Source organism: Kitasatospora misakiensis (assembly GCF_042656005.1).
In the GTDB taxonomy this organism is placed as follows: domain Bacteria; phylum Actinomycetota; class Actinomycetes; order Streptomycetales; family Streptomycetaceae; genus Kitasatospora; species Kitasatospora misakiensis.
On record NZ_JBHSOF010000063.1, the window covers coordinates 1 to 40738 of the forward strand.

Here is a 40738-nt window from a genome sequence, read left to right on the forward strand (position 1 = left end):
GACGTTTCAAACTCTAGCCGATCCCCGCTCCGAAAAGCGAATCCAGCCGCAATCCCCGTAAACGGGCACACCGAATAAACCCTGAGCCGGAACGCGTCGAAACAAAAAACGACACGACTCGGCCCGAATACGGGAAGAGGTGGTGTTTCAGAGGATTGGCCGCTCCGGGACCGTCCGCGCCGATGCGTGTCCGGTGCTCCCTGCCGAGTGACTACAGAACACTACGCCCGTTCGGAGGCAAAGGCAAACGGTCCACCCGGACGATGCGGGTGCAGACCGAGCGGCCCGCCTTCACGTACTCACCGTTGGGGTGGTCGTTGCCGTTGACCCAGCGGCGGGCGGCGGCCTCGTCGCGACCGCCGGCGCGGTGGCGGTCGATGAGGCGGGTCTCGCGGACGCTGTCGTCGGTCTCGACGTACCAGAGCTCGCGGAGCAGTCGGCGGGCCTCCGGCCAGGGGTGGTCGGCGGCGGCGAGGTAGTTGCCCTCGGTGACGACCAGGCGGGCGTGCGGGTGGACGACGTGGCGGGCGGCCACCGGTTCGTCGAGGTCGCGGTCGAAGTCGGGGACGTAGATGTCCTGGAACCGGTCGGTGGCGACCCGGCGCAGCAGGGCGACGTAGCCGTGCGCGTCGAAGGTGGCGGGTGCGCCCTTGCGGTGGCCGAGGCCGAGGCGGTCGAGCTGGCTGCCGGAGAGGTGGAAGCCGTCGAGGGGGAGGTAGGCCGCGCTGCCCGGGCCTTCCCGGCGTTCGACCTCGGCGACGAGGTGCCGGGCCAGCGTGGACTTGCCGGCGCCGGGTGGGCCGGCAAGTCCGAGGATGGCACGGGCCTCGCTGCCCGGGCCGCGCAGCAGGCCGAGGGCGAGGGACGTCAGACGGTCGGCGCCGGGGGTGTCCCCCGTGCGGCCCTCGGGGGTGCGGTCCGCGTTCATGGGCGAAACCCTACTCAGCGGGCGCCCGCGGGGGCTCGGGGCGGTCGGCGAGGGCGGGCAGTTCCAGGGTGAGGGTGCCGGCGTCCGCGTCGAGCAGGGCGGGGACGCCGAGCGGGACGGTGAGGGTGGACGGGCAGTGGCCGAAGCCGAGCTCCCACACGACCGGTATGCCGAGCGGCCCGAGGCGGTCGAGCATGACGTCCCGGACCCGGTCGAGCGGGCCGCAGCCCTCCCAGGAGCCGAGGGCGACGCCGGTGACGCCGTCGAAGGCGCCGGAGCGCAGGAGCTGGGTGAGGATGCGGTCGAGCTGGTAGGGGTGCTCGTTGACGTCTTCGAGGACCAGGATGTGGCCGGCGTAGGAGGGGCGGGCGGCGGGGGTGCCGCGTTCGGCGGCGAGGACGTGGGTGCAGCCGCCGGCGGTGATGCCGCGGGCCCGGCCGGGGACGAGGGTGGCGGCGGTGGCCGAGGTGAGGACGGTGGTGGCGGCGGGCTCGAAGAGGGTGCGGCGCAGGTGTTCGGCGGTGGGGCCGTCCCCGAGGAAGGCGGCCGTGGCGCTCATCGGTCCGTAGAGGGTGGTGAGGCCGAGGCGCTGGGCGACGGCCTCGTGCAGCGAGGAGACGTCGCTGAAGCCGATGAGGACCTTGGGCGGGGCGGCGCGCAGGGCGTCCCAGTCGAGGAGGTCGACCATGCGGTGGACCCCGTAGCCGCCGCGGGCGCAGATGACGGCGTCGACGGTGGGGTCGAGCCAGGCGGCCTGGAAGTCGGCGGCGCGGTCGGCGTCGGTGCCCGCGAGGTGGCCGAGGACGGGGTGGGTGTCGAGGACGTGCGGGGCGATCGTGACGCGCAGCCCCCACGAGCGGAGGAGGGCGGTGCCGGCGGCGAGCCGCTGCGGGTCGATGGGGCCGCTGGTGGCGACCACGGCGATGTGGTCCCCGGCGCGGAGGTGCGGCGGGCGGGTCAGCCCTCGGCCGGGGGTGGTCGGGTGCTGGTCCATGACCGGGTTCCTTCCGGGGTGGGGTGTTCTCGGGGCCGGCGCGGAACCGGCCCCGAGAGGTTATTCCCCTGACGCGTTCACAGCGATCCCATGACGGCGCGGACTTCGGTGAGGGTGGCGTCGGCGGTCGCGTTGGCGCGTTCGGCGCCGGCGCGCAGGACCTGGCGGATGTGGCCGCGGTCGGCGGCGAGTTCGGCGCGTCGGGCGCGGATCGGGCGGAGGTGCTCGTTCACGGCCTCGGTGGCGGTGCGCTTGAGGGCGGCGGCGCCGCCGTCGCCGATCTCCTCGGCGACCTCTTCGGGGGCGCGGTCCTGGCAGAGGGCGGTGAGCAGGAGGAGGTTGGAGACCTCGGGGCGGGCGGCCGGGTCGTAGCTGATGCGCCGGTCGGTGTCGGTCTTCGCGCCCTTGATGAGGCGGGCGGTGGTGTCCTCGTCGGCGGCGAGCGGGACGGAGTTGTTGCGGCTCTTGCTCATCTTGCCGCCGTCGGTGCCGAGGAGCAGCGGCGCGGAGGAGAGCAGGGCGCGGGGGCGGGGGAAGACGGTGGTGCCGTCGGGGTGCGGGTAGCGCTCGTTGAAGCGGCGGGCGACGGTGCGGGCGACCTCCAGGTGGGGCAGCTGGTCCTTGCCGACGGGGACGAGGTCGGCTTTGCAGAAGAGGATGTCGGCGGCCTGGTGGACGGGGTAGGTGAGCATCAGGCCGTTGACGGTGGCCTGGCTGGAGTGGGCGATCTCGTCCTTGACGGTGGGGTTGCGGTGGAGTTCGGCGACGCTGACCAGGCTGAGGAAGGGCAGGAGCAGTTGGTTGAGCGCGGGGACGGAGCTGTGGGTGAAGATCGTCGCGCGGTCGGCGTCGATGCCGGTGGCGAGGTAGTCGACGACGAGGTTCTCGGTGTGCTCGGCGAGGTGGTCGGCGATGTCCCGGTCGGTGATGACCTGGTAGTCGGGGATGACGAGGAACATCTCGACGCCGAGGCGTTGGAGGTGGACGCGGTTGCGGAGGCTGCCGAAGTAGTGGCCGAGGTGGAGCGGGCCGGTGGGGCGGTCGCCGGTGAGGACGCGGTGGGCGGCGGGGTCGCGGCGGATGTCCGCGTCCAGGTCGGTCAGGTCGGTGACGTCACTGGTGGCGGTGGTGGCGGTCGCGGTGGTCACGGGGTTTCTCCTCGGTACGGCGGTGGTGGCGGCCGTCCGGGGCTCGGGGCCCGTCCCGTCGGAGAAACGCAACAGGGCCGTCCATCCCGGACGGCCCTGGTCAGGCGTGGCTGGTGGCCGTCCTAGGACGGCCACCAGTTGAGACCCGCGAAGCGCTTCATGGGTCCGAGGGTAGCGGCGCCGGGCCGGCCTCGCCGCCGGTTTTCCAGTGGCGCCACTGACTGGGGCGAAGGCCTCTCAGAAGCGTCAGATAGGTTTGCCTCACCTAACTTCGACGTCCCGCCCCGAAGGAGTGCCGCGTGTCCCCCACCCCCGGCCGCCCGACCGACCCCCGCCCCACCCGCCGGACCCTGCTCACCGCGGCGCTCACCGGCGGAGCCGTCCTCGGCCTCGGCGGAGTGCTCACCGCCTGCGGCAGCTCGGGCGGATCGAGCGGATCGGGCGGCTCCGGCGGCGGTGCGGCGCAGCCCTCCGGCGGTTCCTCGCCGAACCAGAAGTCCGTCAAGCAGGGCGGCGACGACTACGCCGCGGTGATCGAGAAGATGAAGGGCTTCGGCACCGACGCCGCGCCCGGCGTCTACCCGCGGACCGTCAAGCACGCGATGGGCGAGACCGTCCTCCCCGCCAGGCCGACCCGGGTCGTCGTCCTCGACACCGGCGAGCTCGACAACGTCGTCTCGCTCGGCATCCAGCCCGTCGGCATGGTCCACACCGACGGCTCCAAGAGCATGCCGTCCTACCTCAAGGACAAGGCCGGCAACCCCGCCAACGTCGGCACCATCAACAGCCTCAACCTGGAGGCCATCGCCGCACTCAAGCCCGACCTGATCCTCGGCAGCCAGCTGCGCGCCCAGGACCAGTACGAGCAGCTCTCGAAGATCGCGCCGACCGTCTTCTCGCTGCGCCCCGGCTACCCGTGGAAGCAGAACTTCCTGCTCAACGCGAGCCCGTTCGGCCTGGAGGCGGAGGCCAAGGCGCAGCTGGACGCCTACCAGGTGGCCGCCGCGGCGATCGGCGCCGGGCTCGGCGCCAAGCGGCCCACCATCACCCCGCTGCGCTTCATGCCCGGCAAGACGCGGCTCTACGCGGAGCTGTCCTTCATCGACACCATCCTCACCGACGCGCAGCTGCCGCAGCCCAAGATCGAGCAGGTCAAGGAGCTCGCGGTGGAGATCAGCCCCGAGCAGATCGACAAGGCGGACGCCGACTGGGTCTTCTACGGGGTCTACGGCACGCCCAGCTCCACCAACCAGGACGCCGTCCTCGGCGGGGCGCTCTGGAAGACCCTGGGCGCGGTCAAGTCGGGGCAGGCGCGGCCGGTCGCGGACGAGACCTGGTTCCTCGGTCTCGGCGTGGCCGCGGCCAACGTCGTCCTCTCCGACCTCAAGGGCTTCCTCGCGGCCGGCGCCTGACCGACGAGCGCCCGGAGGCCCCCGGAGGTCGAATGGGCGTCAGGGCGTGGAACGGGTGGGACTGGTGGGACGAGAGGGACGGGTGGGACATAACGGTGTCGTGGGGCTCCCGGGGCGGAAACGCGCTTGGAGCAGGTCGCCCGGTACGGGAGGATCGGCGGGACCGCACCCCGAAGGGCCCGTGCCAATGACCACGCTCGACCGGACCGCCGCCGACCGGCCGTCGTCCGCCACACCTGTGCCCCTGCCGCCGTCCGCGTGCCCGGAGGGGCGGCCGGACGGCGCTGCCGCTCGGGTCGCTTCGGTCGCGGGGATGCCGGTGGACTCCGTCCTCCCGGCGGGCGGGGTGACCCGCTGCTCGATCGTGGCGGCGGGTGCCGACGGCCTGACGGGCGGCGCGTCCGGCGTCCTGCGGGACGGCTTCGTACCGCGACCGCGCGACGGGGACGCCGACGACGGGCGCGACGGGGCCGAGGGGGCCAGTCGGTCCGAGCGGTCGGGCCTGTCCGACAGGTCCGACGGTGGTGCGGGCGAGGGGTTCGTCCGGCTCCAGCAGCCGCCGACCGTCCAGGACCGGACCGTCCCCGTGCTTCAGGCCGCCCAGGAGGAGTTGCGCACCGTCGTCAACCGGCGGCCCGCACCGTCGCGCCGGCTGCGCCGGATGCATCCGCAGCCGGCCGTCGCCGCCGTCCGACCGGTCGTCCCCACACCGCGCACCGGCGAGGAGCCGGACGCCTCCGCTGCACGGGCGGCGACCACCGAAGCCCCGCTGGGCGTGCTGATCGGCGGTACCCCCCAGCCGCCGGACGCCTCCGGACGCCCGGGGTGGCCCGGGCATCCGGAGGAACGGCCGACCGTGCGGGCCACCGCCGAAATCGTCCGGCTCGGCCGGGGCACCTGCATGGTGGTGCTGCCCGCCTGGCGCCCCGCGATCGCCGTCTCCGTCCCGACCGAACGCCTGCTGAACGCCACCGGCCTCGCGTACGAGCAGTTGGCGGACGCGCGGCTGTCCGTCGTGATCAACCCCGGCGCCCTGCACGACCGGGAGCTGGACCTGCGGGACTGGCAGGCCGCCCCGCCCGGCCGGGTGGGCCGACGCGACGGGCGCCGTTCGCTCTAGCCGGTCGCTCCAGGCGGTCAGGGGTCGGTGCCGGTCAGGAGCGGGCGGGCCTGGCGTTCGGGATGTAGCCGAGGTCGACGGCCCGGGGTTCACGACGCTCGGCGAGCCAGCCCTCCCGCACATCCGCCAGCAGCTCCGGCAGCGTGGGCGGCCAGAGGGCGTCCGCGTGCTCGTCGGCGAGATCCTCCGGGGTCCACCAGCGCCAGTCGAGGATCTTGTCGGCGGCGTGCATCGCGCTGACGTCACCGACCGGGCCGCGGTGCGGACCACTGGCGAGGTAGATGTGCTCGTGCTGGCGGACCGGTGTGCCGTGCCAGGTGAAGTCGTGTTCCCAGGTGCAGAGCAGCGGGCCGGGTTCGAGGTCGGACCAGCCGGTCTCCTCCCAGAGCTCGCGGCGCGCCCCCGTCCACGGCGTCTCCCCGGGCTCGATGCCGCCACCCGGCATCGTCCAGTGCACACCGACCTCGCTGTTGTCCGAGCGCAGGAGGAAGACGGAGCCCGCGTCGTCCAGGACGACCGTCCGTGCCGCCTGACGGGGGGTCCTTCGCGCGTTTCGCCACAGGTTTCGCATCGGGTCACTCTCGCAGCGGTCCGCTCCGGCCGTCGAACGGGCTTCGCCGCTCCCCCGGGCGGCGGCTCCGCACGCGGGGGCCGGGCGGACAGTCAGGGTGGGGAGTCTCCCCGCGGAGCCCCGAACGACCGGTTCAGGCCTGTGACGTCGGGGTTTTGACGACTCGACGACCTGCCGGGGGCCGTACCCTGACGCCCATGCCCGCACCCGCATTCCTCCTCCCCTCGCATCCGCTGGACCCGCGCCGGATCGACCCGCAGTTCATCCGGGAGGCCCGGCTGCTGCGCGACCTGGGCGGCGAGCACTTCCTCGTCGACCACGACGCGCTGCTCGCCGGGGACGCCCGCGCGGCCGTCGCCCGGGTCCCGGCGGGGCGCGGACCGTTCTGGTACCGGGGGTGGATGCTCCCCTCGGACCGTTACGCGGCCTTCGCCGCCGCCCTGGCGGAGCGCGGCGGCCTGCTGCTGACCAGCCCGCCCGGGTACGCCTCGGCGCACGAACTGCCCGGCTGGTACGAGGTGTTCGAGGGGGCGACGCCGCAGAGCGTCTGGCTGCCGCTGGCGGGGGCCGGGAGCGGCAGCGGGAGTGGCAGCGGGAGTGGCAGCGGCGCCGGTGACGGATCCGGTGGCGGGGCCGGGATCGCACCGCCCGGCGAGGAGCGGTTGGCGTCGGCCGTCGACCGGCTCGGCGGCCACGGGCCGGCGATCGTCAAGGACTACGTGAAGTCGCGCAAGCACGAGTGGGACGAGGCCTGCTTCATCCCGGAGTTGGCGGACCTGCCGGCCGTGGCCCGGGTGGTCGCGCGGTTCGTGGAACTGCAGGGCGACTACCTGGCCGGCGGCGTGGTGCTGCGGCGGTTCGAGGAGTTCACCCGGGTGGGGTGGGACGTGAAGGACGGGCCGTCCGGCGGCGGTTCCGGTGCTTCCGATGCCTCCGGTGCTTCCACGGCGGGTCACGCCTCGGGCCGCGGGCTGGCGGACGGCGGGTGGGACGGCCGACGGCGGGCGGTGGAGGCCCGGGTGTGGTGGCTCGACGGCGAGCCGGTGCTGGTCGGACCGCATCCCGACCTGCCCGGCTCCCCCGCCGCCCCCGACCTGTCCGTGGTGCGGCCGCTGGTGCGGGCGCTCGGCTGCCGCTTCGTCACCACCGATCTGGCCGAGCGTGCCGACGGTTCCGGCTGGCGGGTGGTCGAGGTCGGCGACGGGCAGGTGAGCGAACTGCCCCGGGGGGTCGATCCCTCGGGGCTGCTGATCGCACTGCTCGCGGCGTGACCGGGAGGTGTCGTGATCGGGGCGGCGGGCCTGTCATGGGCCCGCCGCCCCTGGCCGTTCACGGTCCGCTCAGCCGTCCCGCCGTCCGCCGATCACGTCCGAGGCGGGACGGGCCCGGTGCTGTGTCCGGTGTCGTGTCCGCCGTGTCCGCCGTGCCCGTCCGCGACGAACGCCTGCCAGAGCCGGGCGTACGCCCCGCCCCGCGCCAGCAGTTCGCCGTGCGTGCCGTCCTCGACCACCCGGCCGTGGTCCAGCACGACGACCCGGTCGGCGCGCTCGGCGGTGGTCAGCCGGTGTGCGATGACCAGCGTCGTGCGACCGCCGCTGAGCCGGTCCGCGGCGTGGTTGACCGCCGCTTCGGTGGCCAGGTCGAGGGCCGCGGTGGCCTCGTCCAGCAGCAGGATGTCCGGGTCGACCAGTTCGGCCCGGGCCAGCGCGATCAGCTGGCGCTGACCCGCCGAGAGGTTGCGGCCGCGGCCGGTGACCTCGTGGTCGTAACCGCCGGTCAGCTTGAGGATCATGTCGTGCGCGCCGACCGCCCGGGCCGCCGCCTCCACCTCGGCCGCCGAGGCCCCGGGCCGGCCGTACGCGATGGCCTCGCGCACCGTCCCGGCGAACAGGTAGGCCTCCTGCGGCACCACGCCGAGCCGGTGCCGGTACTGGGCGAGGTCGTAGCGGGTCAGGTCGACGCCGTCGACCCGGACGGTGCCGGCCGTCGCGTCGTAGAACCGGGCGACCAGCTTGACCAGGGTCGACTTGCCGGCACCCGTCTCGCCGACCAGCGCCACCGTCTGCCCGGCGGGGATCCGCAGACTGACGTCGGTGAGGACGTCCGGGGCGCCGTCCGCACCGCCGTTGTAGGCGAAGCCGACGCCGTCGAACTCGATCTCGCCGCGGAGTCCGTCCGGCACGGGCACCGGATCGGCGGCCTGCGCGGTGCTGGTCCGGGTGCGCAGCAGTTCGCGGATCCGGCCCAGGCCCACCGCCGCCTGCTGGTAGCCGTCGAACACCTGGGAGAGCTGGTTGACCGGGGCGAAGAACAGGTCGATGTAGAGCAGGTAGGCGACCAGCGCGCCGACGGTGAGCGTCCCGGCGTCCACCCGGGACGCGCCCACGATCAGCACCAGCGCGGCGGCCACGCTGGAAAGGAACTGCACGAACGGGAAGTACAGCGAGATGTAGAGCTGGGCTCGGACCCGGGCGTCCCGGTAGGCGATGCCCCGGGCGACGAAGCGGTCGGTGTTGGCGTCCAGCCGGCGGAACGCCTGGACGATCCGCATGCCGGCCACGTTCTCCTGCAGGTCCGCGTTGACCGTGCTGATGAGGTCCCGGGAGATCTCGTACTGGGCCTTGGACTTCCGGCGGAACACCAGGGTCGCGACCACCAGCAGCGGCAGCACCGCGAAGACCGCCAGGGCGAGTCCGGCGTCGATCACCAGCAGGGCGGCGAGGATGCCGAGGAAGGTCAGCAGGCTGACCACGGCCGTGACCACGCCGGTCTGGAGGAAGGAGGTGAGCGAGTCCAGGTCGGTGGTCATCCGGGTCATGATCCGGCCGGAGAGCTCGCGCTCGTAGTAGTCGAGGCCGAGCCGGTTGAGGTGGGCGAAGATCTTGAGCCGGAGCGTGTAGAGCACCCGCTCGCCGGTCCGGCCGCTGACCCGGTTCTCGGCGCCCTGCACCAGCCAGTCCAGCAGGACGATCACCAGGGCGGTGAGCGAGGCGACGGTGACGCCGGTCATGACGCCCTTGCTGACGCCGTCGTCGATGCCGTGCCGGATCAGGATCGGCAGGACGAGGCCGGCGCCCGCGTCCAGGGCGACCAGCAGCAGCGCCAGGGCGAGCGGCGCGCGGAAGGGGCGCAGCAGGCAGCGGAGGCTGAAGTCGGGGTCGCCCTGCTCGGCCTCGGCCCGGGGGATCTCCGGGTGGTCGGTGGCCGGCGGGAGCGCGGCGACCTGGGCGAGCAGTTCGGGCGCGGCGGTGCGGGCGGCCTTGGTCAGGGCCGGGGTGGGCATGGCGGGGGCCGGGGGTGCGGCTTCGGTCGCGGCGGCGTCCGTGCTTTCGGCGTTCGTGCTTCCGGCGTTCGTGCTCTCGGCGTTCGTGCTCTCGGTGTCCGCCGGGGTGGGCTGGTCGGCCGCCGCGGGGGTCCGGCCGGCCTCGGGGTCGGTGATCAGGGCCCGGTACTGGGGACATCGGGCGTCGAGTTCCTCGTGCGTGCCGATGTCGAGCAGCCGGCCGTGCTCCAGGACGGCGATCCGGTCGGCGAGCTGGAGGGTGGAGCGGCGGTGGGCGATCAGCAGGGTGGTGCGGCCGGCCATCACCGAGCGCAGCGCGTCGTGGATCTCCGCCTCGATCTGCGGGTCGACCGCCGAGGTGGCGTCGTCGAGCAGCAGGATGCGGGGGTCGGTGAGGATCGCCCGGGCCAGGGCGATGCGCTGGCGCTGGCCGCCGGAGAGGGTGAGGCCCTGCTCGCCGACCTTGGTCTCGTACCCGTCGGGCAGGGCCCGGACGAACTCGTCGGCCTGGGCGGCGCGGGCGGCGGCGACGATCTGCTCGTCGGTGGCGTCCGGACGGCCGTAGGCGATGTTGGTGCGGACCGTCTCGGAGAAGAGGAAGCTCTCCTCGGGCACGGTGCCGACGGCCGCCCGTACCGAGTCGAGGGTCAGGTCGCGCAGGTCGTGACCGTAGAGGCGGACGGCGCCGTCCGCCGGATCGTAGAACCGGGGCACCAACTGCGCGACGGTGGACTTGCCCGAACCGGACGCGCCGACCAGGGCCAGGGTCTCGCCGGGGGCGAGGCGGAGGCTGAGGCCGTGCAGGACGGGTGACGGGTGCTCGGGGTCGTAGCGGAAGCCGACCCGGTCGAACTCCAGCGCCACCTCGGTGGTCAGCGGTCCGACGACGCGCGGGCCGACGCTCGGCGCGGCGGCGGTGACGGCAGGCGCGTCGGCGGTGGCAGGACCGGTGCTGCCGGGGACCGGCTCGGTCGGCTCCAGGGCGAGGTCGAGGACGACCGCGTCCGGGCGTTCCTGCACCAGCGGTCGCTCGTCGATCAGCTGGAGCACGCGCTCGACGCCGGCCCGGGCCTGCTGGCCGACCGTGATGACCATGGTCAGCATCCGGACCGGACCGGTCATCTGCGCCACGTAGGTGGAGAAGGCGACGAACGTCCCGAGCGAGACCTGCCCGTCGACCGCCAGCCAGCCGCCGAAGGCCAGCACGGCCACCTGGGCGAGTGCGGGGACCGCCTGCATGGCGGGGTTGTAGCGGCTGTTGAGCCGGATCGACCGCAGCCGGGCCGCGAAGAGGCGGTGCGAGGCGCCCTCCAGCTTGTCCAGCTCCTGGTCCTCCTGGCCGAAGCCCTTGACCACCCGCACGCCGCCGATCGCCTCGTCGACCACGCCGGCGACGGCCGCGGCCTCCTGCTGGGCGGCCCAGGTGGCGGGGAAGAGCCGCTTGCGGCTGAGGCCCGAGAGCCACCACAGCGCCGGGGCCATGACCAGGGCGACCAGGGTGAGCGGCGGCGAGAGCCAGATCATCACGCCGAGCGACATGACGAACATGAGCAGGTAGCCGGTCATCATGGGCAGCATCGAGAGCAGCCCGTTGACCAGTTGGAGGTCGGAGGTCGCGCGGCCGACCACCTGGCCGGTGTCGAGCCGGTCCTGGCGGTGGCCGTCGAGTCTGCCGAGCGAGCGGAACAGGTCGGCGCGCATGTCGTGCTGGACGTCGACGGCCAGCTGCCCGCCGTAGTAGCGGCGGACCTGGGTGCAGCCGAACACGACGGCGGCGGCCAGCAGCAGGACGACGGCCCACGGGGCGAGCGGGCGGGAGTGCGCGGTGATGACGTCGTCGATGATCAGCTTGGTGACCAGGGGCACCAGGGCGGTGACGGCCATGCCGAGCAGCGAGGCGCCGAAGGCGAACAGCACGCTGCGCCGGGAGCGCCAGCAGTAGGCGAGCAGCCGCCGGAGCCAGCCCTGGCCCTCGGCGTCGCCGGGGCTGGTGCCGGTGCCGGTGCCGGTGCCGTCCGGGGTGCCGGTGGCGGGTGTGGTGTCGGTGGCGGGTGTGGTGTCGGTGGCGGGTGTGGTGTCGGTGGCGGTCGTGGTTCCGGGGGTCGGGCCCGGCCGGGCATGCCCGTCCGCGGGCTTGTCCGGCGAGGTGCCCGCAGCGCCCCGCGCGCCGTCCGCGCCCGCGGTGCCGGTTCGGGTGCCGCTCGGGGAAAGCTCCACCGTAGATCCGTGAGTCTCAGGCATATTTAGGGATGCTAACCATTCCGTCGGGTGACCGCCATGGAATTTCAGGCCAGGCCGAGCCGGGAATCCCGGCCCGACGGAGGGGCCAACAGCCCACAGCCTGCGGTGATTCCCACCGGACCGGGTCGGGCCGGCGCGCCCAGTACCAGGGTCGCCGACGGCGCCGGATCCGCCCACCGCCCATCGGCGCAGGGGGCGGACCATCCTTGGTCCTAGGTCGGGCGCCCGACCCGCCCCCGAGCACGGCTGCGGCCGGTGCGGGGTGGGGCGCCGGGGTGCGGGCGGGGGTAGGGGGTGCCGGGGTGCGAGGTGACCGATGTGCCCCGAACGGAGTAACCGGCCCCCGCGGGCTCAGGCCGACGCGCCCGCGCCGGACCCGGCTTCCGTGGCCTCGACGTCGGACCGCGTGGGGTCGGCGGCGACGGCGACGGCCGCCGCCGAGAACGCGCCGTGTGCCAGGTCGTGCAGCAGCGCGGCCATCGCGTCACGGGCGAGTCCGGCGCGCTCGTCCCCCTGGGCGGGGTTCGGGCCGTGGCTGTGCGGGGTGGAGTTGATCAGCCCGAAGACGGCGTGCACGGCCGCCCGGGCGACCGGCTCGGCGGTCGGGACCGCGAACGGCGGGTAGGCCTGGCGGACCACCTCGACCCAGAGCTCCACGTAGGCGCGCTGGAGACGGCGGACGGTTCGGCGGTCCTCCTCGCGGAGGTTGAGCAGTTCCCGGTCGTGCAGGGTGATCAGGTCGCGGTCGTCGAGTGCGAAGTCGACGTGGCCGCCGATCAGCGCGTCCAGTGCGGCGGTGGGGCCCTCGCTGCCGCCGGCCCGGCGGCGACCCTCCTCCAGCAGCCGCTCGCTGATGCCGACGAGCAGGTCGGCGAGCATCGCGTCCTTCCCGGCGAAGTGCCGGTAGAGGCCGGGGCCGCTGATTCCGACGGCCTTGCCGATCTCGTCCACTCCGACACCGAGGAAGCCTCGGGCCGCGAACAGCCGGGCGGCCTCCCTGCGGATCTGGTCGCGGCGTGGGAGCCCTGAGGCGGATGGGACGTTCGGCATGCGGTCCATCGTAGACAGTCGGGTTATCGCTGGTTAACCTGGGCGACGGAAGTTAACGTTCATTAACGTGTGGGGGTCACGGGCTCACCGGCCCTGTTGGCCCACCTGCCACCGAGGGCAAGGGAGCTCTTGGAATGGTCATCTCCACCGCCGGCGCACCCACCGGCGTCAACGGCAGTGCGGCAGCCGGCACCCCGGCGGGCAGCGCGGCCTTCGGCCCCGTCGCACCGGGCTCGGCCGCACCGGCCCCCCGGCTCGACACGGGCGTCGACCCCGGGTCCGAGGCATTCCGGACGAACACCGCCGCCCACCGGGCACTGGTCGCCGAACTCCGCGAGAAGCTCGGCACGGCCGCGCTCGGCGGCGGCGCCAAGGCCCGCGCCCGCCACACCGCGCGCGGCAAGCTGCTCCCCCGCGACCGGGTGGACACCCTGCTCGACCCGGGCTCCCCCTTCCTCGAACTGGCCCCGCTGGCGGCGGACGGGATGTACGACGGCGCCGCCCCGGCCGCCGGGGTGATCGCCGGCATCGGCCGGGTCGCCGGGCGCGAGGTGGTCGTGGTCGCCAACGACGCCACCGTCAAGGGCGGCACCTACTACCCGATGACGGTCAAGAAGCACCTGCGCGCCCAGGAGGTCGCGCTGGAGAACCGGCTCCCCTGCGTCTACCTGGTCGACTCCGGCGGCGCCTTCCTCCCGATGCAGGACGAGGTCTTCCCGGACCGCGACCACTTCGGTCGGATCTTCTACAACCAGGCGCGCCTCTCCGCCGCGGGCATCCCGCAGATCGCCGCCGTGCTCGGCTCCTGCACCGCCGGCGGCGCGTACGTCCCGGCGATGAGCGACCAGGCCGTCATCGTCCGCAACCAGGGCACCATCTTCCTCGGCGGGCCGCCGCTGGTGAAGGCGGCGACCGGCGAGGTGGTGACCGCGGAGGAGCTCGGCGGCGGCGACCTGCACTCCCGGACCTCCGGCGTCACGGACCACCTGGCCGAGGACGACGCCCACGCCCTGTCCATCGTCCGCACCATCGTCGCCGGGCTCGGCCCGCGCCCGGCCCGCCCGTGGCCGCTCGCCCCGGCCGAGCCGCCGGCCGTCGACCCGGCCGGCCTGTACGGGGCCGTCCCGGTCGACCCGCGCACGCCGTACGACGTGCGCGAGGTGATCGCCCGGCTGGTCGACGGCAGCCGGTTCGCCGAGTTCAAGGCCGAGTACGGCGCGACCCTGGTGACCGGCTTCGCCCGGATCCACGGCCACCCGGTCGGCATCGTCGCCAACAACGGCGTGCTGTTCGCCGAGTCCGCCCTCAAGGGCGCCCACTTCATCGAGTTGTGCGACCAGCGGGGCATCCCCCTCCTCTTCCTGCAGAACATCACCGGCTTCATGGTCGGCCGGCAGTACGAGGCGGGCGGCATCGCCAAGCACGGCGCCAAGATGGTCAACGCCGTCGCCTGCACCCGCGTCCCGAAGCTGACGGTGGTGATCGGCGGCTCGTACGGAGCCGGCAACTACTCGATGTGCGGCCGGGCCTACTCACCCCGCTTCCTGTGGATGTGGCCGAACGCCAAGATCTCCGTGATGGGCGGTGAGCAGGCCGCGTCGGTGCTGGCCACCGTCCGCCGCGACCAGTTGGAGGCGCACGGCGAGGAGTGGCCCACCGAGGCGGAGGAGGAGTTCAAGCGCCCCGTCCGCGAGCAGTACGAGCGCCAGGGCAACGCCTACTACGCCAGCGCCCGGCTCTGGGACGACGGCGTGATCGACCCGATGGACACCCGGACCGTCCTCGGTCTGGCGCTCACCGCCTGCGCCAACGCCCCGCTCCCGGCGCCCGGCCCGTTCGGCGTCTTCCGCATGTAGCGCTCGTCCCCGCGGGCGGCGGCCCACCCGCCCCGCCGCCCTCCCCGGTGCCCGGCACCCACCCGATGCCTACCACCTCCTTCGTACGGCTCCCCTCGACCCGGAGGAACGCCTCCCATGTTCGACACAGTTCTGGTCGCCAACCGCGGCGAGATCGCCGTCCGGGTGATCCGCACCCTGCGGCGGCTCGGTGTCCGCTCGGTCGCCGTGTTCAGCGACGCCGACGCCGACGCACCGCACGTCCGCGAGGCCGACGTCGCGGTCCGGCTCGGTCCGGCCGACCGCAGCGACAGCTCCGCCGCCGAGACCTACCTGCGGACCGACCAGATCCTCGCCGCCGCCCGCCGCACCGGCGCCCAGGCCGTCCACCCCGGCTACGGCTTCCTCGCCGAGAACGCCTCCTTCGCCCGCGCCTGCGCCGACGCCGGCCTCGTCTTCATCGGTCCTCCTCCCGCCGCGGTCGAGCTGATGGGTGACAAGATCAACGCCAAGGAGGCCGTACGGGCCGCCGGCGTGCCGGTGGTTCCAGGCAGCCGGGCCACCGCGCCCACCGACGAGGAACTCGTCGCGGCGGCCGCCGGGATCGGCTACCCCGTACTGCTCAAGCCGTCCGCCGGCGGCGGCGGCAAGGGCATGCGCCTGGTCCGCGACCCGGCCGACCTGCCGACCGAGATCGCCGCCGCCCGGCGCGTCGCCCGCACCGCCTTCGGTGACGACACCCTGCTGCTGGAGCGCTGGATCGACCGGCCGCGCCACATCGAGGTGCAGGTGCTGGCCGACGCCCACGGCACCACCGTCCACCTCGGCGAGCGCGAGTGCAGCCTGCAGCGCCGCCACCAGAAGTTGATCGAAGAGGCTCCCTCCGTTCTGCTCAATGCCGAGACCCGCGCGGCCATGGGGGCCGCGGCCGTCCGGGCCGCCGAGTCCTGCGGCTACACCGGCGCCGGCACCGTGGAGTTCATCGTCCCCGGCATCGACCCGGTCTCCCCCACCCCCACCGAGGGCGTGCGGGACTTCTTTTTCATGGAGATGAACACCCGTCTCCAGGTGGAACACCCCGTCACCGAGCTCGCCGTCGCGGTGGCCGAGCCGCGCCCGCGGAGTTCGTCCACGTCAGGTTCGCCTGCGGGCGAACCGGCCGCCGACCCCGACCACGGCCCCGACCACGGCCCCGCCGCCGGCCGGCCCCGGCGGCTCGACCTGGTCGAGTGGCAGCTGCGGATCGCCGCCGGCGAGCCCCTCACCTTCACCCAGTCCGACATCTCCTTCCAGGGCCACGCCATCGAGGCCCGAATCTGCGCCGAGGACCCGGAGCGGGACTTCCTGCCCACCGGCGGCCGCATCCTGCTCCTCGACGAACCGCAGGGCGAAGGCATCCGGGTGGACTCCGGGGTGGCCCCCGGGACCGTGATCACCAGCTCCTACGACCCCATGCTCGCCAAGGTCATCGCCTACGGGCCCGACCGCGCGACCGCGCTGCGGCGCCTGCGCGCCGCGCTGGCCGACACCCGGATCCTCGGCGTCACCACCAACACCGGCTTCCTGCGGCGGCTCCTCGCACACCCCGAGGTCGCCGCCGGCCGGCTCGACACCGGCCTGGTCGAGCAGACGGCGCAGCAGCAGCCCGGACTGCTCGCCTCGCCGTACTCCCCGGCCACCGCGTCCATCGCGACCAGCGCGTCCACCGCGACCCTGGAGCCCGCCGAGACCCCCGACGCCCTGCCGTCGGAGTCTCCGACCCCCGCCCACCTCCTCTACTACGCGGCCGCGCTCGCGCGGCACCTGGACCTCACCCCCGCCGCCGACGCCGACGGCTGGACCGACCCGTTCTCCCTTCCCTCCGGCTGGCGCCTGGGCGGCGACCCCGCCTGGACCACCCACCGACTCCGTACCCCCGGCCAGGATCCGGTCTCGGTGTGCGTCCGCCCGATCACTGCGAGCAACGTAGCGGAGGCCACTGACAATCCGTCCGGCGCCGCCGCGGAGGTGGAGATCCGGCTCGACGCCGGGCCGGTCCACCGCGCCCGGGCCGGCCGTACCGGCGACCGCCTCCACCTGACGGTCGACGGCCTGCGGACGAGCTTCGCCCTCGCCGCCGACCGGGCCTCCGCGCCCGCCACCGGCCCGGTGACCTGGCTCGGCATCGACGGCGACGCCTGGCCGGTGCACGGCCACGACCCGGTCGGCGAGAGCGCCGTCGGCGGCGGCGCCCACCACGGCGCCCTGACCGCGCCGATGCCGGGCACCGTCACGGTCGTCAAGACCACGGCCGGCGAGTCGGTCCGCAAGGGCCAGCCCCTGCTCGTCCTGGAGGCCATGAAGATGGAGCACGTGATCTCCGCCCCGCACGACGGCACGGTCAGTGAGCTGCGGGCCACCGCCGGCGCCACCGTGGCGATGGAGGAACTGCTGGTCGTGGTGACCCCCACTGAGACCGGGGCCGAGACTGAAACCGAGACCGGCCCGGCCGACGCCGAGCCCCTCGCGGAGGTGCGGTCGTGACCGGCGCCGCGCCGAGAGGCGCCGGGCCCACGCGCGAGCCGGACGCCCTCGATCTGGGCCTGCCGGACCCGGTCCGCGCCCCCGGGCTGCCCGAGGAGGTGCGGATCCACGAGGTCGGCCCGCGCGACGGGCTGCAGAACGAGGGCTCCCTCGTCCCGGTCGAGGTCAAGGCCGAGTTCATCGACCGGCTCGCGGCCGCCGGGCTGCGCACCGTCGAGGCGACCAGCTTCGTCCACCCGAAGTGGGTGCCCCAGCTCGCCGACGCCGAGGAGCTGATGCCCCGGCTCGCCGACCTGCCGGACCGTCACCCCGGCCTGCGGCTGCCGGTGCTGGTTCCCAACGAGCGCGGCCTGGACCGCGCGCTGGCCCACCACGCCACCGACGTGGCGGTGTTCGCCAGCGCCACCGAGACCTTCGCCCGCCGCAACCTCAACCGCTCGGCGGACGGCGCGATGGCGATGTTCCGCCCCGTGGTGGAACGGGCCACGGCGGCCGGGGTCCCGGTCCGCGGCTACCTGTCGATGTGCTTCGGCGACCCCTGGGAGGGGCCGGTCCCGGTCGCCCAGGTGGTCGGCCTCGGGGTGCGGCTGCTGGAGATGGGCTGCGCCGAGCTGAGCCTCGGCGACACCATCGGCGTGGCCACTCCCGGCCAGGTCACCGCCCTGCTGGACGGGTTCGCCGCGGCGGGCGTGCCGGTCGGCCGGCTCGCGGTGCACTTCCACGACACCTACGGCCAGGCGCTCAGCAACACGCTGACCGCGCTGCGCGCCGGGGTCACCGTCGTGGACGCCTCCGCGGGCGGGCTGGGCGGCTGCCCCTACGCCAAGAGCGCCACCGGCAACCTGGCCACCGAGGACCTGGTGTGGATGCTGCACGGACTCGGCATCCGGACCGGCGTCGACCTGCGCGCCCTGGTCGCCACCAGCGGCTGGATGGCGCGCCGGCTCGGCCGGCCGAGCCCCTCCCGCACGGTCCAGGCCCTGCTCGGCGCCACCGCCGCCGGAGCACCGGACTGACCCCGCACCGACCGTCCCGCGCACCGTACGTCCCGCGCCGGCCGACTCCCCGCCCGGCCGGCGCCCACCGGACCCGGCCGTTCGACCTCCGGCCGGTCCACCCACGTTCGTCCGATCGTCACACCGCCCTCGTCACACCAGCACGGGAGGCGGTCGTCCCGACCAAGCCCGCGCCCACCAGGCAGGGCCCCAGGAGGATCACCATGCTCGATCACCGGTTGAACACCGAGCACGAGGAACTGCGGCGCACCGTGGCCGAATTCGCCCAGGACGTGGTCGCGCCGAAGATCGGCGAATACTACGAGCAGGGCGAGTTCCCCTACGAGATCGTGCGGGAGATGGGGCGGATGGGCCTGTTCGGCCTGCCGTTCCCGGAGGAGTACGGCGGCATGGGCGGCGACTACTTCGCGCTCTGCCTGACGCTGGAGGAGCTGGCCCGGGTCGACTCCTCGGTCGCGATCACCCTGGAGGCGGCGGTCTCGCTCGGTGCGATGCCGATCTACCGTTTCGGCACGGAGGAGCAGAAGCGCGAGTGGCTGCCCCGGCTGACCTCCGGCGAGATGCTCGGCGCGTTCGGCCTGACCGAGCCCGAGGGCGGCTCGGACGCCGGGGCGACCCGCACCACCGCCCGCTACGACGAGGCCACCGACGAGTGGGTGATCAACGGCACCAAGTGCTTCATCACCAACTCCGGCACCGACATCACCGGCCTGGTCACCGTCACCGCGCTCACCGAACCGATCGCTCGTTCGAGTGAAGAAGGCGAATTCTCCTCGCCCCGGCGCGAAATCTCCTCCATCATCGTGCCCACCGGGACCCCCGGGTTCCAGGTGTCGAAGAAGTACTCGAAGGTCGGATGGAACGCATCCGACACCCGCGAACTGTCCTTTACCGACTGCCGCGTTCCCGCGGCCAACCTGCTGGGCGAGCGAGGTCGCGGCTACGCCCAGTTCCTGCGGATCCTCGACGAGGGGCGCATCGCGATCGCCGCCCTGGCCACCGGCCTGGCCCAGGGCTGCGTCGACCAGTCCGTCCTGTACGCCGGTACCCGCCGCGCCTTCGGCCGGCCGATCGGCGCCAACCAGGCCATTCAGTTCAAGCTCGCCGACATGGAGCTGCGCGCCCACACCTCCCGCCTCGCCTGGCGGGACGCCGCCTCCCGGCTGCTGCACTCGGAACCGTTCAAGAAGGAGGCCGCGATCGCCAAGCTGTACTCGTCGGAGGCCGCCGTCGACAACGCCCGCGAGGCGACCCAGATCCACGGCGGGTACGGCTTCATGAACGAATTCCCCGTCGCCCGCTTCTGGCGGGACTGCAAGATCCTGGAAATCGGTGAGGGCACCTCGGAGGTGCAGCGCATGCTCATCGCGCGAGAGCTCGGCGTCTCCTGAGGCAGGTGTAGGTCACGTGCGCCGCGCTGTCCGTCGGCCCACGTGCCCGTCGGCTCCTTGGGTCGACGGGCGTGGGGCCGGCGGACGGGGCGGGCAGGTTCACACAGGTTCACGAAGAGGAAGGAGCCGCTGCGGGCCGACCGGAGTCGATCTGGTCGTACCGGGTCAGCGCGCGTTCGAACGCCGTCGGAGCGACCCTGACGGCGCCGTCGAACGGTCCGCTGAGCTGGAACACCAAGCTGACCGCGAAGGCCACCGAGGCCCCCCCGAACCCCATCAGCACCAGATTGCGCCCGTTAGCGGTCAGCCCGATCACCGGCGGCGCCGCCAGGACGAACACCGATCCCACGACCAGCCCTCCCAGCGCCAGCACCGGCACCTGCGCGCGAATGTCGGCCAGGCGGGCGTAGACATCCGTCAGGCTCCTCAACGCATCGGTCTTGGCGGCAAGTTCGGACGGGTTCTGACTCCGCACCGCGTCCACCGAGACCCGGATCCGGTCCGCCGCCGCCCAGGCCTCCGGACTGCCGTGCCCCCGGCCCATCTGAAGCCACTCGTCCACGATCACCTGCCCGTTGTACTCCCGCACCCGCCGCTGGACGACCGGTCGGTCCGGCTCCGGCAGCAGCCGCGCCGACCAGTACACCTCCGCGCCCGCCAACGCCGCCACGACATCGACCCACATCTATCGACCACTCCCCCGGCATTCAGTCGCCACCGCCAGGTCCGGCCTTCCGGCGCTGCCGCACCGACAGGGCGGCGGCCAGAACGACCAGGACGGGAAGCATGATCGCCAGCAACAGCAGCATCACCTCGTCGGTGCCCCAGTCGTCGTCCCAGTCGAACGGTGCGTCGTCCGAGCCCTGAGCGACCGAGGCCGCGTTCCCCTTCGGGGTCGGCCTGCCGGACTCGCCCGGGCGAGCCGGGCCGACGGACGAGGAGTCGGCACCGGTGCTGGCGCCGGTGCCCGTGCCGGTGCCCGCCGGCGTGCCGACCGTCGTGCCTCCGGCGGCGGTATCTGGCGCCACAGCGACAGCGGCGGCGGCAGCACCCTGCACGCCTGCGGCGCCGGCGGCCGATACGGCTTGGCAGGGGCTCGCGGGCAGCCCGAAGATGCCGGTTCCCGGACGGTAGGGCACCGCAGAACCCGCTGCGGCTGCCGCAGCGGCAGCCGCAGCCGCGACGTTGGGATCGGCGGCCGCTCCGGCGGGTGTGGCGGCAGCGTTGGGGGCCGCGGGGCTGGGCGGCGGGGCGTTGGCGCCGACATTGGCGGGAGGGTTGGCCGCGGCATTGGCACCGGCATTGGCCGCAGCCCCGGGGCGGTGCCCGGGGGTGGCGCGCCTGCGGGGTTGGCGGCGGCTCCGGGCGGGACGGCGGCCGGGACCTGGCCTTCGTAGTCGCCGGCGGCCTCGGCGGCGACCGGCCGGGGTGCCAGCGGGCGGCCGTCCTGGCCGACCGCGCCGTCCGAGGCCAGGCCCTCGACCCGCGCCATGCCGGTGTTCCGGCCGGGCAGGGCCTCGCCGGCGGCTGCGCAGTCCAGGGGCGGCCCGGCTCCAGCAGTCCGGCGACGACGGACTGTCCGGTGCAGCTGACCGGCCCCACTCCGGGGAAGTGTTCCACCGCGCTGACCGCGCTGATCGACGAATCCCCGACTGCGCCCACCCGGTACCGCAGTCGAATTTCCCCGCCGACCACCATCGGGAGCGTTCGCTGCCCGGCCGCCAGGACGGCGAGGAAGGGAACGTCACCGGCGCGGGGTCGGGCGCGCAGCGACCGGAGCGCGGTCCAGAGCGCGGTCCGGTCACCGCGGCCTTCGGCATGCCCTTCGGGGTGCCGGCCTCGACCCTGACCTCGGTCGACCGCGGCCAGTGGCGGGAGCACCAGGGGTTGCGGCCCGCCGCGGACCATCGGCGCCCCGGAGACCTGAGCGTCCTTGAGAGTCGTGATGGGTCAGCGGGTGCTCGGCCTGGTTCGCCAACCGGTAGACGCGGAGCAGCTGTTCGTCGGCGCGGACCCGGGCCTCCCCCCGGCCGGGCGGGCCGCCGATGCCCGGGGAGCGCCGGCCAGCGCGGCCGAGGACGGAGGAAGGAGGAGAGCGAGGAGGGCTACGGCACAGCGGAGTGAACGTTACGGGTGACAGTGCGGGGGACGGCTCGGCGGCGGAGCTTGCCCAACGATCACCTTGTCATCTTTGCCGCACGACCGCGACGCCCGGCACGGCGGTGCGACGGGGCGTCAGGGGATCACGATCACCGGTCGGTTGGCGCGGCGGGCGAGGCGGCCGGAGACCGAGCCGAAGATCTTGCCGAGCAGGCCGTGCGTGGTGCCGACGACGATCGCGTCGGCGGCGAACTCGCGGCCGACCTCCTCGATCTCGTGGCAGATGTCGCCGCCCCGCTCGACCAGGATCCAGGGCACTCCGGCGAGGAAGTCCGCGCAGGCGAGTTCCAGGCCGAGCACCTCGGTCCGGTGATCGGGGAGGTCCACGAAGACCGGCGGTTCGCAGCCCGCCCAGACGGTGGCGGGCAGCCGGTTGGCGACGTGCACGATCACCAGCCCGCACTGGGAGCGCCGGGCCATGCCCACCGCGTAGGCGAGGGCGCGCTCGCTGGACAGCGAGCCGTCGAAGCCCACCACCACACCGTGCTGGAAGACCGGGTCGCAGGACTTGGCGGGCGCCTCCCGGACCACCGGTTCACCGGTCGCTCCGGGCAGGCCGGCGGCGCTCGGGCGGTCGGCGCCCGGTCCCGGCCGGCCGGTCACCGGGGGCTCCGAAGGGTCGGACCGCCGGCCGTCCCGCCGCTGGCGGGAGCCTGAGCCGGAGCGGCCTCGGCGCGCGATGTTGCGAAGGGGGTGGGCGAAGCGGGCACTCCGGGCGTCCGCGTCCGGTTCCCCCGGTCGGGAGGGCTCAGAACCAGCCATGGCACAAGGCTCTTCGAAGGAGGTGGGCCGACAGGAGAGGACAACGCTGCCCGGGCGGCAGGCCCGCCCACGAGAAGACGTCGGTCTGCGCCGAGCACCACCGTTTGTGACCTGTTCCTTTCAGAGTACGACGGGCGGGGCGTGCAGCCCAGCCACGCGACCGGGGGGCGCCGTGCTTCCCGCGAACGAGGGATGCGCGCGCCGAGGGCCGTGCGCCCCTTGCCCGAGCGCGAAAACGCCCCTCCCGCGAAGGAGGTTCCCTGGAGCTTGACTGAGCGGACGGGGTGGCGCAACAGGGCCCCGGGACACCGTGACCGGACTGTCATGGATCGATGACGATCCGTTGCGCCCCGTCACCGGGCAGTGAGGCGGAACGGGTCGGGCGAGGGCCGTCGGGGGCCGCCGACGGGGCACGGTTCCCGGTACCCGTTTCAGCCAATGCGTACGGGTTCGCGACGGCCTCTGGCATTTGCCAGGTGCATAGGAAGGGCCGCTGGCACCATGCTCGGCATGCCCCTGCTCCTGCTCGACCTCGACAACACGCTGCTCCCCAGGGACGCCGCATTCCGGGCCTGGGCTCAGGATTTTCTGATCGAACGGGCCCTGCCGCCCGCTGACGTCGACTGGCTCGTCACCATCGACGGCGGCGGCTACGTGCCGCGCAGCACCGTACTCTCCGCCGCCCGCCGCCGCTACGGCCTGGACGAGTCGCTCGACCGGCTGCTCGCCCACTACCGGCGCGGCATCAACGCCCATATCCACTGCCCGACCCGCAACATCGACGCGCTGCGGGCGGCGCGCGCCGCCGGGTGGACGCTCGGCATCGTCAGCAACGGCAGCACCGGGCCCCAGCTGGAGAAGATCCGGCGGACCGGCCTCGGGCCGATGGTCGACGGCTGGGTGATATCCGAGGAGGCCGCCTGCCTCAAGCCGGACCCGCTGATCTTCGAGATCGCGGCGCAGCGGTGCGGCGTCGCGCCGACCGGGGACTGGGCGACGCACACCTGGATGATCGGCGACCACGCCCCTGCGGACATCGCCGGCGCCGAGTTGGCCGGACTGCGGAGCGTCTGGCTGCACCACGGCCGCCCGTGGGCCGAACCCGGTTACCGGCCCACCCTCAAGGCGGCCGGTCTGCCGGAGGCCGTCGGGCAGGTGCTGGCCGCCCGCACAGCTCCGTCGCCCCGACCCGGCGCCTGGGTGGGCGAACCGGGGGCGCGGCGGCGGCCGGCCGTGGCCTCCATGGGTGCCGCGAGTGTCGCGCACCGGCGTGATCGTGCGGTCGGCGCCGGCAGGACGGCGGTCGCGGCGGTCGCGGCAGCCGCCGTCCCGAGTCCGGTGCGTGGGGATGCGGATACGCCGGTCGTGAGCGGGGCACAGGGCGGGCCGGTAGTGGGGCGGGGCTCGGCGGCGCAGAGCGGCGCGCGCAACGGCGTGAAGTTCCTGGCGTCCGCCCCTGACGGCGGGCATGCGCCTTCTCGCCCGCACGACGACGGCGATGGCTCGTCCCGCTCCGAGGCCGGATCCGCTGTCCGAAACCGGTCCGACGAGTTTGCCCAGGACGCCACTGACCGCCCCGCGCCGACGTCACCGGTGGTGGTCGTCGCGCTCCCGGCCCGCGCCGGATAGCGGGCCGCGGGCCGCACACGGGCCCGGCCGGACCGGGGAGCTGCGCCACCCGGCGCGCGGTGCCGGCCCGGCACCGCGCCGCCCACGGCTCGCGGCCCACCACGCACGACTCACCACCCACCAAAGCGGACCGGTCGACGTCGAACCGTCTCACCGGTCGTCAGCAGGCGGCGTCAGAACAGGCCGACGCCCAGGCCCCGTAATCGGATCCGTCAGTTCCGGCAGCCATCAGGCCAGTTCGTGCACGCGCCGGCGCTGCCGCGCGGCGGGACCACCGGCCCACCTCCCCCGGATCCGACCCGGCGTGTGCACGGCAATGTCGCCTTTGGCCGGTTCGAGCCGGCGGTGATCTCCGCGGAGGGGTGGGAGCGCGAGGCCACCGGTTCCCGCTCTCCGGCTCAGGCACTGGCCGGATGAAGCCTGGGAGGCGCACACTTCGGGGCCGTGCGCCCTTGCGTGCACCGCCTATTTTCGGTCAATCTCGCCCGGGTCCCCTGCCCTTGGGCAAATGCGCAGCCCAGGCGCACCGGCCGGGTGCGTCGGAGCCGGACGCCCCAGGACCGGTCCCGCGACAACCAGCCACCGTTGCACCGACCCTCTTCCCAGAAGGGTCGACGGGTGCCACGCTTCGTGATCGAATGCATCACGCCAAATTGCCATGTCGACATAGCGTCGGATGGTGAACTTGTCACAACGGCAACGGTCCACCCGATAGATTCGATCTTGGCTAGCAGTGCCGCACCACCACACCACACCACCGAGGGGGCTTGAGCGCCTTGAGCAGGGTGAGCAGGAGCGACGCGGGTCCTGACAGCGGCCAGGCCGTGGCCGGTAGCGCGGGCCGTTCCGCGAGAGGCACCGGCTCCCAGGCCTCCGCCGCCAACACCCGTCACTCCGGCACCGCCTCGTACCCCTCCCACTCCCCTGCGGCCCCGACAGTCCCGGGTGCAACATCCGCATCAGGAGTCCCGGCCGGTTCGGGCACACCCTCGGGCGCGGGCTCCCCGTCCTTCCCGGCCGCCCCGGAGCACGGCGGACGCCCCGTCAGCCGACCCTCCGTCAGCCACGGGGGCGGGTACGGCGCGGGTCCGGACGGCCGGACCGGGGCGTCGGTTACCGGCCATTCCGGCGGGCACCAGAGCGGACACCAGAGCGGCCACCCCGGCAACGGGTACGGCCAGAGCCACCCGACCGGCCACGCCGGTCCCGAGAGCGGCTTCGCGGCCTTCGCCGCCGGCCCGTCCGCCGCCTTCGCCGCGCCGGGGAACCCCGGCGCCGGCCTCGGCGCGGTCGCCCACGGCATGGTCGGGGCGATGGGCGCCGGCGGGCTGCCCACCGGGTCGCTCGGCCTCGGCGTCACCGGGCACGGCCCGGCGGGCCACGGTCCCGGCGGCCACGGCGGCCCCGGCGCCGGTCTCAACGGCTCCTCGGCGCCCGCGATGGCCGCCGCGCCGCGCAAGCTCTCCGGCCGTCGCCGCCGGGAGACCGTCGCCGTCCTGATCTTCGGCGGCGCACCGATCTTCGAGAGCTCGATCCCGCTCTCGGTCTTCGGCGTCGACCGCCAGGACGCCGGCGTGCCGCGCTACCGCCTGCTGGTCTGCGCCGGCGAGGAGGGCCCGCTCGCCACCACCGGCGGCCTCACCCTCTCCGCCCCGTACGGGCTGGAGGCGCTGGCCCGGGCGGGCACGATCGTCGTCCCGGCCTGGCGCTCGATCTCGCAGCCGCCGCCGGTCGAGGCGATCACCGCGCTGCGGAAGGCGCACCACGAGGGCGCCCGGATCATCGGCCTGTGCACCGGCGCGTTCGTCCTGGCCGCCGCCGGTCTGCTGGACGGCCGCCCGGCGACCACGCACTGGATGTACGCGCCGACCCTGGCCAAGCGCTACCCGCGGGTGCACGTGGACCCGCGCGAACTGTTCGTCGACGACGGCGACGTGCTGACCTCGGCCGGCACCGCCGCCGGGATCGACCTCTGCCTGCACGTGGTGCGCAGCGACCACGGCGCCGAGGCGGCCAACGCGCTCGCCCGCCGTCTGGTGGTGCCGAGCCGGCGCAGCGGCGGAGGACAGGCCCAGTACATCGATCAGTCTTTACCGGAGGAGATCGGCAACGACCCGCTCGCCGAGGTGGTCACCTGGGCGCTGGAGAACCTCAACCAGCAGTTCGACGTCGAGGTGCTGGCGGCCCGCGCCTACATGAGCCGGCGGACCTTCGACCGGCGGTTCCGCACGCTGACCGGCAGCGCCCCGTTGCAGTGGCTGATCACCCAGCGGGTGCTGCAGGCGCAGCGGCTGCTGGAGACCTCGGAGCTGTCGGTGGACGATGTCGCGCGCCGTTGCGGCTTCCGGTCGCCGGTGGCGCTGCGCGGGCACTTCCGCCGCCAGCTCGGGGTCTCGCCGGCCGCGTACCGGACGAGCTACCGGGCCCGGCGGCCCGGTGCGCCCTCCCAGGTGTCGGCCGGGTCGGCGGGCGGTGACCTCCGGTCGTCCGGTGCGGTCGGTTCGCCCGCCACGGCGGCGGCCTCGGTCGGCGGGGCGGTCCCGGGTCAGCATGGCGCGCTCGGCGGGCATCCGGCGCTCGGCGGGCACGGCCTGCCGGGCGGGCACGGGTCGGCCGCGGCCCCGGGCTTCCCGGGCGGGCCGGGTGCCGCCGCGCATCCGGGCCAGCACGGGCAGCCGTCCGGCCAGGGCGTTCACGCGCGGGCCGGGCAGCCGTACCCGCACCAGGCGGCCGGGCATCAGGCGCACCCCGGGCAGCCGGGGGCCGGGCGCGGCCCGGCGCGTCCGCCGATCGTTCCGGCGCAGCCCGGGCCCGGCGCGGGCCGGCCGCCCCGGACGGCGGAGCACGCCGCCGCCGAGGACGGGCACTCGCAGCCGGGGGCGCGCGGCCAGGGCCAGGGGCACCGGAACGCGGCCGACCGGCCGCAGGACGACTCCCCCGCGGGTTCCGCCGGGCGGGTGCACGGCGCACCCGGCGGGCGGCTGCCGGCCGCCGCCCCGGGCGGGACGGCGGAGGCCAGGGCCCGGCAGGCCCGGGCGGGTCAGCTGCGTCCGCAGGGCGGCCGGAGCGCCGCGGCTGAGGCCCGGGAGCCCCGCGAGGCGCGCACGGGACGGGACGCCCGCCCGGCGCACCCCTCCGGACACCCCGGCCGGGAGGTCCGGGAGGTCCGGGAGCCCCGCGAGGCACGGGAGGCGGACGGCCACACCCCGGAGGAGCACGGTTCCGAGGGCTTCGCCCCGGCGCCCCGCTCGGCTCCCTCGGTGCCCGCGGCGCGTGATCGCGCCGTAGGGTGAGTGGCGTGAATGACCGTTTGGTATGGATCGACTGTGAAATGACAGGCCTCGACCTCGACCGGGACGCCCTGGTCGAGGTCGCGGCGCTGGTGACGGACTCCGAGCTCAACATCCTCGGTGAGGGTGTCGACGTCATCGTCCGCCCGCCCGCAGAGGCGCTGGCGAACATGCCCGACGTGGTGCGGGCGATGCACACCTCGTCGGGGCTGCTGGACGAGCTGGAGCACGGCGTCACCCTCGCCGAGGCGGAGGCGCTGGTCCTCGCCTACGTGCGCGAGCACGCGCCGGAGGCCGGGCGCACGCCGCTGTGCGGGAACTCGGTGGCCACCGACCGCGGCTTCCTGAGCCGGGACATGCCCGCCCTGGAGAGCCACCTGCACTACCGGATCGTGGACGTCTCCTCGATCAAGGAGCTGGCCCGCCGCTGGTACCCGAAGGCGTACTACAACAGCCCGCAGAAGGGCGGGAACCACCGGGCGCTCGCCGACATCCGGGAGAGCATCGACGAACTGCGCTACTACCGCGAGGCGGTGTTCGTCGCGCAGCCCGGCCCGGACACCGACACCGCCCGCGCGATCGCCGAGAAGTACCAGGCGTCGGCGGGCTGACCCGTCCGGCCATGGCCCGCCCCGGTCGGGCGTCCGGGTGTCCGGACGTCCGGCCGGGGTGGGAGAACGAAACCCTGGCGCGAGCACCCTCTCGGATCCTGTAGAGTTCTTCCTGTCGGAACGGGAACGCGAAGAGCGGGAACGGGCCGGACAGATGGTGGGTGTAGCTCAGTTGGTAGAGCACCTGGTTGTGGTCCAGGTGGCCGCGGGTTCGAGTCCCGTCACTCACCCCAGATCCTTAAGGGTCGGTCTTGTCAAAAGACCGACCCTTAAGGCTTTTTCGCGTTCCCTCACATCGGCGACGGCCTGGACGGGGTGGTGTGACGTGCGTCCCACCGTGGTCCGCGTCTCATCTTTTTCCCCGGCCACGGGCCTGCCGCCAGAAGCTACCGGCTAGTAACGTTGCCGCCATGACGACACCTTCGATCGGCCAGCTGCTCGACTCCACCGTGCCGATGGCACGGACCCTCAAGCTGGAGTACCTGGAGACCAGCCCCGAGCGCGCCGTGCTCCGGCTGCCGGACCAGGCCGAGTACCACAACCACGTGGGCGGCCCGCATGCCGGCGCGATGTTCACCCTCGCCGAGTCGGCCAGCGGCTGCATCGTCCTGGCCGCCTTCGGCGACCAGCTCTCGCGCGCGGTGCCGCTCGCGGTGAGCGCCGAGATCGCCTACAAGAAGCTCGCCATGGGCGTCGTCACGGCCACCGCGGTGCTCGGCCGGCCCGCCGCCGAGATCGTCGCCGAGCTCGACAAGGGCGAGCGCCCCGAGTTCCCGGTGACCGTCGAGATCACCCGGGCCGACGGCGCGGTGACCGGTGTCATGACGGTGATCTGGACGCTGCGCCCGAACTCCTGAGTCCGGCAGGCCCGACGCCGGCACGGCCCCGGCACACCCCCGGCCCCACGCCGGCCCGGGGCGGGGGCGGTCGGCCGGGTCGCGATGACTGTCCGTGACGGTGGCCGTGACCTCACGGCCCGCCCGCTCGTTCTCGATTCACGTGCGAGCCAATCATGCGACCAACGGACCGGAACCCGCCCGACGGACCGTCGGCGGCGGCCGGCGTCCGACCCGGCGGTGGCTGCCCCGGCCGCGGACCGTCGCGGCCGGCGGGGCACTCCTCGCGCAGCTCTGGGGGTTCGGTGCCCCCGGCGCCTGCGCGGCCGGCACCGAACCGCTCCCCGAACCGGCCGGCCGGGCCGTCGGCCGGGCCCTGACCGGCGACGGAGCACCCGCCGACGGCCCGTCAGCCGGACGCCCGGCCGACGTCCGGGGTGGCGGACCGGCTGCGCCCACCGCCCGCACACCGTCCGCCGAGCCGGGTCCGCCGCCCGTGCCGAACCCGGCCGGGCAGAACCCGCCTGCCGGGCTGCTCGACGGGCTGCCCGACCCCGCGCCGGGGAGCACGCCGTCGGCGCGTACCCCCGAGGCTGTCGGCACCACGCCGGAGCCGGACGGCGCGCCCCTCACCGTCAGCGGCGTGCTCCAGGACCGGATCCGGGCCGGCGGACTCCCCCTGCCGGGGCAGCGGGCCGCCGTGCCCGACGCGTTCGCGATCGCCTTCGGGCTGCTGAGTACCGTGCCCGCCCAGTCCCGCCCCACCGAGGCGCGCGCCACCCGCGGCGAGCCGGCCGACGGGTCGTCGGGCGGGTCCGCGCGGGTCGGCGAGGGCTCCCGGACCGGGCGGACCGGCGGCGACCAACACCGTCCGGCCGCCCCGCCCCCCGCCCCCGCCTCGCCGGACCACTCCCAGGCACCCAGCGCAGGACACCCCGACCCGGCCGGCACCGGGAGCGGCCCGGCGGCCGGACGGGAGGGCAGCCCCGCCGCGGCCGGCGCCCCGGCGTTCGGCACGGCGGCCGCACCCGCCGGACGCACCACGACGACGGCCGCCGTCACGGTCGCGCACGACGCCGCCGGCACCGCGACCGCCGTCCTCGCCCCGATCGCGGCCGGGCTGGTCCTGACCGGCGCCGCGATGTACAAGCACCGGGGCCTGCCGAAGGGACACTGAGCCCGGACCGGACCGGACCAGACCGACGGGCCCCATGGCCGACAGCGCACTCGCGCCGGCTTCCCCGGCCTAGCCGGGCGGGAGGCGTCGTGCGCGACCGTGACGGCGCTAAGCCCGGTCCGGCCGATCTTGGCGGATCGGCGCGCGGCTCCCCCAGCCTCCGGCCGGGAGGCACCCCCATTGATCCGGGCGGGCGCCCGGCCGATCTTGCCCGGCGTCGCGCACCCGGCAAGATCGGCCAGGCAGGCCCTACCGGAAGACGCCCGGGGGTGGGGCCGGGGACGGGGTGGCGGCGGCGTCGGTGGCCGGGGTGGCGCCGGCGGCGAAGTCGGCCAGGGCGCGGCCGTGTTCGACCCGGCCGAGGGCCGCGTCGGAGGCCACCCTGCGGCCGAGCTCGGCCACCGGGAGCGGGCTGTGCGCGGCGGCCAGCACCAGGTTGCCGAAGCGCTTGCCGCGCAGCACCGCCGGGTCGGCGACCAGGCAGAGCTCGGGGAAGACCGCGCCGAGGGTGGCCACCTGGGAGCGGGCGAACGGCAGCGCCGAACCGTCGGCGATGTTGACGGCGTACCAGCCGCCGGGGGCCAGGGCGCGCGCGGCCAGCGCGGTGAACTCGACGGTGGTGCAGTGGGCGGGCACCCGGGCGCCGGAGAAGACGTCGGCGATCACCAGGTCGACGGCGCCCTCGGGGGTGCGCTCCAGCACGCTGCGGGCGTCCGCGCCGCGCACCTTGACCTGCCAGCCGCGCTCCAGCGGGAGTTCGGTGCGGACCAGGTCGGTGAGCGCGGTGTCGATCTCGGCGACCTGCTGGCGCGAGCGCGGGCGGGTGGCGGCGACGTAGCGGGCCAGGGTGAGGGCGCCGCCGCCGAGGTGGAGGACGGTGAGCGGGCGGCCGGGCGGGGCGACCAGGTCGACGAGGTGGCCGAGCCGGCGCTGGTACTCGAAGCCCAGGTGGGTGGGGTCGGCGAGGTCGACCAGGGACTGTGGCGCGCCGTCGATCAGCAGCGACCAGGCGGCGGGGCGGTCGCGGTCGGGGCGGAGTTCGGCGAGGCCGGAGTCGACGGCGCGGCTGAGCGGCCCCTGCGCGTGGGTGCGGCCCCCGGGGCCGGTGGCGGCCGGGGTGTCCTCCGCGGTGGCGCGGCCCCGGTCCGCGGTGCGGCCGGCTCGGTTGCTTCGTCCCATACCGGCCATTATCGCCGCCGTGCGGGGAGGTCCCGCAGGCCGGCCGCGGTGGGGCGGGGGCCTCAGAAGACGGGGGTCCCAGAAGACGGGGGTCTCAGAACGGGCCGAGGCCGCCCGCGGTGAGGGTGCAGGCGGCCTCGCAGAGGGCCGAGCGGAGGACCCAGGCGTCGGTGGGGCGGACGGCGCACTCGGAGCCGGCCGGGGGCATCACCCAGCGCGGGTCGGTGGCGGGCGGCAGTTGGGCGCCCGCCGTACAGGAGCTGCCGGGGAGGTGCCAGGTCGCCGAGGTGCCGGGCGGGACGAGGAAGGAGACGGTGGCGCCGTTGCGGCTCTGCAGGACGGCGCCGCAGGCCCGCCGCAGGCGCAGGATGTCGACCGCCTCCAGCCCGTGCCGCAGGGCGACGGTCACGGTGTCGTACGCGGCGACGAGGACGCGGTCCGGGTCGGCGGCCGGGCGGCGGGACAGGCCGCCGCCGGACGAGGGGCGGCCGGGGCCGCGGTCGTCGGCGGACTCGGGCAGCAGAGCGGGGGCGGCCGCGGCCGGCATCCCTCCGGCGACCAGGCGGCGGTACTGCGGTACTCCAGTGGCCGGCATCGGCCCTCCTGTCACCTCGTCGGGGATGGAAGCCGCACCGCCCGGGGTGGGGGGTGCCGCTGGGGTGCGGCAGGGGGCGGCGGCCGGGGCTTCCACGTACCAGCACAACGCCGGGCGGGCGCCCGAGGCCACGGGGCGCCTTACAGCAAGGCATGGCATTTCATGGCAGATCCCGGCAACTATGCCCGTTTTGCCCGGAATTGGTGGCACATCATCCACCAACGCACTGTGGCCGATCGGTGACTCCGGGTACTCTCGGTGCCGCGCCCGGCGGTCCGTCGGGCCCCATCGGACCCTCTCGTGGCCGGGCACCCCCGCCGCCCCACCGCCGCCCCACCGCCGCCCGACCCCGGCACCACCACCCCGTAGCACCCCGCAGCACCACGGAGCGCACCATGGCAGCCACCCCACCGGCCGAGCCGAACCGCCCGTCACCCAACGCCGTGATGCGCGCCCTGCGCGGCGACCGTTCGCCGGGCGAGTTCGCCATGGCCGTGCGCCGGGCGGCCCGCGAGATCGGCGAGCACGTCTCGTGCGACGCCCGGTACGTCGGGCGGGTCGAGTCCGGCGAGATCCGCTGCCCCAACTACGCCTACGAGCGGGTGTTCCGGCACATGTGGCCGGACCGCTCGCTGACCGAACTCGGCTTCGCCCCCCGCACCGCCGTCCGGCGCCGCTCGACGGACGGCGGCGGGGGCGGGGCCGCTCCCAGGGTCGGTCCCGGGGCTGCTTTCGGGCCCGGTCCAGGCCCCGAGGCGTGGTCCGGGGCCGGGTGGAGCGGCGGTACGCCACCGCCGCTCTACCCGCCGTTCCCGCCCGTGCCCGCCCCCCGCTCGCCGCTCTCCACCCAACTCCCGTACGCTGCCTGGCCGTACGCGGAACCGCCCCCACCGGTCGGGGCCCCGGTGCCGAGGTTCGCGACGGCGCCCCGGGGGCCCGACGAACCGCACCATCCCGACGAGGAGAACGACGACGTGCGTCGCCGTACGTTCCTGGCCGGCGGCCCTGCCGCGCTGGCCACCGTGATCGGCATCGACCGGCCCGCCCCGGCCGCCGCATCCCCCTACGGAGCGGCCGCCCCCGGGGCCACCGGGCGGGCCGCGGTCGCCCACCCCGGGCCGGAGGCCGGCGTCGTGCCCGGCCGGCCCGGACCGGTTCCGCTGCCCCGCAAGGTCGGCGCGGCCGAGGTGTTCGGCGTCGAACAGGCCGTCCGGGACATCCGGTTGGCCGACGACGCGCACGGCGGCGACGCGCTGTTCGAGCAGGCCGGCCGCTCGCTGCGGTCCGCCTACGTCCTGCTCGACGCCTGCGAGTACTCCACCGAGACCGAGCGCAGGCTGCAGGCGAGCGCCGGTGAACTCGCCATCTCGGTCGGCTGGTTGGCGCACGACTCGAACCGGCTCGCGGACGCCCGCTCGTACTACGCCGAGGCGCTGGCCACCGCGCGGATGGCCGGCGACGCCGCGCTGGAGGCGCACGTCTTCTGCAACAGCGCCTTCCTCGCCCGCGACGCCGGGCGCCCCCGGGAGGCGCTGCGCGCCGCCCAGGCCGGGCAGTCCGCCGCCCGGGAGCTCCACTCGGCCCGGCTGCTCGCGCTGCTCGCGATGCGCGAGGCCGGCGGCTGGGCGCTGCTGCAGGACCGCGGCGCCTGCGAGCGGGCGATCGGGCGGGCCTGCCGACTGTTCGAGCAGGGGCCCTCCGAGGCCGACCCGGAGTGGATGTCGTTCTTCGGCGAGGCCGAACTCGCCGGACTGCAGGCCCAGTGCTGGTCCGCCCTCGGGGACTGGGACCGGGCGAGCGAGCGCGCCACTCTGGCCATAGCGCTCCAGAAGCCGCACTTCGTCCGCAACCGGGTGCTGTACACCGCCGAACTCGCCCACGACCGGCTCGGCCGGGGCGATCTGGCGGGTGCGGCGGCGCACGGGTCGGCCGCCGTCGCGCTGTTCGGCGACGTCCGCTCGGCGCGGATCCGTTCGATGCTCGCGGACACCGCGCAGCGGCTGCGGCAGCACCGGCGGGTGCCGGAGGTCGGGCGGTTCCTGGCCGCGTACGGCGCGGCGACGGCGGCCGCCTGAGCCTCCCCGGGCCGCGCCCCGGGCCGCGCCCCGGCCGGCTGTCGGCGCGCGGCCGGGGCGCGATCGGCGCACGGCCCGGCGCCGACCGCCCCCCGGCCCGCCGACAGGCCGGCCCAGTGCTTGAGGGTCTCCAGGTGGCCCTGGTCGTTCCAGAGCTCGACCGCCGGGGCGCCGTACTCCCAGGACAGGATGCAGAGCGCGGCGGTGCCGAGCTTGAACCGCTGGGCGTACTCGGGCGGCAGGCCGAGCCAGCGGGCGGTCAGGATGCGCAGCAGGTGGCCGTGGGCGAAGAGCACGACGTCGCGGTCGGCGCAGTGCATGACCGTGGTGTCCGGCTCCGGCACGCCGTGCTCGGTGTTGAGGTCGGCGAGGAGGGCGTCGACCCGGGCGGCGACGTCGGAGAGCTTCTCGCCGCCGGGGACGCCGTCGCGCCAGATCAGCCAGCCGGGGTGGTCGGTGGCGCGGATGTCGGCGCCGGTCCGGCCCTCGTACTGGCCGTAGTCCCACTCCAGCAGCTCGGGGCGGTCCACGGCCCGGTCGCCGAGGCCGGCCAGGGCGCAGGTCTCCTTGGCCCGGCCGAGCGGGCTGGTGAACACGAGGGCGTCGGGCAGGCCGTTCCAGGGCGCCCCGGCGAGCCGGACGCCGAGCGCCCGGGCCATCGCGCGGCCCTCCTCGGTGAGCGGGATGTCGGTGCGGCCGGTGTGGCGGCCGGTCGCCGACCAGTCGGTCTCGCCGTGGCGGACCAGCAGGATTCGGGCGGGCATGGCAGGCTCCTCGCGATCGGGGCGGTGTCAACGGTCGGCCTCGCCATCGAGCACCGGCTTCCATGATCCCCCACGGGCGGACCGCCCACGATCCCGGCCTCCGGCCCCCGTCCCGTCGGGCCGCCGGGGCGGAGCGGCACAGGACCCGGCTCGGAGCGGCTGCCCGGCGGAGGGGCGGCGATCCGTCCGGCAGCCGCCCGTTCGTCGCCAACGGCCGGTTCGGGCCGGATTGTCGGAGCCGGATGCGACACTGGGCCGCACCATGAACGTCTCGACGAACGCCCCGCTCCGCGGGCCGGCGGAGCCGCTCGCCCAGCGGCTCGCCGAGCTGCGCGGACCGGCGCCGCAGCGCAGTCTGAACGCCCGTGCCCTCGCCGCCCTGGCCGCCAATCCGGGGTGCCGGCGCCGCGCCGTGCTGGACGCGGCCGGAGTGGACAAGGCGGCGCTGGCCGCCCGCCTCGGCCGCCCCGCCCCCTTCGGCCGGTCGCCGTTCGCGCTGGCGCGCGGCGTCGTCTTCGAGGCCCGGCTGAAGGAGAACGGCTACGCGGCGCTCCTTGAACCGCTGCGCCACCGGCTCGGCCTGTCCGACGAGGGCGGTCCGCTCCTGGTGCCGGACCTGCTCCGCTCCTCCGGTCCGGCGGTCCGGGCCGACCGGACGACGGCCGCGCTCGCGGAGGCGGCCGCCGACCCGCACGCCTGGACGCTGCTGGACCACCCGATGCTGCGGCTGGACGTGGCCGGTTCCACCGCCTACCTGGAGCCGGACGCCGTCGTGGTGCACGGCGGCCGCTGCACCGTGATCGAGATCAAGTCCTTCCCGGTGCTGGACGGGACGGCGGACCCGGGCAAGGTGGGCGCCGCCGCCCGCCAGGCCGCCGTCTACGTACTGGCCCTCCAGGAGGCCGCCGCGGCGCTGGCCGGGCAGGCGGTGGACCCGGACCCGTACGCCGAGCAGCGGCTGCCGGGCAGTCCCCGGACGAGTGTGCTGCTGGTCTGCCCGGAGGACTTCGGCAGCCGGCCGACCGCCGTCCCGGTGGACGTCCGCCGCGAGCTGGCCACCACCCGCCGCCAGTTGAGCCGGATGACCGGCATCGAGCGGCTGCTGGCGATGCTGCCGCCGGGGGCGGACTTCGACCTCTCCCCCGACGCGAGCGGCGCGCCCGCCCGGTCCGGGGAGGAGCTGGCGGCGTCGGTCGAGGCGATGCCCGCCGCGTACAGCCCGGACTGCCTCTCCACCTGCGAGCTCGGCTTCCACTGCCGGGCGCAGGCCCGCTGCGGGGACTTGGTCGAGCAGCTCGGCCGGAGCGTCCGGGGCGAGCTGGGCAGCATCCGCACGGTGACCGAGGCCCTGACCGTGGCCCGCACCGGCCCCGCCGCCGACCCGGCCGGGCCGATCGGGGACGAGCGCGAGAACGAGCACGACGACGGCGACGGAGCCGACGGAGCCGACGAGGCCGCCGCCCGGCTGGCCCGCGCCGCCGCGCTGCGCGCCGAGGCGCTCGGCCGCGCCGTCCCGGCCGGCGCGGAGGCCGGGCGATGAGCCTGCTCTCCACCCTGGCCCGGCTGGAGGCCGTCCGCAGCGGCCGCGCCGAACCGCTGGCCACCGTCCGCCACCGGCACCTGTCCGAGCGCCCGATGGTGCTCGTCCCGCTCACCTCCGCCGGTGAGGACGGCGCGCCGCTGGCCGTGCTGCTCGGCACCGACCGGGACGCCCCGACGCTGCACATCGTGCCGCAGCCGCTCAACCGCACGCTGCGCGCCGACTTCCTGGCCGACCTGGCCGCCGATCTGCTGCCCTACCTGGAGTCCTTCGGCGAGGAGGTCGAGCTGATCGAGGGCTCCGAGAAGGACCCGGAGACCGGGACGAAGACGCCGGTGGTCCGGGAGCTGTGCGCGGACGCGCCGCAGCTGATCGTGCCGAACAGCGGGGGCGTGCGGTACCTGGCGCTGCTCGGGCGCTCGACCCGGTTCCGCCGGACCGCCGAGGACGAGGACCCTGGCCCGTTCCCCGCCCCCGCCCGGGTGCCGCTGCTCGGCCGCTGGCTGACCCACCTCGCCGAGCGCGCGACGGTGCCCGGTTCCAGCCTGCTGCTGCCGATGACCGGCCTGCTGGCCCGGCACTGGGCCACCGGCCAGAGCCACCTGGAGGACCAGCACCTGGCCGCCCGGCTGGCCTGGCACACCCCGCCGGACGGGCTGACCGGGGCGGAGGCGGCCGAGCGCGCGGAGACGGCGCGGAACGCCGAGGGCCGGCTGGTCCACCCCCCGGCCGGGCCGACCACCGACCCGGTGTTCGACGCCAAGGTGCTCGCCCCGGCGATCGCCCGCTACGACGCCGCCGCGGCGGCCCTGCGCGAGGCCGCGGGCTCCTCGGCCGACGGGCGCTCCCCCGGCGCGGGGGACACCGCGACGGCCCGGGAGGCCGTACGGGTCTCCGTCGAGCGGCTGCGCGCCGCCCTGCACGCGGAGCTGCTGCCGACCTGGCACGACGTCTGGCACGGCCTGGACCTGCTGCGGGCCCTGCCCCCGGCCGGCCACCTGCCCCAGCGCTGGACCGGCGACCGCTGGTCGTACACCGGCCACCGGGACCGGCTGGCGGCCGGCGAACCCCCGCAACCCCGGGTGGACGACGCCGTGACGGCCGCCCGCAAGCTCGCCCAGCGCGAGCGCGAGCAGACCCGGCTGGACGTCCAGGAGGCCCTGGACGACCCGCTGGCGATGGCCGAGCACCGGCTCTCCGGGGAGGCGTTCAGCGGGGTGGTGACCGAGGTGGTGCCGGACTACGACACCACCGGCCGCTCCCCCAAGCCGCGCCCGCTGGTGACGCTGCGCACCGACGACCGGCCGCACGCCGACCCGGGCCGGGAGGTGCACCGGGTCCGGGAGGCCCCGGCGCCGGAGGAGGGCACGGGCCCGGCGGCGCAGAAGGGCGTGATCGCGGCGGTCGACCCGGAGGCGGGCACCGTCACCGTGCGGGTGCTGTCCGGCATGGGGCGCAAGAAGGAGCCCGAGCCGGGGAGCCTGCCCGAGCCGGGCGAGCGGGTCACCTTCACGCTGTTCGAGCTGACGGTCCGGCAGGCCGCGCCGCTGCCCGAGCCGGACGACACCCCGTGGACGCACGGCGGCCCGCCCGGGGCCGTCGTCACCGCGCTGCCGGCCGTGACCGGCACCGCCGAGGACTGGGAGTGATCCGGCCGATGAACACCGAGCAGACCGCCGGACAGCTCCCCGGACAGGCTTCCGGACAGCTCCTTGGACCCGCGACCACCGCTCAGGCCCCCGGAGCGGCGGCCGACGCCGCGGTGGCGCGGATCCTCGCGGCGACCGTCCGGCCGGCGACCGGAGCGCCGCGCGGTGTCGTGGTGGACTCGCCGCCCGGCGCCGGCAAGTCCACCCTGGTGGTGCGCGCCGCCCGGGAGCTGGTGGCCGCCGGGGAGCGGCTGATGATCGTCGCCCAGACCAACGGTCAGGTGGACGACCTGGTCGACCGGCTGGCCGCCAAGGCGCCCGATCTGACGATCGGCCGGCTGCACGCCGCGGACGCGCGCCCGGGGCCCGAGGTGCTGCGGCACGCCAATGTGACGCCCTCGGACAAGGTCGCCGAGCTCGCCGAGCTGGACGTGGTGATCTCCACCTCGGCCAAGTGGCAGTGGGTGCGCGCCGAGCAGCCGTGGCGGCACGCGATCGTCGACGAGGCCTACCAGATGCGGTCGGACGCGCTGCTGGCGGTGGCGCGGCTGTTTGAGCGGGCCCTGTTCGTCGGCGACCCGGGCCAGCTGGACCCGTTCACCGTGGTCGGCACCGAGCAGTGGGCGGGCCTGTCGTACGACCCGTCGAGCAGCGCGGTGGTCACCCTGCTCGCCCACAACCCGCAGATCGAGCCGCACCGGCTGCCGGTGTCCTGGCGGCTGCCGGCCAGCGCGGCGCCGCTGATCTCCGGGGCGTTCTACCCGTTCACGCCGTTCCGTTCGGGCACCGGCCCGCAGGACCGTCGACTGACCGCGGCGGTGCGGCCGGACGGCTCGGCCCTGGACGCGGCGATCGACCGGGCGGCCGAGCACGGCTGGGCGCTGCTGGAGCTGCCGGCCCGGCACACCGTGCGGACCGATCCGCAGGCGGTCGCGGCGGTGGCGGCGACCGTGCGGCGGCTGCTGGACCGCGGGCTGACCGCCCACTCCGAGCAGGGGTCGGCCCCGCTCACGGCGGACCGGGTCGCGGTCGGCACGGCCCACCGGGACCAGGCGGCGGCGGTCCGGGCGGCGCTGGTCAAGCTGGGGGTGCCGGTGGACCCGACGGCCGGGCCTGCGGTGACGGTGGACACCGCGAACCGGCTGCAGGGGCGCGAGTACGACGTCACGGTGGTGCTGCACCCGCTCTCCGGGCGGCCGGACGCGACGGCGTTCCACCTGGAGACCGGCCGGCTCTGCGTGCTCGCCTCCCGGCACCGGCACGCCTGCATCGTGGTGGCCCGGGCCGGGATCGCGGAGCTGCTGGACGAGCATCCGGCCACCGAACCGGTGCAGTTGGGCGTTCCGGTCGCCTTCCCCGACGGCTGGGAGGCCAATCACCGGGTGCTGCACCACCTGTCCGGGCACCGGGTGCGGCTGGGCCGGCTCTGAGCGCCGGCCCGGCCCCCGGCGCGGCCCCCGACTGGCCCCCGCCCGACCCCCACGCGGCACCGCCGGACGCACGCCCCCGGCGCGTCCGGCGGGAATAGCGCCTCGACGCGCACCGTTCCGTTACCGGCCGCCCCCGCGAGACAATGGACGACGGCCACGACCGGGCGGCGCCCGTCCCGAGCAGCCGTCGCCCGCCCCCATCGAGCACCCGGAGGTGTCCGTCCATGCCCGACTCCCACGCGCAGGCGTCCGACCCGAGCGGCCCCGCCGTGTCGGCCGGTCCCGGCGCGGGCGCCGGTGCGGCGCCCGGCCGGCGGCAGCGTCCGGTGCAGCTGCTGTTCGAGCCGCAGGCCGACGAACCGGAGCCGGAGCGCTTCTTCGACCTGGAGTCGATCGACGACCCGGCCCTGCTGCTGCGCCGTTCCACCGAGCTGGCACTGGCCTTCCGGGCGGCCGCCGAGCGGGCGACCGACTTCCAGGCGGTCGCGGCCGCGCAGCTGGCGGACCCGCGCCGGTTCGACGCGCTCTCCGAGACCGAGATCGCGAGCCGGGCGGACTGGACGCCGGACTACGCGGCCAAGATGATCGAGTACGGCCGCAGCCTGCTGCAGCCCCGGCGGCACGAGGACTGACCGCCGCCCGGGCGCCGCGGACCCGCACCCGGCGGCCGGCGGCCGGCACCCCGATGGCCGACGATCGGGGGTTCAGCGCCACTGGCATATGCCGGTGGACGCGGAAGGGTACGCCCATGCCCGGCCCGCTGTCCGGTAAACCGAGCTTTCCCTCCCGGCCGCGGCCCGGACACCCCACGCTGCTGTCCGTGGACATCTGGACCTATCAGTCGGTGGAGTACGTGACCGTGGCCGGGGAGGCCTGGCTCGCCTCCGCCAGCGAGTACCCGCGCAGCATGCGCGCCCTCTGGGAGTCCCGTCCGTGGGCACCCTCGGTGCTGCCCTGCGGCCGGGCCTTCGACGTGATCAGCATGCCGGCGCTGTTCGGCCGCCGGGTACTGGACGAGCTGTGGGCCTCCGGGCCGGGCTGCGGGCCGGTGGCGGTCTTCCGGGGGCGGACCCTGCTGTTCGTCCAGCCCGGGGCGGCGCCCAGACTGCGGCGGCTGCTGGCCTGGGAGGAGTGGGCCCGGGACGTGCCGCCGCTGCTCTGCCACGGGCAGGGCGACGCGGTGACCGTGCCGCCGGTGCAGCGGATGGTGAACGGCCCGGACTCGCCGGGGCTGGGCGCCGGGCGGTGGATCGTCGCCCCGGAGAGCCGGGAGCCGTGGCTGCCGGGCGCCTCCGTCGCCCTCTGGGCCTGCGTACGGGCGGCCCGCGAGCCGGTCGCCCGGGGCTGAGCCGCCCCCGGCGGCCCCGGCGGCCCCCCCGGTCCGGGAGGGGAGCGGATCGGCGGGACGGGACCGGCCGGGAGGTGCGGATATTCGATTTTGGCCGGACCGCACCCCGCTGCTAAAGTCTTCTCTGTCAGCAGGCGCCGCTAGCTCAGTTGGTTAGAGCAGCTGACTCTTAATCAGCGGG

General features: G+C 75.2%; 28 protein-coding genes, 1 tRNA gene and 2 pseudogenes. 19 read left to right on the forward strand and 12 right to left on the reverse strand.

The annotated features are described in order from the left end of the window. Positions 1-211: 211 nt before the first annotated feature. The 3 genes from ACFP3U_RS32335 to trpS form a co-directional block, all read right to left on the reverse strand. A complete protein-coding gene (locus ACFP3U_RS32335) occupies positions 212-928 on the reverse strand; it encodes a nucleoside/nucleotide kinase family protein (RefSeq protein WP_380229313.1) in 717 nt (238 codons plus the stop codon). A 10-nt stretch (positions 929-938) separates the two neighbouring features. Further along, positions 939-1922, reverse strand: a complete 984-nt coding sequence (locus tag ACFP3U_RS32340) for a S66 peptidase family protein (protein WP_380229314.1) — start codon at positions 1920-1922, stop codon at positions 939-941. Positions 1923-1999: 77 nt separating this feature from the next. Next, positions 2000-3070 carry a tryptophan--tRNA ligase gene (gene trpS, locus ACFP3U_RS32345; RefSeq protein ID WP_380229315.1) on the reverse strand — a complete coding sequence of 357 codons (1071 nt, stop codon included), beginning with the start codon at positions 3068-3070 and terminating at the stop codon, positions 2000-2002. 299 nt (positions 3071-3369) lie between these two features. Here trpS and ACFP3U_RS32350 point away from each other — a divergent pair, with 299 nt between their 5' ends. Both ACFP3U_RS32350 and ACFP3U_RS32355 read left to right on the forward strand, forming a co-directional pair. Further along, the gene (locus tag ACFP3U_RS32350; protein WP_380229316.1) at positions 3370-4482 is read left to right on the forward strand and encodes an ABC transporter substrate-binding protein; all 1113 of its coding nucleotides are present in this window, start codon (positions 3370-3372) and stop codon (positions 4480-4482) included. A gap of 313 nt (positions 4483-4795) precedes the next feature. Then, the gene (locus ACFP3U_RS32355) at positions 4796-5602 is read left to right on the forward strand and encodes a hypothetical protein (protein ID WP_380229317.1); all 807 of its coding nucleotides are present in this window, start codon (positions 4796-4798) and stop codon (positions 5600-5602) included. Positions 5603-5636: 34 nt separating this feature from the next. Here ACFP3U_RS32355 and ACFP3U_RS32360 read toward each other — a convergent pair whose 3' ends face one another. Then, positions 5637-6173, reverse strand: a complete 537-nt coding sequence (locus tag ACFP3U_RS32360; RefSeq protein ID WP_380229318.1) for an NUDIX hydrolase — start codon at positions 6171-6173, stop codon at positions 5637-5639. A 197-nt stretch (positions 6174-6370) separates the two neighbouring features. Here ACFP3U_RS32360 and ACFP3U_RS32365 point away from each other — a divergent pair, with 197 nt between their 5' ends. Continuing rightward, positions 6371-7444, forward strand: a complete 1074-nt coding sequence (locus ACFP3U_RS32365) for an ATP-grasp domain-containing protein (RefSeq protein WP_380229319.1) — start codon at positions 6371-6373, stop codon at positions 7442-7444. Positions 7445-7536: 92 nt separating this feature from the next. On the opposite strand, the gene ACFP3U_RS32370 is transcribed toward ACFP3U_RS32365, so the two are convergent. Together ACFP3U_RS32370 and ACFP3U_RS32375 are read right to left on the reverse strand one after the other, a co-directional pair. Beyond that, positions 7537-11697, reverse strand: a complete 4161-nt coding sequence (locus ACFP3U_RS32370; protein WP_380229320.1) for an ABC transporter ATP-binding protein — start codon at positions 11695-11697, stop codon at positions 7537-7539. 351 nt (positions 11698-12048) lie between these two features. Beyond that, positions 12049-12747 carry an SACE_7040 family transcriptional regulator gene (locus ACFP3U_RS32375; RefSeq protein ID WP_380229321.1) on the reverse strand — a complete coding sequence of 233 codons (699 nt, stop codon included), beginning with the start codon at positions 12745-12747 and terminating at the stop codon, positions 12049-12051. A 134-nt stretch (positions 12748-12881) separates the two neighbouring features. Between ACFP3U_RS32375 and ACFP3U_RS32380 the strand changes: the two genes are divergently transcribed. The 4 genes from ACFP3U_RS32380 (at position 12882) to ACFP3U_RS32395 (ending at position 19512) form a co-directional block, all read left to right on the forward strand. Further along, positions 12882-14603 (forward strand): carboxyl transferase domain-containing protein, encoded by a 1722-nt coding sequence (locus ACFP3U_RS32380; RefSeq protein ID WP_380229322.1) that lies wholly within the window; start codon positions 12882-12884, stop codon positions 14601-14603. A gap of 117 nt (positions 14604-14720) precedes the next feature. Beyond that, positions 14721-17105 (forward strand): ATP-binding protein, encoded by a 2385-nt coding sequence (locus tag ACFP3U_RS32385; protein WP_380229323.1) that lies wholly within the window; start codon positions 14721-14723, stop codon positions 17103-17105. Continuing rightward, on the forward strand, positions 17102-18121 hold the full coding sequence (locus ACFP3U_RS32390; protein WP_380229324.1) for a hydroxymethylglutaryl-CoA lyase: 1020 nt from the start codon (positions 17102-17104) through the stop codon (positions 18119-18121). The genes ACFP3U_RS32385 and ACFP3U_RS32390 overlap by 4 nt, the downstream gene beginning before the upstream one ends. Before the next feature lie 203 nt (positions 18122-18324). Further along, a complete protein-coding gene (locus ACFP3U_RS32395) occupies positions 18325-19512 on the forward strand; it encodes an acyl-CoA dehydrogenase family protein (RefSeq protein WP_380229325.1) in 1188 nt (395 codons plus the stop codon). 109 nt (positions 19513-19621) lie between these two features. Here the strand turns inward: ACFP3U_RS32395 and ACFP3U_RS32400 are convergent, their stop codons facing one another. The 3 genes from ACFP3U_RS32400 to ACFP3U_RS32410 all read right to left on the reverse strand — a co-directional run bounded on the left by ACFP3U_RS32400 (position 19622) and on the right by ACFP3U_RS32410 (position 22227). Further along, complete coding sequence (locus tag ACFP3U_RS32400; RefSeq protein ID WP_380229326.1) at positions 19622-20197, reverse strand: bestrophin-like domain; 576 nt, start codon at positions 20195-20197, stop codon at positions 19622-19624. Positions 20198-20219: 22 nt separating this feature from the next. Continuing rightward, entirely contained in the window at positions 20220-20540 is a 321-nt protein-coding gene (locus tag ACFP3U_RS32405; RefSeq protein ID WP_380229327.1) for a hypothetical protein, read from the reverse strand. 1207 nt (positions 20541-21747) lie between these two features. Then, on the reverse strand, positions 21748-22227 hold the full coding sequence (locus tag ACFP3U_RS32410) for a universal stress protein (RefSeq protein ID WP_380229340.1): 480 nt from the start codon (positions 22225-22227) through the stop codon (positions 21748-21750). A gap of 717 nt (positions 22228-22944) precedes the next feature. Here ACFP3U_RS32410 and ACFP3U_RS32415 point away from each other — a divergent pair. The 6 genes and pseudogenes from ACFP3U_RS32415 (at position 22945) to ACFP3U_RS32440 (ending at position 29977) form a co-directional block, all read left to right on the forward strand. Continuing rightward, complete coding sequence (locus ACFP3U_RS32415) at positions 22945-24063, forward strand: HAD-IA family hydrolase (RefSeq protein WP_380229328.1); 1119 nt, start codon at positions 22945-22947, stop codon at positions 24061-24063. Between the two features lie 1439 nt (positions 24064-25502). Next, positions 25503-26498: pseudogene (locus ACFP3U_RS32420) on the forward strand (helix-turn-helix domain-containing protein); the annotation flags it as partial. Positions 26499-27361: 863 nt separating this feature from the next. Next, the gene (orn, locus tag ACFP3U_RS32425; protein ID WP_380229329.1) at positions 27362-27964 is read left to right on the forward strand and encodes an oligoribonuclease; all 603 of its coding nucleotides are present in this window, start codon (positions 27362-27364) and stop codon (positions 27962-27964) included. Between the two features lie 157 nt (positions 27965-28121). Continuing rightward, positions 28122-28197 (forward strand) — tRNA-His (locus ACFP3U_RS32430). A gap of 177 nt (positions 28198-28374) precedes the next feature. Beyond that, complete coding sequence (locus ACFP3U_RS32435; protein WP_380229330.1) at positions 28375-28821, forward strand: DUF4442 domain-containing protein; 447 nt, start codon at positions 28375-28377, stop codon at positions 28819-28821. Between the two features lie 142 nt (positions 28822-28963). After that, positions 28964-29977: a hypothetical protein gene (locus ACFP3U_RS32440; protein ID WP_380229331.1), complete on the forward strand. Its 1014-nt coding sequence runs from the start codon at positions 28964-28966 to the stop codon at positions 29975-29977. 249 nt (positions 29978-30226) lie between these two features. On the opposite strand, the gene ACFP3U_RS32445 is transcribed toward ACFP3U_RS32440, so the two are convergent. Together ACFP3U_RS32445 and ACFP3U_RS32450 are read right to left on the reverse strand one after the other, a co-directional pair. Next, positions 30227-31156 (reverse strand): spermidine synthase, encoded by a 930-nt coding sequence (locus ACFP3U_RS32445; RefSeq protein WP_380229332.1) that lies wholly within the window; start codon positions 31154-31156, stop codon positions 30227-30229. Between the two features lie 94 nt (positions 31157-31250). After that, positions 31251-31751, reverse strand: a complete 501-nt coding sequence (locus tag ACFP3U_RS32450) for a hypothetical protein (RefSeq protein ID WP_380229333.1) — start codon at positions 31749-31751, stop codon at positions 31251-31253. 395 nt (positions 31752-32146) lie between these two features. Between ACFP3U_RS32450 and ACFP3U_RS32455 the strand changes: the two genes are divergently transcribed. After that, positions 32147-33826, forward strand: a complete 1680-nt coding sequence (locus ACFP3U_RS32455; protein ID WP_380229334.1) for a hypothetical protein — start codon at positions 32147-32149, stop codon at positions 33824-33826. Between the two features lie 131 nt (positions 33827-33957). Here the strand turns inward: ACFP3U_RS32455 and ACFP3U_RS32460 are convergent. Then, positions 33958-34590 (reverse strand): annotated as a pseudogene (locus ACFP3U_RS32460) (histidine phosphatase family protein); the annotation flags it as partial. A 262-nt stretch (positions 34591-34852) separates the two neighbouring features. On the opposite strand from ACFP3U_RS32460, the gene ACFP3U_RS32465 reads away from it, so the two are divergent. The 5 genes from ACFP3U_RS32465 to ACFP3U_RS32485 all read left to right on the forward strand — a co-directional run bounded on the left by ACFP3U_RS32465 (position 34853) and on the right by ACFP3U_RS32485 (position 40557). Continuing rightward, positions 34853-36130 (forward strand): hypothetical protein, encoded by a 1278-nt coding sequence (locus ACFP3U_RS32465; protein ID WP_380229335.1) that lies wholly within the window; start codon positions 34853-34855, stop codon positions 36128-36130. After that, entirely contained in the window at positions 36127-37779 is a 1653-nt protein-coding gene (locus ACFP3U_RS32470; protein WP_380229336.1) for a hypothetical protein, read from the forward strand. The genes ACFP3U_RS32465 and ACFP3U_RS32470 overlap by 4 nt, the downstream gene beginning before the upstream one ends. 8 nt (positions 37780-37787) lie before the next feature. After that, positions 37788-39209: an AAA family ATPase gene (locus tag ACFP3U_RS32475; protein WP_380229337.1), complete on the forward strand. Its 1422-nt coding sequence runs from the start codon at positions 37788-37790 to the stop codon at positions 39207-39209. Between the two features lie 224 nt (positions 39210-39433). Then, positions 39434-39841 (forward strand): hypothetical protein, encoded by a 408-nt coding sequence (locus tag ACFP3U_RS32480; protein WP_380229338.1) that lies wholly within the window; start codon positions 39434-39436, stop codon positions 39839-39841. Between the two features lie 188 nt (positions 39842-40029). Beyond that, the gene (locus ACFP3U_RS32485) at positions 40030-40557 is read left to right on the forward strand and encodes a bifunctional DNA primase/polymerase (protein ID WP_380229339.1); all 528 of its coding nucleotides are present in this window, start codon (positions 40030-40032) and stop codon (positions 40555-40557) included. The last annotated feature ends 181 nt before the right edge of the window (positions 40558-40738 follow it).

Coding starts and splice junctions, on each gene's coding strand:
- ACFP3U_RS32335 (WP_380229313.1), bottom strand. CDS start 928: ATGAACGCGGACCGCACCCCCGAGGGCCGCACGGGGGACACCCCCGGC.
- ACFP3U_RS32340 (WP_380229314.1), bottom strand. CDS start 1,922: ATGGACCAGCACCCGACCACCCCCGGCCGAGGGCTGACCCGCCCGCCG.
- ACFP3U_RS32355 (WP_380229317.1), top strand. CDS start 4,796: ATGCCGGTGGACTCCGTCCTCCCGGCGGGCGGGGTGACCCGCTGCTCG.
- ACFP3U_RS32360 (WP_380229318.1), bottom strand. CDS start 6,173: ATGCGAAACCTGTGGCGAAACGCGCGAAGGACCCCCCGTCAGGCGGCA.
- ACFP3U_RS32365 (WP_380229319.1), top strand. CDS start 6,371: ATGCCCGCACCCGCATTCCTCCTCCCCTCGCATCCGCTGGACCCGCGC.
- ACFP3U_RS32370 (WP_380229320.1), bottom strand. CDS start 11,697: ATGCCTGAGACTCACGGATCTACGGTGGAGCTTTCCCCGAGCGGCACC.
- ACFP3U_RS32375 (WP_380229321.1), bottom strand. CDS start 12,747: ATGCCGAACGTCCCATCCGCCTCAGGGCTCCCACGCCGCGACCAGATC.
- ACFP3U_RS32380 (WP_380229322.1), top strand. CDS start 12,882: ATGGTCATCTCCACCGCCGGCGCACCCACCGGCGTCAACGGCAGTGCG.
- ACFP3U_RS32385 (WP_380229323.1), top strand. CDS start 14,721: ATGTTCGACACAGTTCTGGTCGCCAACCGCGGCGAGATCGCCGTCCGG.
- ACFP3U_RS32395 (WP_380229325.1), top strand. CDS start 18,325: ATGCTCGATCACCGGTTGAACACCGAGCACGAGGAACTGCGGCGCACC.
- ACFP3U_RS32400 (WP_380229326.1), bottom strand. CDS start 20,197: ATGTGGGTCGATGTCGTGGCGGCGTTGGCGGGCGCGGAGGTGTACTGG.
- ACFP3U_RS32415 (WP_380229328.1), top strand. CDS start 22,945: ATGCCCCTGCTCCTGCTCGACCTCGACAACACGCTGCTCCCCAGGGAC.
- ACFP3U_RS32435 (WP_380229330.1), top strand. CDS start 28,375: ATGACGACACCTTCGATCGGCCAGCTGCTCGACTCCACCGTGCCGATG.
- ACFP3U_RS32445 (WP_380229332.1), bottom strand. CDS start 31,156: ATGGGACGAAGCAACCGAGCCGGCCGCACCGCGGACCGGGGCCGCGCC.
- ACFP3U_RS32450 (WP_380229333.1), bottom strand. CDS start 31,751: ATGCCGGCCACTGGAGTACCGCAGTACCGCCGCCTGGTCGCCGGAGGG.
- ACFP3U_RS32455 (WP_380229334.1), top strand. CDS start 32,147: ATGGCAGCCACCCCACCGGCCGAGCCGAACCGCCCGTCACCCAACGCC.
- ACFP3U_RS32465 (WP_380229335.1), top strand. CDS start 34,853: ATGAACGTCTCGACGAACGCCCCGCTCCGCGGGCCGGCGGAGCCGCTC.
- ACFP3U_RS32470 (WP_380229336.1), top strand. CDS start 36,127: ATGAGCCTGCTCTCCACCCTGGCCCGGCTGGAGGCCGTCCGCAGCGGC.
- ACFP3U_RS32475 (WP_380229337.1), top strand. CDS start 37,788: ATGAACACCGAGCAGACCGCCGGACAGCTCCCCGGACAGGCTTCCGGA.
- ACFP3U_RS32480 (WP_380229338.1), top strand. CDS start 39,434: ATGCCCGACTCCCACGCGCAGGCGTCCGACCCGAGCGGCCCCGCCGTG.